Origin of the sequence: Streptomyces sp. NPDC051913 (assembly GCF_044593635.1) — a bacterium.
GTDB lineage: Bacteria > Actinomycetota > Actinomycetes > Streptomycetales > Streptomycetaceae > Streptomyces.
On record NZ_JBIUCI010000024.1, the window covers coordinates 1 to 56196 of the forward strand.

The following is a 56196-nucleotide window of genomic DNA, read 5'->3' on the forward strand; positions in this document are numbered from 1 at the left end:
CGGCGCCGCTGGTGGGGGGGGGCCCCCCAAGGGCCGTGCGGCACCCCGGCGGGCCCCGGCCCCCCCGACCGGGGGGGGGGCCCCCCGGGCGGCCCCGGGGGGGGGGGGGCCCCCCCCCCCCCCCCCCCACGACAGCCTCGGTCCGAGGTGACCCGCGGGGTGTGGCACAATGGCTAGCTGTACTCGACAGTCGCACAGGACCCCTCTCTCCTCCGGCTGACGCGTCCATCGGGCACTCGGGTACCGCAACCCCACGCGGCTCTCTCGCCGTGCCCAACCACGTCAAAAACAGGAGAGTCCACTCCCGTGGCAGTCAAGATCAAGCTGAAGCGTCTGGGCAAGATCCGTTCGCCTCACTACCGCATCGTCGTCGCCGACTCCCGCACCCGCCGTGACGGCCGTGCGATCGAGGAGATCGGCCTGTACCACCCGGTGCAGAACCCGTCGCGCATCGAGGTCGACGCCGACCGCGTCGCCTACTGGCTGGGTGTCGGCGCGCAGCCGACCGAGCCCGTGCTCGCCATTCTGAAGAAGACCGGCGACTGGCAGAAGTTCAAGGGCGAGCCCGCCCCGGCTCCGCTGCTCGTGGCCGCTCCCAAGGCCGCGCGCCCGTCGTTCGAGGCCCTTGGCGGCGACGACGAGGGCAAGGGTGAGGCCATCACCCAGAAGAAGAAGGCTGAGAAGAAGGACGAGGCTGCCGCCGAGTCCGAGTCGACCGAGGCCTGAGCATGCTCGAGGAGGCTCTCGAGCACCTCGTGAAGGGCATCGTCGACAACCCTGACGATGTGCAGGTCGCGTCCCGCAACCTGCGCCGCGGGCGCGTGCTCGAGGTCCGGGTCCACCCCGACGACCTCGGCAAGGTGATCGGTCGCAACGGCCGCACCGCACGCGCACTGCGCACCGTCGTGGGCGCCATCGGCGGTCGCGGTGTCCGCGTCGACCTCGTCGACGTGGACCACGTCCGCTGACGCCAATCGCAGCACCGGCTCGGGCCGGGGAGGGCCTTAGGGCCGTCCCCGGCCCGTAGTCGTATGGCCGTAGGGCCAGTCGTATGACAGGAGATCTTCGAAAAGTGCAGCTCGTAGTCGCTCGCATCGGCCGCGCCCATGGCATCAAGGGCGAGGTCACCGTCGAGGTCCGCACCGACGAGCCGGAGCTCAGGCTCGGGCCCGGTGCCGTACTGCTCACGGACCCCGCCGCCATCGGCCCCCTCACCATCGAGACCGGCCGGGTCCACAGCGGCCGTCTCCTCCTGCGCTTCGAGGGCGTGAAGGACCGCACCGGCGCCGAGGCCCTCCGCAACACCCTCCTGATCGCCGAGATCGACCCGCAGGAGCTGCCGGAGGAGGAGGACGAGTACTACGACCACCAGCTGATGGACCTGGACGTGGTCACCAAGGACGGTGTGGAGGTCGGCCGGATCACCGAGATCTCGCACCTGCCCTCCCAGGACCTCTTCATCGTCGAGCGGCCCGACGGCAGCGAGGTGATGATCCCGTTCGTCGAGTCGATCGTCACCGAGATCGACCTGGAGGAGCAGCGGGCGATCATCGATCCGCCGCCCGGGCTGATCGACGACCAGGCCGAGATCGCGTCCTCGAAGGAAGACGGCGCATGAGGCTGGACGTCGTCACGATCTTCCCCGAGTACCTCGAACCCCTGAACGTCTCCCTCGTCGGCAAGGCACGCGCGCGTGGGCAGCTCAACGTCCAGGTGCACGACCTGCGCGAGTGGACCCACGACCGCCACAACACCGTTGACGACACCCCGTACGGCGGTGGCCCCGGCATGGTCATGAAGACCGAGCCGTGGGGGGACGCGCTGGACACGATCCTGGCCGACGGTTACGAGACCGGCTCCCACGCGCCCGCTCTCATCGTCCCGACGCCCAGCGGACGCCCCTTCACCCAGGAACTCGCCGTCGAGCTCTCCGAGCGGCCCTGGCTGGTCTTCACGCCCGCCCGCTACGAGGGCATCGACCGTCGGGTCATCGACGAGTACGCGACCCGGATGCCGGTCTACGAGGTCTCCATCGGCGACTACGTGCTCGCCGGCGGCGAGGCGGCCGTCCTGGTCGTCACCGAGGCCGTGGCACGGCTGCTGCCCGGCGTGCTCGGCAACGCCGAGTCGCACCGGGACGACTCCTTCGCGCCCGGCGCCATGGCGAACCTCCTCGAAGGCCCCGTCTACACCAAGCCGCCCGCCTGGCGCGGCCGGGAGATCCCGGAGACGCTGCTCAGCGGCCACCACGGCAGGATCGCCCGCTGGCGGCGCGACGAGGCCCTCAGGCGCACCACCGCCCACCGGCCCGACCTCATCGAGCGCTGCGAGCCCAAGGCCTTCGACAAGAAGGACCGCGAGATGCTCTCGATCCTGGGCTGGGCGCCCGACCCGGCGGGGGAGCCGTACGGCCGATTTTGGCGTCGGGTCGACGGCGTGGAACAATAGGTCGCTGTTGTGCGTCGTCCGGCGTGCGCCCCTGCCACAGGGGGACACGACGCCCGCCCCGACACGGACAGCTCCTCATGAAACACCTATCTCCCGCTTATGACCTGTGGCATGGGCGAAGAAAGCAGACGAAATGTCTCACCTGCTCGACTCCGTCGACAGCGCGTCGCTGCGCAGCGACATCCCGGCCTTCCGCCCGGGTGACACCGTCAACGTCCACGTCCGCGTCATCGAGGGCAACCGCTCCCGTGTGCAGCAGTTCAAGGGCGTAGTCATCCGTCGCCAGGGCGCCGGTGTCCGCGAGACCTTCACGGTCCGCAAGGTCTCCTTCTCCGTCGGCGTCGAGCGCACCTTCCCGGTGCACACCCCGATCGTCGAGAAGATCGAGCTCGTCACCCGCGGTGACGTGCGTCGCGCCAAGCTGTACTACCTGCGCGAGCTGCGCGGTAAGGCCGCGAAGATCAAGGAGAAGCGCGACAGCTGAGCTCGCGCGGGTGTTCTTATCGGGGCCGGATAACATCTGGCTCCGATGGACACCGAAGCACAGCAGACGGAGCGCGACCGCTCCTCCCGCCCTTCCGACTCCGAGGAGACCTCGGACACAGAGGGTCAGGAGGGGCGGTCGCGTTTCGCGTTGGTGGCGCGGATCACCGAGTGGCTACCCGGTGGGCGGATCACTCTGAGCGTGCTGTTCTGCCTGCTGTTTTTGCTGCTTCTCAACGCTTTCGTGGCTCAACCCTTCCAGATTCCCAGCGGATCCATGGAAAACGGATTGAGGATCGGGGACCGCGTTCTCGTAAACAAGTTGGCGTACCGTTTCGGTGCCGAGCCGCGGCGCGGGGATGTGGTCGTGTTCGACGGATCCGGGTATTTCGGGGACGCGGACTACATCAAGCGCGTTGTGGGGGTGGGGGGAGACCACGTGGTCTGCTGCGACAAGAAGGGGAGGATCGAGGTGAACGGCCGGTCGGTCGACGAGTCGACGTTCCTGTACCCCGGTGACAGCCCTTCGGCGGTTCCCTTCGACGTCGTCGTGCCCGACGGCACTCTCTTCGTCCTCGGTGACCACCGCAGCCACTCCAGCGACTCCCGCGACCACCTGGGTTCGCCCGGCGGCGGCATGATCCCGGTCGGCGAGGTGATCGGCCGCGCCGACTGGATCGTATGGCCGACCGCCCACTGGACTCGGCTGCGGCGTTCCGACGCCTACGCGCGTGTGCCCGCGGAGGACGGTGCGCATGGGTAACCGCGGCAAACCGCGCGGGGTGTCCGGCGACGCCGCCGACAACCTTCTGCCCACCGGCGTCCGGCGCGCCGCCAGCCCCGCCGGCGGACGCTCGCGCGCCGAGCGCCGCAAGCTCCAGCGCAAGGTCAAGCGGCGCCGCAGGCGCTCCGCCGTCAAGGAGATACCGCTTCTCGTCGGTGTCGCCGTGCTCATAGCCCTGGTGCTGAAGACCTTCCTCGTGCAGGCCTTCGTGATCCCGTCCGGCTCCATGGAGCAGACGATCCAGATCGGCGACCGCGTCCTGGTCGACAAGTTCACCCCGTGGTTCGGCTCCAAGCCGCAGCGCGGGGACGTCGTCGTCTTCAAGGACCCGGGTGGCTGGCTCAAGGACGAGCAGACGACGACGAAGAAGGAGGACCCCGTCGTCGTCAAGCAGATCAAGGAAGGGCTCACCTTCATCGGTCTGCTGCCGTCCGACAACGAGAAGGACCTCATCAAGCGCGTCGTCGGCGTGGGCGGCGACCGCGTCAAGTGCTGCGACACACAAGGGCGGGTGACCGTCAACGGCGTGCCGCTGACCGAGGGCGACTACCTCTATCCCGGCAACGCTCCCTCCTCGCAGGAGTTCGACATCACCGTCCCCCAGGGGCGGTTGTGGGTGATGGGCGACCACCGGGCCAACTCCGCGGACTCGCGTGTGCATCAGGACACCGACTACGGCGGTACCGTCTCCGAGGACTCGGTGGTGGGACGCGCGATGGTCATCGCCTGGCCCCTGGGCCACTGGAACACCTTGAAGGAGCCGAAAACCTACGCTTCCGTGACCGACTCGGCGACCGGGTCGACCGCTGCTCCCCCGCTGTCGCATAGGGTTGCCTCCGACGATCCGAATGGACCTGTCCAACTCCCGACCCCTGCGGAACTCCCGCTCGTTATGGGAGTGGTGGGCCTGCGCCGTGCATGGGGCAGGCGGCGGCACAGAGTAAGGAGTTGGCGTGGGGGATGTGGCGGTTGGCGCACGGTCCGGACACGACGGCGAGGAGCACCGCGGACGCCCCGTGGACGCGGCCGACCCGGCCGTTGACAGCGTCGTGACCTCGAGCGACGGCTCCGGCGGAGAGGGGGACGGCACCCGAACCGACCAGGGTCAGGACGAGTCCAAGCCCGCGCCGAAGAAGCAGCGTTCCTTCTGGAAGGAGCTGCCCATCCTGATCGGTATCGCGCTCGTCCTGGCGCTGCTGATCAAGACCTTCCTGGTGCAGGCGTTCTCGATCCCGTCCGACTCGATGCAGAACACCCTCCAGCAGGGTGACCGGGTCCTCGTCGACAAGCTGACGCCCTGGTTCGGCTCCGAGCCCGAGCGCGGCGAGGTCGTCGTCTTCCACGACCCCGACAACTGGCTGGCGGGCGAGCCGACGACCGACCCCAACGCCATCCAGACGTTCCTCAGTTGGATCGGCCTGATGCCGTCCGCCGAGGAGAAGGACCTCATCAAGCGTGTCATCGGCGTCGGCGGCGACACCGTGTCCTGCAAGGGCACCGGCCCGCTGAAGGTCAACGGCAAGGCGCTGAACGAGGCGGACTACGTCTACGCGGGCAACACCCCGTGCAGCCAGGACGACCAGGGCGGCCAGTTCACCGTGAAGGTCCCCAAGGGCTACATCTGGGTCATGGGCGACCACCGCCAGAACTCGCGCGACTCCCGTTACAACCAGACCGACAAGCACCACGGCATGGTCCCGGTGGACGACGTCGTCGGGCGCGCCGTCGTGAAGGCCTGGCCGATCAACCGCTGGGGCACCCTGCCGGTCCCCGACACCTTCGACCAGGACGGCCTGAACACCCAGTCCTCGGCGTCCACCGCACTGACCGTGGCCCCGCAGGGGCTGGCGCTCGCGGGGGCGGTGCCGGTGGTGCTGTGGCGGCGGCGGAAGACCGCCCCGGTGGAGACCCGCTGACCACCCCCTGCGGTTGACCTTGTGAAACCTTTACGGAGGCCGTGACCTCGGTCTCCGAAAGGGGGCTGACCGCTTCCGGTACCGCCGGGTAGGGTGCGGACCCATGGGTGGCGAGAGCACGACACGTACGGCCCCGCGCAGCGGTGGCACCAACCCGGGCCCGGTGGGCAGCCGGACCGGACAGCGACTGTCCGGGCTGGCCGTCGCGCTGGGCCTGGTGCTGTTCCTGGGCGGGTTCGCCTGGGGAGCGGTGGTCTACCGGCCGTACACCGTGCCCACCAGCTCGATGGCGCCCACCATCGACGCCGGTGACCGGGTGCTCGCGCAGCGCATCGACGCCGGCGACATCCGCCGGGGCGACGTCGTCGTCTTCACCGACAAGAGCTGGGTGACCAACGCTCCGGTGGTCAAGCGCGTGGTCGCGGTCGGCGGGGACACCGTCTCCTGCTGCACCAAGGGCAAGCTGACCGTCAACGGCAAGCAGATCGAGGAACCGTATCTGCCCAAGGACAGCCTGGCCGAGTGGAAGAACATCCCCGAGGTGACCGTTCCCGAGGGTCGGCTGTTCCTACTCGGTGACGAGCGGCAGGGCTCCCTCGACTCCTCCGCGCACCTCACGGACGCGGCCAGCGGCACGGTCGCGGTCAGTGCCGTGACCGCCCGCGTCGACGCGGTGGTCTGGCCCATGAACGGCATGCTGAAGGAGCCGAGCGGCTTCAAGGAACTCGGGGCGCTGTCCTCGCCGGGTCCGCTGCGGACGATCACCGCCCTGATCATCGGCGGCGCGGTGCTCGTGCTCGGCGGTGGGGCCTACGGTCCGATCGCCAAGCGGCTCGGCAAGCGGCGCGGCACTCCTGCCCGGACGGAGCCCGTGGGTGCGCGCTGAGGCCGCGGCGGACACCTATGAGGGCGGACTGCGCAAGGTCGCCAGGGTGGTGCTGCTCGACCCCGAAGACCGCATCCTGCTCCTGCACGGCCATGAGCCGGACGATCCGAGCGACGACTGGTGGTTCACGCCCGGAGGCGGAGTCGAGGGCGACGAGACTCGTGAAGAGGCCGCTCTGCGGGAACTCGTCGAGGAGACCGGGATCACCGAGGTCGAGCTCGGTCCGGTGCTGTGGCGGCGGATGTGCTCCTTCCCCTTCGCGGGGCGCCGCTGGGACCAGGACGAGTGGTACTTCCTGGCCCGGACGACCCAGACCGTGACGGCGGCGACGGCGCTCACCGATCTGGAACGGCGCAGCGTCGCCGGAGCGCGTTGGTGGACCTGTCAGGAACTGACCCGAGCACATGAGACGGTGTATCCGACCAGACTCGCCGAGCTGCTCCGCAGGCTGCTCGACGAAGGTCCCCCGGCCGGGCCCGTGACCCTCGACACCGAAATCGTCTAGGGGCTGACGGGACTGGCGCACAATGGGGGGATCGCACGGCTGAAGGGGAACATGCCATGAGCGCCGAGGACCTCGAGAAGTACGAGACCGAGATGGAGCTGAAGCTCTATCGGGAGTACCGCGATGTCGTCGGTCTGTTCAAGTACGTGATCGAGACCGAGCGGCGTTTCTATCTCACCAATGACTACGAGATGCAGGTGCACTCGGTCCAGGGTGAGGTGTTCTTCGAGGTTTCGATGGCCGACGCGTGGGTCTGGGACATGTACCGGCCGGCCCGGTTCGTGAAGCAGGTCCGGGTGCTCACGTTCAAGGACGTGAACATCGAGGAGCTCAACAAGAGCGACCTGGAGCTGCCGGGCGGGTGAGGGCGGTAGCGGGGCCGCTCGTGTGGGTGGCTGGGTTTTCCACAGTCGCCGAGTAGTCCACCAAGATCAACAAGGGTGGCTGTGCTGCGTGACTGTTGGCGCCGGAGGTGGTGCCGACATGAACGCACGCAGTGCACTCGGCAAGTACGGCGAGACGCTGGCCGCGAGGCGGCTGGCGGAGGCCGGGATGACCGTCCTGGAGCGCAACTGGCGCTGTGGCAGGACCGGTGAGATCGACATCGTGGCGCGGGACGGAGAGGTCCTGGTCGTCTGCGAGGTCAAGACACGGCGGACGAGTGCGGCGGGTGCTTTCGAGCACCCCATGGCCGCGGTGACCCCCGAGAAGGCGGAGCGGCTGCGCGGCCTCGCCGAATGCTGGATCCACGCCCATGGAGGGGCGCCGCCGGGCGGCGTCCGCATCGACCTGGTCGGCGTCCTCCTGCCGGAGCGTGGCGCACCCGTCGTCGAGCATGCGCGGGGGGTGGCCTGAGATGGGGTTCGCGCGTACGTGCTCGGTGGCGCTGGTGGGCGTCGAGGGCGTGGTGGTGGAGGTCCAGGCCGACCTGGAGCCCGGGGTCGCGGCGTTCACGCTGGTGGGGCTGCCGGACAAGAGCCTGACCGAGAGCAAGGACCGGGTGCGGGCCGCGGTGGTCAACTCGGGCGCCGCGTGGCCGGCGAAGAAGCTGACGGTGGGACTGAGCCCGGCGTCGGTGCCGAAGAGCGGCAGCGGATTCGATCTCGCGGTCGCGGCGGCGGTACTGGGCGCGGCCGAGCGGATCGATCCGCGGGTGCTGGCGGACATCGTGATGATCGGGGAGCTGGGGCTGGACGGGCGGGTGCGGCCGGTACGGGGCATCCTGCCGGCGGTGATCGCGGCCGCGGACGCGGGGTACGAGCAGGTGGTGGTGCCGGAATGCGCCGCCGCCGAGGCCTCGCTGGTGCCCGGCGTCTCGGTCCTGGGCATCCGCAGTCTGCGCCAACTGATCGCCGTGCTGGCGGACGAACCCGTCCCGGACGAGGAGCCGGAGGAGGAGGGCCGCCCCGACCCCCTGCTCGCCGGGCTGCGGATGCCGGGCACGGGCGCGGCCACCGGTATGCACAGCCTGGGCGCCGCGCAGCAGGACCAAGGCCATGACCTGGCCGACGTCGTGGGCCAGCTCTCGGCACGCACGGCGGTGGAGGTCGCCGCCGCCGGCGGTCATCACCTCTTCCTGGAGGGGCCGCCGGGCGCCGGCAAGACGATGCTGGCGGAACGACTGCCCGCGGTGCTGCCGCGGCTGACCCGGCAGGAGTCGCTCGAGGTCACGGCGGTGCACTCGGTGGCCGGGCTCCTGCCTGCGGGCAAGCCCCTGATCGACGTCGCTCCTTACTGCGCTCCGCACCATTCGGCCACCATGCAGGCGCTCGTGGGCGGCGGTCCCGGCATCGCCCGGCCCGGGGCGGTGTCGCTCTCTCATCGAGGGGTGCTCTTTCTGGACGAGAGCCCCGAGTTCAGCAGTCAGGCGCTGGACGCGCTGCGCCAGCCCCTGGAGGCGGGGCACGTGGTGATCGCCCGCAGCGCGGGTGTGGTGCGGTTCCCGGCGAAGTTCCTGATGGTGCTCGCGGCCAACCCGTGCCCCTGTGGGCGCTTCTCCCAGACCGACGACTTCTGCGAATGCCCGCCCTCGGCGATCCGCCGGTACCAGGCCCGGCTCTCCGGCCCGCTCCTCGACCGGGTCGACCTGCGGGTGGAGGTGGACCGCGTCACGCGGGCGCAGCTGGCCCGGCCTGACGCCCGGGGCGAGTCGACGGCCGTGGTCGCCGATCGGGTGCGGGCCGCCAGGGAACGCGCGGCGGCACGCCTGGTCGGTACTCCATGGGGGACCAACAGCGAAGTGCCGGGCCGTGAGCTGCGCAGTCGCTGGCACGCGCTTCCGGGGGCGATGGACGAGGCCGAGCGCAGCCTTGAACGGGGTGTGCTGACGGCCCGAGGGCTCGACCGTGTCCTGCGGGTCGCCTGGACGGTCGCCGACCTCGTGGGGCACGACCGGCCCGACGCGGTCGACGTCGCCCTGGCGCTGCAACTGCGCACCGGGGTCCCCAGGGGCGTGCCCATGGCCATCGGGGCGTTGACGTGAACGGAGGCGACGATCCGGGCCGTGAACTGCTCGCCCGGGTCTTCCTCAGCCGTGTCATCGAACCCGGGGACGAGGTTGCCGGGCGCTGGGTGCGGGAGTTCGGGGTGGGGGAGGTGGCCCGGCGGTTGCGGGGCGGGCGGGAGGTGTTGCCCGGGGTGAGCGGGAAGCGGTGGGCCGGGCTGGTCGCGCGGGCGGCCCGGGCCGAGCCCCAGGGGGATCTCGCGGTCGCGGCTGAGGCCGGCATGCGGTTCGTGTGTCCGGGCGACGGTGAGTGGCCCGGGCAGCTGGACGACCTGGGGGACACGAGGCCGCTCGGGCTGTGGGTCCGGGGGCGGCCCAGTCTGCGGATGTGGGCGTTGCGGTCGGTCGCCGTGGTCGGCGCTCGGGCGTGCACCGAGTACGGCGCCCATATGGCGGCCGACCTCGCCGCGGGGCTCGCCGAGCGCGGATGGGTCGTCGTGTCCGGCGGCGCCTACGGCGTCGACGGGGCCGCGCATCGCGGAGCGCTCGGCGCCGGGGGCGCCACGGTCGCCGTGCTGGCCTGCGGGGTCGATCGGCCCTATCCGCGCGGACACACCGAGTTGATCACCAGGATCGCCGAACAGGGTCTGGTGGTGGGGGAGTTGCCGCCGGGGGATCATCCGACACCGAGCAGGTTCGTGCTGCGCAACCGCGTCATCGCCGCCCTGACCAGAGGGACCGTGGTCGTCGAGGCGGCGTACCGGAGCGGCTCGCTGGTCACCGCGCGTGCGGCGCAACGGCTCGGGCGGCACACGATGGGCGTGCCCGGCCCGGCGACCAGCGCCCTCTCCGCCGGCGTCCACGAACTGCTGCGCGGCGACGCCGAACTCGTCACCGACGCCGAGGAAGTCGTCGAGGTGGTCGGTGAGATGGGGGAGCTCGCGCCGGAGCGGAGAGGGCCGGTGGTCCCCCGCGACCTGCTCGAACCCGGCGCCCGAAGAGTCCTCGACGCGCTGCCGTCACGTCGTTCGGCGACCGCGGCCGAGGTCGGGCGGGGAGCGCAGACGACACAGGACGAGGCGGTCGCGAGACTGTACGAGCTCCGATCACTTGGTTACGTCGAACGACACGGCGACGGCTGGAAGTTGACACGCCAGGCCGTGATCTCCGTCCGTGGTGGTCGGAGTCCGAGTTGACCGAGCGTGTTCGGCCGTCCGGGGGAACCCCTACAGCCTTGGGAATTCCCGCAGTTGAGGGTGGAGCGCGGTCACGCTGAGTTGTCGGCGTGACCCTGCGGGACGGCGAGAGGAACGTATCTGCGCACGGCCGACGGCTCGTCCTTCGCACACCGCGACACTCCAGTCACGCTACGCTCACGGGGATTCCGGCACGGAACGGCGACTCGACCACAGATCCACCTCAGAGACTCCAGAACGGCATCAGAGCTTTCAGATCAGCATCAGACCGACAGCTCACCCAGCCATCCCCACTTCACGGCAGAACGGCACAAGGCGACGAATGCCCCAGCACACCTCCGGGTCCGACCGGGCGGCGGTCCCCCCAGCCGCCCGCGACGGTGGCAGCGTGCGGCCGCCCGCTCCCTCGACGCTCGACGAGCTGTGGCGGTCGTACAAGGCGACGGCGGACGAGCGTCTGCGGGAGCAGCTGATCCTGCACTACTCACCGCTGGTGAAGTACGTGGCGGGACGGGTGAGCGTCGGTCTGCCACCCAATGTCGAGCAGGCCGACTTCGTGTCCTCGGGTGTCTTCGGGCTCATCGACGCGATCGAGAAGTTCGACATCGACCGGGAGATCAAGTTCGAGACGTACGCGATCACCCGGATCCGGGGCGCGATGATCGACGAACTGCGGGCGCTGGACTGGATCCCGCGGTCGGTGCGGCAGAAGGCGCGCAACGTCGAGCGGGCGTACGCGACGCTGGAGGCGCGGCTGCGGCGGACGCCGAGCGAGGGTGAGGTGGCGACCGAGATGGGGATCGCCGTCGACGAACTCCACGCGGTTTTCAGCCAGTTGTCGCTGGCGAACGTGGTGGCTCTGGAGGAGCTGCTGCATGTTGGGGGCGAGGGCGGGGACCGGCTGAGTCTGATGGACACGCTGGAGGACACCGCCGCCGACAATCCGGTGGAGGTGGCCGAGGACCGGGAGCTGCGGAGGTTCCTGGCGCGGGCGATCAACACGCTGCCCGAGCGGGAGAAGACCGTGGTCACGCTCTACTACTACGAGGGGCTGACCCTCGCGGAGATCGGGAACGTGCTGGGTGTGACCGAGAGCCGGGTCAGCCAGATCCATACCAAGTCGGTGCTGCAATTGCGGGCGAAACTGGCCGGCTTCGGTCGGTGACCTGGCTGGATGGACCGAGCTGGGGTCGAGTGACTCCCGTCCGGGGCGGCGCGTCCGTAAAGTGGTGGACGTGCCAAGGATTCGAGCGGCCTCCGTGGCCGAGCACCGGTCGATGCAGCGAGCCGCCCTGCTGGACGCGGCTCGTTCGTTGCTGTCCGAGGGCGGGACGGAGGCGCTGACGTTTCCGGCTCTCGCCGAGCGGACGGGGTTGGCGCGGTCGTCGGTCTACGAGTACTTCCGGTCGCGGGCCGCGGTCGTCGAGGAGCTGTGCGAGGTCGACTTCCCGGTCTGGGCCGCGGAGGTCGCCGCGGCGATGGGCTCGGCGCAAGGGGCCGAGGCCAAGGTCGAGGCGTATGTGCGGTCGCAGTTGGCGCTGGTCGGGGACCGGCGGCATCGGGCTGTCGTCGCCATTTCCGCGAGTGAGCTCGATGCGGGGGCCCGGGAGAAGATCCGGGCCGCGCACGGGGGGCTGGTCGCGATGATCGGCGAGGCGCTGGGGGAGATGGGGCATGCGGAGCCCCGGCTGGCGGCGATGTTGCTGCAGGGGGTCGTGGACGCGGCTGTGCGGCGGATCGAGCTGGGGGCGGCGGAGGATCCCGCGGCGATCACCGAGGCCGCGGTGACGATGGCTCTGCGGGGTGTGCGGGGCTGAGATTCGTGGGGTCGCGGTGGGAGCGTTTCGCTCGCCCGCGCTTGCAGGGTGCCTCCCCCCGGAGGGGCCCCCAGCGCCCACCCGTGCCGCCCCAGCGGCACGACTGCCCGCGGCTATGTGGGGAGCGGTACATCCAGAACCGGTAGCAGCCTGGACGGGCCCCCGCGTAGGAGCCACGGTGGTAGCAGGGAGAGCGGGTCCAGATAGGTGTCCCCCCTGCGCAGGCCCCAGTGGACGCATGGCGTCGTGCAGTGGGAGCCTGTCGGCTCCACCGTCCCCACCGTCTCTCCCGGCGTCACCTCCTCGCCCTTCTTCACCGTCGCCCGTACCGGTTCATACGTCGTGCGCAGGTCCGTGCCCGTGAGGGCGATCGAGAGCACGCCTTTTCCGGCCACCCGACCCGCGAAGGCGACGCGGCCGGCCGCGACCGCTCGTACCGGCGTGCCCGGGGGTGCTGCCAGGTCGACGCCCCGGTGGCCCCGGGCGTAGGGCGTGGGTGGAGGTTCCCAGGTGCGTAGGACAGGTGGACGTACGCCCACCGGCCAGGCACGGGCGATGGGCGGGGCCGAAGGGGCGGCAGGCGGGGGCGGGACGGTCGGGGCCGGGGGCGTCAGGAGCGGGATCAGGAGTGCGGGCAGCAGTGCGCTGTGCAGGCGTCGCATGCCTCAAACCGTGCCTGAGCAGCACTGATCATGGCCGGGACCTGTGGACCGTGCCCCGGTTGTGGACAGCGGCGTCACCCGGTGCCCCGCGGGTCCCGTACACTTCTTCTGGCGATCCGGGTCACCGGGTCGACTTCGCACGCCCCGACATCGGGCTCTCGTGGCCATCGATGTCAGCGCCTTTCGGTCCCGTACGCACATGTGTACGTGGCACGGCGCGTGCCGGGCGTCAGGACATAACCGAGAAACCAAGGAGAACGGCCATGGCCGTCGTCACGATGCGGGAGCTGCTGGAAAGCGGCGTCCACTTCGGTCACCAGACCCGTCGCTGGAACCCGAAGATGAAGCGCTTCATCTTCACCGAGCGCAACGGCATCTACATCATCGACCTGCTCCAGTCGCTGTCGTACATCGACCGCGCCTACGAGTTCGTCAAGGAGACCGTCGCCCACGGCGGCACGGTCATGTTCGTCGGCACGAAGAAGCAGGCGCAGGAGGCGATCGCCGAGCAGGCGACCCGCGTCGGCATGCCCTTCGTGAACCAGCGCTGGCTGGGCGGCATGCTCACCAACTTCTCCACCGTCTACAAGCGTCTGCAGCGCCTCAAGGAGCTCGAGCAGATCGACTTCGAGGACGTCGCCGCGTCCGGTCTCACCAAGAAGGAGCTTCTCGTGCTCTCGCGCGAGAAGGCCAAGCTGGAGAAGACCCTCGGTGGTATCCGCGAGATGTCCAAGGTGCCCAGCGCCGTCTGGATCGTGGACACCAAGAAGGAGCACATCGCGGTCGGTGAGGCCCGGAAGCTCAACATCCCGGTCGTCGCCATCCTCGACACCAACTGCGACCCCGACGAGGTCGACTACAAGATCCCGGGCAACGACGACGCGATCCGCTCCGTCACCCTGCTCACCCGCGTGATCGCCGACGCCGTCGCCGAGGGCCTCATCGCCCGCTCCGGCGTCGCCACCGGCGACAAGGGTGACAAGGGCGCGGGCGAGCCGCTCGCCGCGTGGGAGCGCGACCTGCTCGAGGGCGAGAAGAAGGCCGAGGAGGCCCCGGCCGCCGAGGCTGAGGCTCCCGCCGCCGCTGAGGCCGAGGCGCCCGCCGCTGAGGCCCCCGCCGCCGAGGCCGAGGCTCCGGCCGCCGAGGCCGAGCAGGCCTGACCCCTCACCCCTTCGGGTCCTTCTGACGGCGGGGGCCCACCAGCCCCCGCCGTTCGGCCCGTAGATCTTCAGACTTCGAGAGAGATTCCAGGAATCATGGCGAACTACACCGCCGCCGACGTCAAGAAGCTCCGTGAGCTCACCGGCGCCGGCATGATGGACTGCAAGAAGGCGCTGGACGAGGCCGAGGGCAACGTCGACAAGGCCGTCGAGGCGCTCCGCATCAAGGGCCAGAAGGGCGTCGCCAAGCGCGAGGGCCGCTCCGCCGAGAACGGCGCCGTGGTCTCCCTCATCGCCGACGACAACACCTCCGGTGTCCTGGTCGAGCTGAAGTGCGAGACGGACTTCGTCGCCAAGGGTGACAAGTTCCAGGCTGTCGCCCAGCAGATCGCCGAGCACGTCGCCGCGACCTCCCCGGCCGACCTCGAGGCCCTGCTCGCCTCCGAGATCGAGGCCGGCAAGACCGTCCAGGCGTTCGTGGACGAGGCCAACGCCAACCTCGGTGAGAAGATCGTCCTGGACCGCTTCGCGCAGTTCGCCGACGGCTTCGTCTTCTCCTACATGCACCGCACCATGCCCGACCTGCCCCCGCAGATCGGTGTCCTGGTCGAGCTGGACAAGGCCGACGCCGACCTGGCGAAGGGCATCGCCCAGCACATCGCCGCCTTCGCGCCGAAGTGGCTCTCCAAGGAGGACGTGCCGGCCGACGTCGTCGAGTCCGAGCGTCGCGTCGCCGAGGAGACCACCCGCGCCGAGGGCAAGCCCGAGGCCGCCCTGCCGAAGATCGTCGAGGGTCGCGTCAACGGCTTCTTCAAGGACGCCACCCTGCTCGGCCAGCCCTACGCGCTGGACAACAAGAAGTCGGTCCAGAAGGTTCTGGACGAGGCCGGTGTCACCCTGAAGCGCTTCACGCGTATCAAGGTCGGCATCTGAGTCCGTACCGCGCACGACGCCGGACCCCGATAGGGTCGTAGGCAGTCGTCCGGTACGCCGCCACGCACGCGCGTGGCGGACGACAGCAGATCTGACGAGGAGGCCATTGCCGCGCATGGGATGCGAACCAGTTCCCATCGGCAATGGCCTTCTTCGTATGTGCACCATGAGGAGAATCCGATGACCACCAAGGCCCAGAAGAGCGACGACGGCAAAGTGAGCGGCCGGTTTCTGCTGAAGCTGTCCGGAGAAGCCTTCTCCGGCGGTGGGGGCCTGGGCGTGGACCCGGACGTGGTGCACAAGATCGCCCGCGAGATCGCGGCCGTCGTGCGCGACGGAGCGGAGATCGCGGTCGTCATCGGCGGCGGCAACTTCTTCCGTGGCGCCGAACTCCAGCAGCGCGGCATGGACCGCGCCCGCTCCGACTACATGGGCATGCTCGGCACCGTGATGAACTGCCTCGCCCTCCAGGACTTCCTGGAGAAGGAGGGCATCGACTCCCGCGTGCAGACCGCCATCACGATGGGCCAGGTCGCCGAGCCGTACATCCCGCTGCGCGCCGTGCGCCACCTGGAGAAGGGCCGCGTGGTCATCTTCGGCGCCGGTATGGGCATGCCGTACTTCTCCACCGACACCACCGCCGCCCAGCGCGCCCTGGAGATCGACGCCGAGGCGCTCCTCATGGGCAAGAACGGCGTGGACGGGGTCTACGACTCCGACCCGAAGAAAAACCCCGACGCGGTCAAGTTCGACTCCCTCGGCTACGGCGAGGTCATCACCCGCGACCTCAAGGTCGCCGACGCCACCGCCATCACGCTGTGCCGCGACAACAAGCTCCCGATCCTCGTCTTCGAGCTGCTGACGGAGGGCAATATCGCGCGCGCCGTCAAGGGTGAGAAGATCGGCTCGCTTGTCGGTGACCAGGACAGCCGGGACTGACCCCAGTTGGACCCGGTCCCTGACCGGGGGATGGACAATGTCCTGCCGGTCGGGAACCGTGCAGGAAGAAGACGCGACGCAGCCGGCCGCCGCCCCACGCACATGGAACCGCAGCCGGGCCTACTTCAAGACACGCAGGAGCAAGTGGTGATCGAAGAGACCCTCCTCGAGGCCGAGGAGAAGATGGAGAAGGCCGTCGTGGTCGCCAAGGAGGACTTCGCCGCGATCCGCACCGGCCGTGCGCACCCGGCGATGTTCAACAAGATCGTGGCCGACTACTACGGCGCGCCGACGCCGATCAACCAGCTGGCTTCGTTCTCCGTGCCGGAGCCGCGGATGGCGGTCGTGACCCCGTTCGACAAGAGCGCGCTGCGCAACATCGAGCAGGCGATCCGCGACTCCGACCTGGGCGTCAACCCGAGCAACGACGGCAGCATCATCCGAGTGGTGTTCCCCGAGCTCACCGAGGAGCGCCGCCGCGACTACATCAAGGTCGCCAAGGGCAAGGCGGAGGACTCCCGCGTGTCCATCCGCTCGGTCCGCCGCAAGGCCAAGGACGCGATCGACAAGCTCGTCAAGGACGGCGAGGTCGGCGAGGACGAGGGCCGCCGTGCGGAGAAGGAGCTCGACGACGCGACGCACAAGTACGTCGCCCAGGTGGACGAGCTCCTCAAGCACAAGGAAGCGGAGCTTCTCGAAGTCTGATGAACGACTCTTCCTGGGGCTCTCCGCCGGGGGCCGCGCCGCACGCCGGGTACTGGGGGCCCACCGACCAGGGGCCTGTCCAGGGGGCTGCCCCGGCGGGTCCCGCGTACGATGCGCCTGAGGCGCAGCACACTCGCCCCATGCCCATCGTGCCCGACGTACCCGCGTATGGCGGAGACCAGGATGACGACCCGGGAGCCGCTCGGCTGAGTGGCCCCCTGTTCCGGGACGAGACGTTCCGGGACGACACGTTCCGCGACGAGACCACGTCGGCGCAGCCCCGAGCGGCGGCGCCGCAGACGCAGAATCCGGAGCCCATGCCCGACGCCCCGCAGCCGGCTTCCGCGCCGCAGAAGAAGAGCGCGGGGCGTGACCTGGGCGCGGCCATAGGCGTCGGGGTCGGGCTCGGTGCGGTGATCGTCGCCTCGCTCTTCGTCGTCAAGGCCGTCTTCATCGGCGTGATAGCGGTCGCCGTGGTCGTCGGCCTGTGGGAACTGACGTCGCGGCTGGAGGAGCGCAAGGGCATCAAGGCGCCCCTCGTGCCGCTGGCGGTCGGCGGTGCGGCCATGGTCGTCGCCGGGTACGTCCGGGAGGCCGAGGGCGCATGGGTGGCGATGGCGCTCACCGCGCTCGCGGTGCTGGTCTGGCGGATGACGGAACCGCCGGAGGGCTACCTCAAGGACGTCACCGCGGGCGTCTTCGCGGCCTTCTACGTCCCGTTCCTGGCCACGTTCGTGGCGATGATGCTCACCGCCGACGACGGCGCGCAGCGGGTGCTGACGTTCCTGCTCCTCACCGTCGTCAGCGACACCGGGGCGTACGCCGTCGGCTGGCGCTTCGGCAAGCACAAGCTCGCGCCGCGCATCAGCCCCGGCAAGACCCGTGAGGGCCTGCTCGGAGCGGTGTCGTTCGCGATGGTGGCGGGCGCGCTGTGCATGCACTTCCTGATCGACGACGGCACCTGGTGGCAGGGTCTGCTGCTGGGTCTCGCGGTGGCGGCGAGCGCGACGCTCGGTGACCTCGGCGAGTCGATGATCAAGCGCGACCTGGGCATCAAGGACATGGGCACGCTGCTGCCGGGGCATGGCGGCATCATGGACCGGCTGGACTCGCTGCTGCCGACCGCGCCGGTGGTGTGGCTGCTGCTGGTGCTGTTCGTCGGCTCCGGCTGAGCGACGTACGTACGGACATACATGAGGAGCCCCCGCTTCGGCGGGGGCTCCTCATGTTCCGGCGCCTGTTTCCGATCTAGGGAGTGCAGACGTCCCTCAGCTCCTTCGCAGCGGCGTCGATCCGGCTGCTGTCCGGATCGGTGTCGCCGTTCAGGACGGCCTCGTTGTAGTCCTCCAGCGCCCTTCTTCAGGTCCTTGACGGCCGTGTCGACCTTGCCGTCGTCCGTCGCGTCGTCGAGGGTGGCGAGGTTCTTCTCGACGGTGTCGATGGAGTCGCCGTCGTGGATCGCCTTGAGGCTGTCGGAGATCGTGTCGGCGTTGCCGAGACAGTCCAGCGCGTCGTCGCCGCCCTCGCACCCCGTCACCAGCCCGGCGGTCAGGGCGACGGCGGCCGCGGTGGTGGCGATGACGGTGATACGGCGGCGGCGGTTGGCTGCCCGGTTGGCTGTTGCCATGGAAACGGTCCCCTCCTGGAAGGCACGTGCGCTGGATCGGTGCCGACCACGATTCCGTCGCACGGGCGTCGTCACGAGGGAGCGGTCACCCGTACCGCGGGTGGAGCGGGCTACACCGTCGCCTGGTGGCCGAGGAACTCCGTCAGCAGCGGCAGCACCACGGACGTCCGCCGCAGGACCGTCATGTGTGTGGTGCCGGGCAGGACGGCCAGCCGGGCGTCGGGGATCAGCGACTGCATCTCCGCCGCGTGTTCGACGCGTACGAAGTCGGAGTCGCCGATGAGCACAAGCACCGGTGAGGTCAGGCCGCGCAGGTCGTCCGCGGTCCAGGGCAGCGGGGCGTGGGCCGCCGCCGAGACCTTGCCGAGGAAGGCCTCGAAGTGCTCGGGGTGCGGGGCGACGGCGGCGTACCCGGCGGCCATGTCCTCGAAGTCGGCCCGCGTGGGCAGCAGCGGCGAGGTGTAGTCGGGGGTGCGGATCTCGTCCCGCATGCCGTCCTGGGTGTACGGGGCGGAGACCGGCACCAGACGGCCGACCCGGTCCGGATGCCGTACCGCGATCTCCAGCGCGGTCAGCCCGCCGAGGCTGTAGCCGAGGAAGTCGGCCTGGGGGACGCCGAGCTCGTCCAACAGGGCGACGACGTCGGAGGCGAGGTGCGGGACGGTGAGGTCGCGATCCGTGTCGGCGGTGTGGCCGTGCCCCTGGAACTCGGGGGCGATGACCTGACGGTCGGCGGCCAGTGCGGGCAGCACGGCGTCGAAGGACAGCCCGATGGTGGTGGCACCGCCGTGCAGCAGCACCAGCGGGCGGTCGTCGCCGTGGGCCGCGCCACGGATCTCGTAGTACATCTCCAGGCCGTTGACCTTGGCGTAGGGCATCGTCATCACTTCCGGAATCCGGGACGCGGGCGTATGGCAGGAAGACCCTTCCCGCGCCGTGAAGTCATCGGTCACCCTCGGTGACGGGCGGGGGCCCGGGTCACTCCCGTCGATCTGCGACACTGGTACAGCCATGCCTAAGCCCGGAGAACTTACTTTCGTCGCCCCCCGCGGAGCCAAGAAGCCGCCGCGGCACCTTGCCGATCTCACGCCCGCCGAGCGCAAGGACGTCGTGGCCGAGATCGGTGAGAAGCCGTTTCGTGCCAAGCAGCTCTCGCAGCACTACTTCGCGCGGTACGCACACGATCCGGAGCAGTGGACGGATATTCCGGCCGGTGCTCGCGGCAAGTTGCAGGAGGCGTTGCTTCCTGAGCTGATGACCGTCGTACGGCATCTGTCGACCGACCAGGGGACCACGCGCAAGACGCTGTGGCGGCTGTTCGACGGGACGCTCGTCGAGTCGGTGCTGATGCGGTACCCGGACCGGGTGACCATGTGCATCAGCTCGCAGGCCGGATGCGGGATGAACTGTCCCTTCTGCGCCACCGGACAGGCGGGGCTGGACCGGAATCTGTCCACCGCCGAGATCGTCCATCAGATCGTCGACGGGATGCGGGCGCTCAGGGACGGGGAGGTGCCGGGCGGGCCCGCGCGGCTCTCGAACATCGTCTTCATGGGCATGGGCGAGCCGCTCGCCAACTACAAGCGGGTCGTGCAGTCGATCCGCGCGCTCACCGACCCCGCCCCGGACGGGCTCGGGCTGTCACAGCGAGGCATCACCGTCTCGACGGTCGGGCTGGTGCCCGCCATCCACCGGTTCGCCGACGAAGGCTTCAAGTGCCGGCTCGCCATCTCGCTGCACGCGCCCGACGACGAGCTGCGCGACACCCTCGTCCCCGTGAACACGCGGTGGAAGGTGCGCGAGGTCCTCGACGCCGGGTTCGAGTACGTCGAGAAGAGCGGGCGGCGGCTCTCGATCGAGTACGCGCTCATCCGTGACATCAACGACCAGGCCTGGCGTGGGGACCGGCTCGGGCGGCTGCTGCGCGGCAAGCCCGTGCATGTGAACCTGATTCCGCTGAACCCGACCCCGGGCTCCAAGTGGACCGCCTCGCGGCCCGAGGACGAGAAGGCCTTCGTGGAGGCCATCGCCGCGCACGGTGTGGCGGTGACCGTCCGGGACACCCGGGGGCAGGAGATCGACGGGGCCTGCGGTCAGCTGGCGGCAGGCGAACGGTAGTCTGACCGTCGCAAGAACAGCTTCACAGCTGTCAGAACATCTTCATATTCGTATCCGACAGGGGAGCGCCACAGCGCTGAGAGTGCGGCCATCGGGCCGCAGACCCTCTGAACCTCGCCCAGGTCATTCTGGGTAGGAAGTTCGGTCATCACCGTGAGTAGCAAGAAGTACTGTGCTGTCGTCGTCGGCCTCGGCCTCCTCGCGCTGTCCGCGTGCGGGTCGTCCGACGAGGGCACCAAGAGCGAGTCCAAGACCGTCACCCTCGTCAGCCACAACTCGTGGGCCGTGTCGAAGAGTGTCCTCGCCGCCTTCGAGAAGGAGTCCGGCTACAAGGTCAAGGTCCTGGAGGACGGCGACGCCGGGCAGGCCGTCAACAAGGCGATCCTGACCAAGGACAACCCGCAGGGCGACGTCTTCTTCGGCGTCGACAACACTCTGCTGTCCAGGGCGCTCGACAACGGGCTCTTCCAGTTGTACGAGGCGAAGGGCGCCGGCACCATCAAGGCCGGGTACCGGGTCGACGGGGGCAAGGTCACGCCCATCGACACCGGCGACATCTGCCTCAACTACGACAAGGCCTGGTTCACCGAGCACAAGCTCAAGCCGCCGACGTCGTACGACGATCTGGTCAAGCCCGCCTACAAGAACCTCCTCGTCACCGAGAACGTCTCCACCTCCTCGCCGGGGCTGGGATTCCTGCTCGGTACCGCCGCGAAGTACGGCGACGACGGCTGGCAGGACTACTGGACCAAGCTCAAGGCCAACGGCGTCAAGGTCGTCGACGGCTGGGAGCAGGCTTACAACGAGGAGTTCTCCGGGTCCGCCGGGGGCAAGAAGGCGAAGGCCGACCGGCCGCTCGTCGTCTCGTACGCCTCCTCGCCGCCCGCCGAGGTCATCTACGCCGACCCGAAGCCCTCGACCGCGCCGACCGGCGTCGTCGACGGCACCTGCTTCCGGCAGGTCGAGTACGCGGGACTGCTGAGCAACGCGAAGAACAGCGAGGGCGGCAAGGCGTTCATCGACTTCCTCCTGACCAAGCAGTTCCAGGAGGACATGCCGCTCAACATGTTCGTCTACCCGGTGGTCGAGGGCGCGGCCGTGCCCGCCGAGTTCACGAAGTACGGTCCCGCCGCCAAGAACCCCGAGACCATGGACCCGGCGAAGATCGCCGACAACCGTGACGACTGGGTCAAGTCGTGGACCTCGCTCGTACTGAAGTAAGCGGCCGTCCTTCCCAGAAGGGCGCTGCGGCGCGGCTCGGCCTCATGGTCGTGCCCGTCGCGTTCTTCGCGCTCTTCTTCGCCTGGCCCGTCGCCGCGATCGTCGCGCGCGGGCTCAAGGCGGACGGGAGCTGGCAGTTCGGGCGGATCGCGGATGTGCTCGCGCAGTCCGACATCCGGCACGTCCTGTGGTTCACGACCTGGCAGGCGCTCGCCTCCACCGCGCTGACGCTCGCGGTCGCGCTCCCCGGCGCGTACGTCTTCGCCCGCTACGACTTCCCCGGCAAGCAGATCCTGCGGGCCGTCGTCACCGTTCCGTTCGTGCTGCCGACGGTGGTCGTCGGTACGGCGTTCCTGGCTCTGGTCGGGCGCGGCGGGCTGCTGGACGAGCTGTGGGGCGTACGTCTGGACACCACCGTGTGGGCGATCCTGCTCGCGCACGTCTTCTTCAACTACGCCGTCGTCGTACGGACGGTGGGCGGGCTGTGGGGGCAGCTCGACCCGCGGCAGGAGGAGGCCGCGCGGATGCTGGGCGCCTCCTCGTGGCGGGCCTGGCGCAAGGTCACGCTGCCCGCGCTCGCGCCGGCCGTGGCCGCCGCGGCGCTCATGGTCTTCCTCTTCACCTTCACCTCCTTCGGGGTGGTGCAGATCCTCGGCGGGCCGACCTTCTCGACGCTCGAAGTGGAGATCTACCGGCAGACCTCGGAGATCTTCGATCTCGGTACGGCCGCGGTTCTGACGCTGGTGCAGTTCGTGGCGGTGGGCGGGATCCTCGCCGTGCACGCGTGGACGGTACGGCGCCGGGAGAGCGTGCTGCGTCTGGTCGCCCCCGCGACGACCGCCCGCCGGCCGCGCGGGGCCGGACAGTGGGCGCTCCTTGCCGGGGTGCTGGCCACGATCGCCGTGCTGTTGGTGCTGCCGCTCGCGGTCCTCGTCCAACGGTCGCTCGACGCACCGGACTTCGGCTACTACCGGGCGCTGACCTCGGCCGACGGGGGCGTGTTCCTGGTGCCGCCGATCGACGCGATCGGGAATTCCCTGGAGTACGCCGTCGCCGCCACCGTCATCGCGGTGCTGATCGGCGGTCTCGCCGCGGCGGCGCTCACGCGGCGGGACGCGGGGCGGTTCGTACGGGGCTTCGACGCGCTGCTGATGCTGCCGCTGGGCGTGTCCGCGGTGACCGTCGGATTCGGGTTCCTGATCGCCCTCGACGAGCCGCCGCTGGATCTGCGGGCGTCCTGGATCCTGGTGCCGCTCGCGCAGGCGTTGGTCGGCGTTCCCTTCGTCGTACGGACCATGCTGCCGGTGCTGCGGGCCGTGGACCAGCGGCTGCGGGAGGCGGCGGCCGTGCTCGGGGCGTCGCCGTGGCGGGTGTGGCGGGAGGTCGACCTGCCGCTGGTGCGGCGGGCGTTGCTGATCGCGGCGGGGTTCGCGTTCGCCGTGTCGCTGGGGGAGTTCGGGGCGACCGTGTTCATCGCACGGCCCGACAACCCGACGCTGCCGGTCGCGGTGGCGCGGCTGCTGGGACGGGCCGGTGACCTCAACTACGGCCAGGCCATGGCCCTTTCGACGATTCTGATGGTGGTGTGCGCGGTGGCGTTGCTGGTCCTTGAACGGCTGCGGACCGACCGGACGGGTGAGTTCTGATGCTGCTGGCGCTGGAGGACGCGACGGTCCGCTTCGGTGGGCGGGCCGTGCTGGACGGGGTCGACCTGTCGGTCGCCGAGCACGAGATCGTGTGTGTCCTCGGGCCGAGCGGGAGCGGAAAGTCGACGCTGCTGCGGGTGGTGGCCGGGCTGCAACCCCTCGACGGGGGCCGGGTGTTGCTGGACGGGCGCGACCAGGTGGGAGTGGCCGCGCACAGGCGCGGGGTCGGGCTGATGTTCCAGGACCATCAGCTGTTCCCGCAGCGGGACGTGGGTGGGAACGTGGCGTTCGGGATGCGGATGCACGGGGTCCCGAAGGGGGAACAGGCCGGGCGGGTCGGGGAGTTGCTCGACCTCGTCGGGCTGCCCGGAGCCGCCCCGCGTGCCGTCTCCGCCCTGTCGGGGGGCGAGCAGCAGCGGGTGGCGCTCGCGCGGGCGCTCGCGCCGCGGCCTCGGCTGCTGATGCTGGACGAGCCGCTCGGGCAGCTGGACCGTTCGCTGCGGGAGCGGCTGGTCGTCGAGCTGCGGGAGTTGTTCGGGAGGTTGGGGACGACCGTGCTCGCGGTCACGCACGACCAGGGGGAGGCGTTCGCGCTCGCCGACCGGGTGGTGGTGATGCGGGACGGGCGGATCGCCCAGTCGGGTACGCCGCTTGAGGTGTGGCAGCGGCCGGCCGACGAGTTCGTCGCGCGGTTCCTCGGCTTCGAGAACGTCGTCGAGGGCACGGTGAGCGGGGAGGCCGCGGACACGCCGTGGGGGAAGGTGCCGGTGCCCGAGGGGGCCGCGCAGGGGGTGCGGAGGCTGCTGGTGCGGCCGGCGGGGGTGCGGCTCGTGGACGCGGGGTTGCGGTGCGCTGTGGTCGCGCGCACGTTCAAGGGGACGCATGTCGCGGTGCGGTTGCGGCCGGAGGGGGAGGGGCCGGTGCTGGAGGCGGCGTGTGCGTTGCGGGCGGCGCCGGAGGTGGGGGACGTGACGGGCGTCGAGTTCGACGCGGATGAGGTTGTCGTGCTCGGCTGCTGATCAGGTGCGGCTGGCGGGGGCTGGGGTGGGCGGGGTTTCGCTCGCCCGCGCTTGCGGGGTGCCGCTGCGCCCACCCGTGCCGCCCCAGCGGCACGACTGCCCGCAGTTGCCCAGAGACACGGCTGTGGCCCGTCCTCCTTGTGGAGGGCGGGCCACAGTTGCGTGCTTGTCGTGCCTATCGGGTGCTGTTCGCTCCGCGGCGGCGCAGGCCGAAGAAGACCGCGCCTCCGCCGATGGCGACCAGGGCGACCGCGATGCCCGCGATCATCCCGGTGTTCGAGTTGGCACCGGTCTCGGCGAGGTTGGACTCACCGGCCGCCGACGGGGCACTGCTCGGGGTGGAGTCGGCGGGAGCCGTGCTCTCGCTCTCCGAGGCCGACGGGGTCGGGGACTCGGACTCCTCGGCCGGGGTGGAGGCGGACTCCGACGGCGACGGCGTGGCCGTCGGGGTCGGGGACTCCTCCGTCTTGCAGGCGGTGGCCGGGGTCGTCAGGTTCGGCTTGATGTCCTCACCCTTGATGTAAGGCTGGGCCACCACGTGGACGCGGTACTCCGCGTTGGGCTTCCAGGCCTCCTCGAAGGTGATGGTCGTGCCCTCCTTGGAGCCCTTGACCGTCTGCTCGCCGACCTTGCGGACGTCGGCGTTGTTCTCCACGAGGTACACGGAGACGGTGGCCTCGACGCCGGACTTGTCGACGTCGGTGACGTTGATGATGCCCTTGTCGCCGTCGCACTTGGCTTCGGCGGAGAACTCGTTGATGTTGCACGCCAGCGCGTTGCCGGCGGCACCGAGCGCGAGCGCGGCGGAGGCGGTGGCGACACCGAGGACACGCACGGAGCGGGCGACGGTGCGGCGGGATATGGACAGAACTGCCACGTTTGTCCTTTACGGGAAGCGCAATTGCGGGGGGTGGCAGGAGTGGTGAGGGAGCATCACGAGATGCGCAACACCATTCCCAAGAGGCTCACAGGTTTATAAGTGTGGCGTAAGTAGTGTCAACGTGTAAGCGCATCACAGGCATTGGCTTTGCCTGCTTATTAACCACCGAGACGTTTCAGCGCCGCCGGAGCCTCCTCGATTCGGTCAACGAGGGCGATTCGCGACTCCATCGAACGTTCCCGTGCAAGTGCCGTGAGCAGGGGCCAGGTCGGCAGCCGCTCGGTCCAGTGCGCCCGGTCGACGAGCACCATCGGGGTCGGCTCGCCGCGCGACTCGTAGTAGTTGGGCGTCGCGTTGTCGAAGATCTCCTGTACGGTCCCGGCGGCACCCGGCAGGAACACCACCCCGGCGTTCGAGCGGGCCAACAGGCCGTCCTCGCGGGTGGCGTTGGCGAAGTACTTGGCGATGTGCGAGGCGAAGGGGTTCGGCGGCTCGTGGCCGTAGAACCAGGTCGGGATGCCGACGGAACAGCCGCCCCGGGGCCAGCGGGTACGGATCTCGAAGGCGGCGCGCGCCCAGTCGCTGATCGAGGGCGTGAACGACGGCGCCTTGGCGAGGAGTCGGCACGCCTCGTCGAGCATCTCGTCCTCGAAGGGGGCCCCGTACGCGCCGAGGTTGGCCGCCTCCATCGCGCCCGGACCGCCACCGGTCGCCACCGTGAGCCCGGCGCGGGTCAGTTCGCGGCCGAGGCGGGCGGCACCGGCGTACGCCTCCGTGCCGCGGGCCGTCGCATGGCCGCCCATCACGCCCACGACCCTTGCGCCGCCCAGGAGTTCGTCGAGGGCGTCGGAGACGGCGTCGTCGTGCACGGCGCGCAGTGTCGACGCGTATATGTCGCGGTCGGCCTTGGTGCGCTGGAACCAGGCGTACGCGAGGGCGTCGGGGGTGTGCTCGTAGCCCTTCTCCAAGCCGTCGAACAGTTCGTCCGGGGAGTAGAGAAGGCCGCGGTACGGGTCGAAGGGGAGGCCGGGGACGGGCGGGAAGACCAGGGCGCCGTCCGTGCGGAGCTTCGCCGCCGCGTTCTCCCGCATGGGGCACCCGAGGAAGACGGCACCCGTGGTGTCGTTGGCGAGCAACTCCCTTGTCCGGTCGGTCAGATCGACGGCCTGGACGCGGAATCCGGCGAGGGTGCCGCGGGCCGAGACGACCGCGTCGAACTCCTCGACGGTCTCGATCTCACGGTCGTCGTGGTGTGCCGCATGGGCGGGGCTCGTCTGCACCCGCCCATGCTCGCACGCCCGGTCGCGGCCGGTGGATCAGCCCTGGACCGCCGCCGGGTCCATCCACACGACCTCCCAGGTGTGGCCGTCGGGGTCGTCGAAGGCGCGGCCGTACATGAAGCCCATGTCCTGGATCTTCGCCGAGGCGGTACCGCCCGCGGCGACGGCCTTCTCGACCAGCTCGTCCACCTTCTCGCGGCTCTCGGCGCTCAGGCAGACCAGCACCTCGCTGCTCTTCGTCGCGTCCACGATCTCCTTGTCGGTGAACGTGGCGTAGAAGGGCTTGGTCAGCAGCATCGCGACGATGGTGTCGCTGATCACGACGGAAGCCGCGTTCTCGTCGCTGAACTGGGGGTTGATCGAGTAGCCCAGCTCCGTGAAGAACTTCTTCGACGCGTCGAGGTCGTTCACGGGCAGGTTGATGAAGATCATCTGCTGGTAGGGCGTCGCGGTCATCGTGGTCTCTCCCATCGGGGTGCGTGCTGTTCGGTGGGTAGACCGGGGGCGGATCAGGAACTCATCGGCGCCCGGAGATTTTTTTCCCACGGGTTTCAGCGAGTCAGGGGCAGTGCCGCCAGTTCCGCCACGATCAGGGTGAGCGGGCCGAACAGCGCCAGTACCGCGCCTGCCCGCAGGGCCGCCGCGCTGCGGAGCATCGTCGCGGGCGCGCCGAGGCGGAGGAGGGCGGCGGTGGTGTCGGCCCGGGCGTGCTTCGCCTCCACGGCCGCGGTGGCGAGCGTGGCGAGGGTGCAGCCGGTGACCAGGAGCAGGCCGAGGGTGGTGAGCGGGCCGATGTCCGGGGTGCTCGTCGTCGTGCCGTGGAGGGTGGTCATGGCGTACGTGCCGGACGCGACCGCGCAGACCACGCCGAGGGGGCGGCCGATGCGGGTGGCTTCCGCCATGAGCACGCGGCCGGCCAGGAGGCGGAGGGCGCCGGGGTGGGCGGACTGGAGGAGACGGCCGCAGAGGTGGGCGAGGCCGGGGCCGGCGAGGGCGAGGCCCAGTGCGGTGAGGAGCCAGCCGATGAGCGTGCCGGGAGCTCCGCCGGTGAGGCCGCCAGGGAGGGGGGTGGTGTCCTGTCGGCCCGCGTACGCCTCTACGGCGAGGCCGGCCGCGAGTACGGCGATGCCCCAGGGGAGGCCCTTCGGAGGCTCACGGGGGGTTGGGGGGAGGGTGGTGGCGTCCAGGGCGGCCGGCTGGGCTTCCGTCGTGGGGGTTGCGGCCTGTGGCGTTTCGCCGGCCCGCGCGGACGGGGTGGCCCGGAAGCGGCCGTAGGAACCGAACGTCTCCTTCGCGACCGCCGTTCCGCGGGCTCCGAATCTGCCGTACGACCTTGTCGTCCCCCTCGGTCTGTCGTCCCTCGGGCGCATCACCCAGGCGACCGTCACCGAGGCGATCACCGGGACCAGGCCCAGAAGGGTCAGGGCCGCCGGGAGGGGCAGCGGTTCCTCCGGCGCCAGGAAGCTCGCGCCCGCGCCGTCGAAGGGCATTCCCGTCAGGTCGCCCCTCAGGTGGAGGAAGAACAGCAGCGCCACCATCGAACCGAGCAGGCAGGACAGGGCCGTTGTCGCCGCCGAGACGGCCATCAGGCGGGCCGGGCCCAGACCGATCGCCGCCAGGCCGGGGCGGGGGCGGGTGCCGGGGTCGGTGCGGGCGACCGCCAGGGCGAAGTGGACCGTGGCGGCCAGCGGGGTCAGGCACCAGGCCAGACGGAGGAGGGAGCCGCGTGGGTCGTCCTGGTGGGCCATGGCGTAGCCGAGGGTGCACAGGAGGAGGAAGCCCGTTCCGGCCGCGGCCGTCGAGACCAGGAGGCGGCGCAGGTGGACGGCCGGGTGGGCGCCGCGGGTCAGACGGAGAGCGAGCACGCGGCCCCCTGGCCTGCCGGTTCCGATTCCTGGACCGGGGGAAGGTGGACCGTGTTCACCCGGCGTCCGTCCAGCAGCGAGACCGTGCGGTCGGCGAGCGCGGCCGTCTCGGCGTCGTGGGTGGCCAGGACGACCGTGATGCCGTGGGAGCGGGCCGCGGTGGTGAGGGTGCGCAGGACGTGGGCGCGGTCGGCGCGGTGCAGGGGGGCCGTCGGCTCGTCCGCGAACAGGACCGTCGGGGCGGGGGCGAGCGCCCTGGCGATACAGGCGCGTTGGCGTTCCGGCTGGGTGAGTTCGTGGGGGCGGCTGCGGGATCTGTCGCCGATGTCGAGGCGCTCCAGCCACTCCAGGGCGGCCACCTTGGCCCGGCGGCGGCTGGTGCCGCGCAGCATCAGGGGGAGGGCGGCGTTCTCCCAGACGTTCAGCTCGGGGACCAGGGCCGGGGCCGGGTCGATCCAGCCGAACCGGTCGCGGCGCAGGCGCTCGCGGGTCATCGGGCCCATGGTGTGGACCGGGACGCTGTTGAACCAGACCTCGCCGCGTTGCGCCGGGACCAGCCCCGACAGACAGCTGAGCAGCGTCGTCTTGCCGCTGCCGCGCGGGCCGTTCACCGCGAGGATCTCGCCCTCGCGGACGCCGAGGGACACGCCGCCGAGCGCGGGCGAGCCGTCGGGGTGCGTGAAGTGCAGGGCGCGGGCCCAGAGCACGTCGTTGTCGGGCGGGGCCTCCATGGGCGTACACCTCGTATCTGATCTGTTTTCCCTGGCGTTGGTCCCCCGAGCGGGGGAACGAAGACAGGGCCGATCGGTTACCAGGCACGCTAGGGAGCCGGGGCCGTAACCCCGGACAGCACGCGGCCCGGGGTGCACCCCTGTCACTCGGACGGGTGCACCCCGGGCTACGGCCGAACAGCTTTACAGCTTCGTCCACGCCTCCGTGAGCGTGGCGCGCAGGATCTGCTCGATCTCGTCGAAGGTCTCCTGGTTGGAGATCAGCGGCGGGGCGAGCTGGACGACCGGGTCGCCACGGTCGTCGGCGCGGCAGTACAGGCCGTTGTCGAAGAGGGCCTTGGAGAGGAAGCCGTAGAGCACGCGCTCGGTCTCCTCGTCGTTGAAGGACTCCTTCGTGGCCTTGTCCTTCACCAGCTCGATGCCGTAGAAGAAGCCGTTGCCGCGGACGTCGCCGACGATCGGCAGGTCGTGCAGCTTCTCCAGGGTCGAGCGGAACGCGCCCTCGTTGTCGAGGACGTGCTGGTTGAGGTTCTCGCGCTCGAACAGGTCGAGGTTGGCGAGGCCCACCGCGGCCGACACGGGGTGGCCGCCGAAGGTGTAGCCGTGCAGGAAGGTGTTGTCGCCCTTGTAGAACGGCTCGGCCAGGCGGTCGGAGATGATGCAGGCGCCGATCGGGGAGTAGCCCGAGGTCATGCCCTTGGCGCAGGTGATCATGTCCGGGACGTAGTCGAACTTGTCACAGGCGAACATCGTGCCGAGACGGCCGAAGGCGCAGATGACCTCGTCGGACACCAGGAGCACGTCGTACTTGTCGCAGATCTCGCGGACCCGCTGGAAGTAGCCGGGCGGGGGCGGGAAGCACCCGCCCGCGTTCTGGACCGGCTCCAGGAAGACCGCGGCGACCGTGTCGGGGCCCTCGAAGAGGATCTCCTGCTCGATCTGGTCGGCGGCCCAGCGGCCGTAGGCCTCGGGGTCGTCGCCGTGGATCGGGGCGCGGTAGATGTTGGTGTTCGGCACCTTGTGCGCGCCGGGGACCAGCGGCTCGAAGGGGGCCTTCAGGCCCGGGAGGCCGGTGATGGACAGGGCGCCCTGCGGGGTGCCGTGGTAGGCGACCGCGCGGGAGATGACCTTGTACTTGGTCGGCTTGCCGGTGAGCTTGAAGTACTGCTTGGCCAGCTTCCAGGCGGTCTCGACCGCCTCGCCGCCGCCGGTGGTGAAGAAGACCTTGTTGAGGTCGCCCGGCGCGTGGTGCGCGAGCCGCTCCGCGAGCTCCACGGCCTTCGGGTGGGCGTAGGACCACACCGGGAAGAACGCCAGCTCCTGCGCCTGCTTGAAGGCCGCCTCGGCGAGCTCCACGCGGCCGTGGCCCGCCTGGACCACGAACAGGCCCGCGAGACCGTCCAGGTAGCGCTTGCCCTTGTCGTCGTAGATGTGGGTGCCCTCGCCCCGGACGATGGTGGGGACGGGCGAGTTCTCGTACGAGGACATGCGGGTGAAGTGCATCCACAGGTGGTCGTACGCGGTCTGGCTGAGGTCCTTGGAGCTCACGGTTATCGGGTCCTCACGGTTATCGGGTTCCCCACATGTAGGTCTGCTTCTTGAGCTTCAGGTAAACGAAGCTCTCGGTGGAGCGCACGCCGGGGATGGCGCGGATACGTCGGTTGATGACCTCCAGGAGGTGGTCGTCGTCCTCGCAGACGATCTCCACCATCAGGTCGAAGGAGCCCGCGGTCATCACCACGTACTCGCACTCGGCCATGGAGGTCAGCGCGTCGGCCACGGACTCGACGTCGCCCTCGACATGGATGCCGACCATCGCCTGCCGGCGGAAGCCCACGGTGAGCGGGTCCGTGACGGCGACGATCTGCATCACGCCCTGGTCGAGCAGCTTCTGGACGCGCTGGCGCACGGCCGCCTCCGACAGGCCGACGGCCTTGCCGATCGCGGCGTACGGACGGCGGCCGTCCTCCTGGAGCTGCTCGACGATGGCGAGGGACACGGCATCCAGGTGCGGGGTGCCGTTCCTGGACTCTCGGGTGATCCGCGAGTCCCTGGGGTCTGTGCTTCGACTGGCCACGAGCTCACTGTGCACGACGTCTCGACACTTCCGCAAGGCCGTACCGATGAAATTCGTTGTTTACGTGACGGAGACCTGCGGATTTCGCAGATTCGGCGGGATCGGGGGTGTTGAAAACGTGGGCCGGGCGATTAGGGTGGGTGTCTCAACCAATGGACAGTTCGACCCGACACAGGAGGCCGGTCAGTGAGCACCGAGCTGCGTCGTCTGCGCAACTACATCGACGGTGAGTTCCGGGACGCCGCCGACGGACGGACCACCGAAGTGGTCAACCCCGCGACGGGCGAGGCCTACGCGACCGCGCCGCTGTCCGGGCAGTCGGACGTCGACGCCGCGATGGAGGCCGCCGCGCGCGCCTTCCCCGCGTGGCGCGACACCACGCCCGCCGAGCGGCAGAAGGCCCTCCTGAAGATCGCGGACGCGTTCGAGGAGCGGGCCGAGGACCTCATCGCCGCCGAGGTGGAGAACACCGGCAAGCCGATCGGGCTCACGCGGTCCGAGGAGATCCCGCCGATGGTGGACCAGATCCGGTTCTTCGCCGGTGCGGCGCGGATGCTGGAGGGCCGTTCGGCCGGTGAGTACATGGAGGGGATGACCTCCATCATCCGCCGTGAGCCGGTGGGTGTGTGCGCGCAGGTCGCGCCGTGGAACTACCCGATGATGATGGCCGTGTGGAAGTTCGCGCCGGCTCTCGCCGCGGGCAACACGGTCGTGCTGAAGCCGTCGGACACGACGCCGGCCTCGACGGTCCTCATCGCGGAGATCATCGGTTCGATCCTGCCCAAGGGTGTCTTCAACGTGGTGACGGGTGACCGTGACACGGGGCGCCTCATGGTCGAGCACCCGACCCCCGCGATGGCCTCCATCACCGGGTCCGTGCGCGCCGGCATGTCGGTCGCCGAGTCCGCGTCCAAGGACCTCAAGCGGGTCCACCTGGAGCTGGGCGGCAAGGCGCCGGTCGTCGTCTTCGAGGACAGCGACATCGCCAAGGCCGTCGAGGACATCTCCGTGGCCGGCTTCTTCAACGCGGGGCAGGACTGTACGGCGGCCACGCGCGTGCTGGTGCAGTCGTCGATCCACGACGAGTTCGTGGCGGCGCTGGCCAAGGCCGCCGCCGACACCAAGACCGGGCAGCCGGACGACGAGGACGTGCTGTTCGGTCCGCTCAACAACCCGAACCAGCTCAAGCAGGTCGCCGGGTTCATCGAGCGGCTGCCCGCCCACGCCAAGGTCGAGGCCGGCGGTCACCAGGTCGGTGAGAAGGGCTACTTCTACGCGCCGACCGTGGTGTCCGGGCTGAATCAGGACGACGAGATCATCCAGAACGAGGTGTTCGGGCCGGTCATCACCGTCCAGTCCTTCTCGGACGAGGACCAGGCCGTGGAGTGGGCCAACGGCGTCGACTACGCGCTGGCCTCTTCCGTGTGGACCAAGGACCACGGGCGCGCGATGCGGATGTCCAAGAAGCTGGACTTCGGGTGCGTGTGGATCAACACGCACATTCCGCTGGTGGCGGAGATGCCGCACGGCGGCTTCAAGAAGTCCGGGTACGGCAAGGACCTCTCGGGTTACGGGTTCGAGGACTACACGCGGATCAAGCACGTGATGACGTCGCTGGACGCGTAGCGGCCAAGGGGCGACAAGGTGTCCGGTGCGCCTCTCGCGGATTGACGTAGCGTCGATTGTCCGGCCAAGGGCGTGAGGGGCATGCTGCCGTGCATGTCCCTCACCTCGAAGCCCCTGTCCCGTCGGACCCTGTTGCGCGCCCTCGGTGCTGGGGCAGTGGTCGGCGGTCTCGCCGGGTGCGGCGTGCCCGCCGCCTATGTGGCGCCGGGCGACCGGGCCGGTGCCGATCTCTCCGCCGATGACAAGCGGCTGGCCTGGGCGAACTGGCCGCTCTACATCGACACGGACGACGACGACACCACGAAGCGGCCGACGCTGGAGGCCTTCGAGAAGAGGACCGGGATCTCCGTCGACTACGTGGAGGAGATCAACGACAACGACGAGTTCTTCGGCAAGATCAGCCCCGCGCTGATGAACCACCAGGCGACGGACCGCGATCTGATCGTCATGAGCGACTGGATGTGCGCGCGCTTCGTCCGCCTCGGCTGGGTCCAGGCGATGGACCGGGCGAACCAGCCGAACGTCACCAAGTACCTGGACCCGCTGCTCCGTTCACCCGCCTTCGACCCGGGCCGGGCGCACACCGTGCCCTGGCAGTCGGGCATCACGGGCATCGCCTACGACCACCGTCGCCTCGGACGCGAGATACGGCACGTCTCCGAGCTGTGGGACAGCGATCTCAAGGGCCGTGTGACCCTGCTGTCCGGCCTCGACGAGTCGTTCGCGCTGCTGATGCAGGGCAACGGCGTGGACATCACCAAGTGGACCGCCGACGACTTCCACGAGGTCTGCGACCAGGTCGAGAAGTACGTGCACAACGGCCAGATCCGCCGCTTCACCGGCAACGACTACACCAAGGACCTGGTCAGCGGTGACGTCCTCGCCTGCCAGGCCTACTCCGGCGACGTCATCCAGCTCCAGGCCGACAACCCCGACATCCGCTTCGTCGTCCCCGAGGAGGGCGCCGAGCTCTGGTCGGACTCGCTGATGATCCCCGACCTCGCGAGCCACAAGGCCAACGCCGAGCGGCTCGTCGACTACTACTACGACCCCGAGGTCGCCGCGGAGCTCGCCGGGTGGGTCAACTACGTCTGCCCGGTGCCGGACGCGAAGAACGTCCTCGCCTCCTCCAAGGACGAGGAGACGGCCGCGCTGGCCGAGAACACGCTGATCTTCCCGGACGACGAGATGCGTGAACGGCTCGTGATCGCACGGGACATCACGTCCGGCGAGCGGGTGGAGTTCTCCAAGCGGTGGAACGCGATCGTGGGGCTGTAGGCCCGCCTCGGCGGTTTTGCCATCTCTTTGCAACCCGCACCGGGGCTGTCTCGTCTCTCCGCTCGATCCGTCACCCCGCCCGACCGAAGGGCGGACGGACCGAGCAAGGGAGTCATCCATGCGTACAACTGTCCTGGGCGTCGCGGCACTTGCCTGTGCCGCCGTGCTGACCGGCGTGGCACCCGCCTTCGCCGACGGGGGGACCGCGACGCCGAGCCCCGTCCCGAGCGCCACGACCGCGCCCGGTGCCGAGCCGAGTGCCGTTCCGAGCGAGGCGCCCAGTACCGAGCCGAGTGCCGAGCCGACCGTCGCGCCGTCCCCGGGGCAGGTCTCCGTCGTGCCCAGCGGGGCGCCGGACACCGGGGTGACCGCGCAGTCCTCGGGCAACGCCGGGGGTGCGCTCGCCGGCGGGGGCGCCGCCGCTGCGGTCGTACTGGGTGGCGGTGCCGTCGTGCTGGTACGGCGCCGGCGGGCGCACGGGGCATGAGTCCGCTCTCGCGGCGGGCGTTCGCCCTCGCGGCTCCGGGCGCGCTGCTGGTGGGCTGCGGGGGTGCGGGGGCCGAGACGGAGAGCGGCGCTTCCGCCGCGCCGTCGACCGTCGCCACCTCGCCGCCCGCCGAGTCGGATGCGGGGAAGGGGAGTTCGGTGCCGGTACGGCTGCGGATCCCGGCCATCGACGTCGACACCCCGGTCATCCGGCTGGGCCTCGCTCAGGACGGCACCGTGCAGGTGCCGCCGATCACGGCCCATGACCGGGCCGGCTGGTACGAGCACTCGCCGGTGCCGGGACGGACCGGGCCGTCGGTGATCCTCGGCCATGTCACGGTCGGTTCCTACGGCGACGGCGTCTTCCGGCGTCTCGGGGCGCTGCGGCGCGGCGACCGGATCACCGCGCGGCTGGCGGACGGGACCGAGACCGGGTTCGCCGTCACCGCCGTACGGACCGTCGCCAAGGCCGACTTCCCGGCCGACGAGGTGTACGGCGACGTCGACCGGCCGGAACTGCGGCTCATCACCTGCGGAGGAGCGCGGACCGGTGACGGATACCTCGACAACGTGATCGTCTTCGCCGCGTCGAGCGCCACGACGTCCTGACGCCCGAGATCCCGCCCCGTCGGAACGCGTGCCGACGGTTCGGGGTCTTGACCCGTGAGCCCGTGAGCCCGTGAGCCCATGAACTCCCCCCACTCTGGAGAACGTTGAAACGGTCCAGCGAGAAGGCAGCGTCCGAGCTGTTCGCCGCCCTCTATCCACGCCTCGCCGGCTGGTGCCGTCGGCTGGTCGACGACGACGAGACGGCCCACGAGATCGCCTCGGAGGCGTTCACCCGGCTGTGGGCGCGCTGGACGGCGGTGGACGAACCCCAGGGCTTTCTCTACGTCACCACGGCGAACCTCGTCCGGGACCACTGGCGCAAGCTGGAGCGCGAGCGCCGGGCCGTACGCCGGGCGGCCACGGAGGCGGAGCTCAGCGCCCGGCCCGAACAGGCGGACCCCTCGGTACGGTTGCTCGTCCAGTCGCTGCCGGAACGGCTGCGCGTCCCGATCCTCCTGCACTACTACGCTGACATGCCGATCCGGGAGGTGGCGATGCTGACCGGACGCAAGGAAGGAACCGTCAAGGCGGACCTCCACGCGGCCCGCGAACTGCTCCGCGCCCATCTGAGGAGGAGTCTTGACCACACCCGCTGACGACGGCCCGGACTTCGCTCTCGGTTCCGAGGGCTTCGGCCCCGACGACCCGCTCGTCCACATGCTGCGTCCGTCGACCGAGTATCTCGGCCCGCCTCCCGGGCGCTACGAGGCCATCCGGCGCGGCGCCGCGCGTCGCAAGCTGTTGCGTGCCGCCGCCGGGGCCGGCCTGGTGTGTGCTGTGGCCGCACTCGTCGTCCTGCCACTGCGCCTCGCGGCTTCCGACGACCCCGCGTCTCCCACCGTCCCGCTCGCGCCGCCGCCCGCGAGCAGCCCCGCGCGCGAATCCGCGACGCCGACGCCGACGCAGGCACCGACACCGACACCGACACCGTCGCCGTCCGAGCCGGTGGGGACCCCGTATCCCTCGCCCAGCGCGGTGCCGTCGCAGTTCGGGACGACCGTGCCGAGCGTCGCCCCCTCGGAGCCCCCGACCTCTTTTTGAACATGTTCAACTCCAGGCGTACGCTCCTCCCATGAGCGACAGAGCCGCCCTGCTCAAGGGCATCCGTGCCTGGTTGGTCCTCTTCGTCATCTGCCTGGTGCTCAGCGGCGCCACGGCCTTCCCCCTCGTCCACGAACTGCGCTGGACGGAGCAGCTGCTCAGCCATCTGCCCGCGCCGCACGCCCTGACGGACTGGATCACCCGCGTCCGCCAGGGGCTGGACACGGCCGACGCCGACTACCCCTTCCTCCTCTACGGCACCGACTGGCTCGCCTTCGCGCACCTCGTGATCGCGGTCGCCTTCTACGGCCCCTACCGCGACCCGGTCCGCAACATCTGGGTCGTCGAGTTCGGGATGATCGCCTGCGCCGGGATCGTTCCGCTCGCCCTGATCTGCGGGCCGGTCCGCGGGATCCCGTTCTGGTGGAGCGTGATCGACATGGCGTTCGGGGTGTTCGGGGTCGTACCGCTGTACGTCGTACGGAGGAAGATCAAGCGACTGGAGGCGATGACCGCCGTGACGCCCGAGGCCGCGCCCGCGCTCGCTACGTGAGCGCCGCCGTGATGATCCGTTCGATGACCGGGTTCGGCGCCTCGTCCTTGGCGTCGGTGTCGCCGACCGAGTAGACGACGGTACGGCGCAGATCGCGGGTCGCGGCGAGCGCGGTGCTGTAGCCGTAGCGCGCCCCGGTCTTGAACCAGTAGACGCGGTCGCCCACCGCCATGCGTTGGAGCCCGGCGCTGTAGGCCGCGCCCTCGATGTGCGCCGGGACCGTGAACATCTCCTCCAACTGCGGTCCCGGCAGGATCCGGCCCCGGAAGAGCGCGTGCAGCAGCCGCTCCAGGTCGGCGGTCGTCGAGATCATGTCGCCGGCCGCCCAGCGGTCCGCCTGGTTCCACTCGGTGACGTCGACGAGGGTCGTCGTCCCGTCGGCCGCCGTCATCCGCTGGTAGCCGCGGTTGTGCGGGCCGTGGATGCGGGGGTCGGTGCCGGGGAAGTACGTGTCGTGCAGGCCGGCCGGGCGCAGTACACGCCGCGTGGCCTCGGTGGCGTACGAGTGGCCCGTCATCTTCTCGATCAGCAGGCCGAGGACCGTGTAGCCGATGTTGAGGTACTGCTGCCGCGTCCCCGGCGTGAACTCCGGCCCCTTCGCGATCGCGGACGCCACCACCTGCTGCGGGGGCAGCGTGTCGAAGCGGTGGGCGTACGGGTCGTCGAAGCCGTCGCCCGGCTTGATGCCGCTCGTGTGGGTGAGCAACTGGCGTACGGAGATCGGGTCGAAGGCGGGGGTGAACAGGCCCGGGAGGTAGCGCTGGACCGGGGTGTCGAGGTCGAGGCGGCGCTCGGCGGCCAGGTGCAGGACGGTGGCCGCGGTGACGACCTTCGTCGTGGACCCGGCCCGGAAGCGGGCCCTCGGGTCGGCCGCCCGTCCGCTCTCCAGGTCGTGCACACCGGAGCTGCCCCGCCAGCTGCCGTCGCCGCCGCCGATCCGCACGAGGGCGGCGGTCGCGTCGGCGTCCGGGAGCCCGGCGATGGCGGCGCGGAGGGCCTCGGCGTCGGGGGCGTGTCGTGGAGAGGCCCTTTGTGCGGAGGTGGAGGTGGCGGCGGAGGCCGGGCTGGTCAGGGCGCCGGCGCCCACGGCGAGGGCTGCGGTCAGGAGGGTTCTGCGAGGGAGAGCCATGGTGGCGAGGGTGTCAGGATCCGACGGCATTTCGAGCAACAGCGCTTGCAAATAGGGGAGTTGAGCGGGTGTTCCCCTAGGGGCCCAAAAAGTGTTATCGGGGATCCCCGAGTCCCGTCTCCACCCGGGAGTGCTCCACCCGGGACGAATGAGAGGGTGGACCGATCTCGGACCCGGAAGGACGACGTGGACACGCGGGAGTGGCGCGACACCATCGCGGCGGCGCAGGCCGGTGACCGGCAGGCGCTGGACGAGCTGGTCGCGGGCTGGCTGCCGCTCGTCTACAACATCGTCGGCCGCGCCCTGAACGGTCATGCCGACGTCGACGACGTCGTGCAGGAGACCATGCTGCGGGCCGTCGGCAACCTCGGTTCCCTGCGCGACCCGGACAGCTTCCGGTCCTGGCTCGTCGCGATCGCCATGCGCCAGATACGCGACCGGGCCCGGCGCCGGACCGCGCCCGCCCCGCTGGCCGAGACCGCCGCGGGCGACGCCGCCGACTTCGCCGAACTCACCGTGCTACGGCTCCAGTTGGAGGGGCAGCGGCGCGAGGTCGCGGAGGCGGTGCGCTGGCTCGACGACGAGGACCGGCAGTTGCTGTCGCTGTGGTGGCTGGAGGTCGCGGGCGAGCTGACCCGGCGCGAGCTCGCGGCGGCGGCCGGAATCAGCCGACAGCACGCGGCTGTGCGCGTCCAGCGGCTGAAAGAGCGGGTGGAGACCGCGCGCGGCATCGTCCGCGCCCTCGACGGCGCCTGCCCCGACCTGCGCGAACTCACCGGTCGCTGGGACGGCCGCCCCGACTCCGTCTGGCGCAAACGCCTCGCCCGGCACATCCGCGGCTGCGGCTACTGCGGTGACACCCGCGAGACCGTCGTACCGGCCGAACGCCTCCTCGTCGGCATCGCCCTCGTTCCGCTCCCCGTCGGCTTCACCCTTTCGCTGGCCCTCGGCGGCAAGACGGCGGCAGCGGCGGGGGCCGCGGGGGCCGCCTCGGTGGGCTGGTCCGCCAAGGTGATGGCCGCGCTCACCCAGCCCGCCGTCGCGGTGACCGCGGGCGCCACGATCGTGGCGGGCGGCGCCTACGTCGTCGTACAGACCCCCGAGGACCCGCCACCACGCGCGGTCTCCAGCCCCACGGCCGCGAGCACGGCCCGCCCCCCGGCCGTCCCCTCACCGTCGCCTTCGGCGACACCGTCCCCGTCCCCGTCGCCCACGCAGCGGAAGGTCGAGCTGTACGGCACGGTCGTCGACGCCGTCGACGCGGCCCCCGATCCGGACGCGCGACCGGCGGCGCTGCCGCACCGGCCCGAGGCCGGGATCACCAGCAGCTGGGGCGCGAAGGCCGTCATGCAGCACCGCGGGGAGACGGTGACGCTCAGCGGGCAGGGGTACGTCCTGGTGCGCTGGCAGATCGCCCCGCAGGACCGGTCGGGCAGTCTGGCCATGCCCACCTGGACCGCCCTCAAGGGCAAGCTCTTCCATGTCGCCTCGGCCGGTGGCCGTCGGATGGACGACCCCACCGGGCCCGACACCACCGGCATGGGCGGCCCGGACACCGGCTACACGGTGCTGCCGACCGGCACCCAGCAGATGTGGCAGAACGAGTACTTCTACCTCGACGGCAGCGTCGACCTGACCGTGAACGAACGCGGCGCCTCCTACGGTCTGACCGTCTTCCCCTCCAGCTGGACGGCGGCGGACCAGGACATCAACCACGGCCCCCCGCAAGGCGCGATCCGCTACGGCCTGGTCCGCGACAACGGCGAGGACACGGCGCCGGTACCGCAGTACGTCACCCGCACGACCCCCGCCGACCGGGCGACGGTGGCGCAGCGGTCACGCGTGTAGGTCGCGCAGGGCGCAGAGCGCGTCGACGCGGTTCGTCGTGATCGAGTCGACGCCCGCGGCGATCAGACGGCGCATCGAGCGGACCGTGTCGGGGGTCCAGACGGAGAGCAGGCGGCCGTCGTGGTGGACGCGGTCGGCGAGGGCCTTGTCGACCAGCGGGAAACGGTAGTTGAGCCAGCGGGGGCGTACCGCGTCCAGCAGCGTGGGGCGCGGCGGGGCCAGGGACGTCCAGGTCAGCGCGATCTCCGCGGCCGGGTCCGCGGCGCGTACGGCGAGCATGGCGGGGGCGCCCGCGCAGTAGTACACGCGGTCCTCGGCCCCGGCCTCCCGTACGACGTCCACCACCCGGCGGGCCGCGCGGACGTCGGGTGTGCCGGGAAGGTCGAGCATCAGCCGGGCCCCGTCGGCCTTGCCGAGGGCCTCCGCCAGCGTCGGCACCCTGCCGTCCGTGAGGCCCTGGACCTCGGCCGCCGACAGGGACAGCAGCGGGCGGTCGTGCTCCCACAGCCGCTTCAGGGTGGCGTCGTGCAGCAGCACGGGGACGCCGTCCCGGGTGAGGCGTACGTCGACCTCGACGGCGTCCGCGCCCAGGTCGAGCGCGGAACGCAGGGAGTCAAGCGTGTTCTCACGGACGCGGTAGGGGTCGCCCCGGTGGGCCACTGCGGTCAGCTTCTGCATGCGTCCATTGTGGTGGGCGGGGTGGGATGCCGTGCCGTCGGCTCAGGGCGCTCAGGGCGCTCAGGGCGCGAGCCATGCCTCCGTGTACGTGTCGATCTCCTCCTTGATGCGGGCCTTGCCCGGCGCGTCGAGGAAGGAGGCGTCGACCGCGTTCTTGGCGAGCTCGGCCAGACCCCGCTCGTCGAGGTCGAGGAGGCGGGCGGCGACGGCGTACTCGTTGTTGAGGTCGGTGCCGAACATGGGCGGGTCGTCGGAGTTGATGGTGACGACGATCCCGGCCTTCACGAACTCCTTGATCGGGTGCTCGTCGAGGGTGCGCACCGCGCGGGTGGCGATGTTGGAGGTCGGGCACACCTCCAACGGGATCCGCTCCGCCGCGAGATGGGCGAGGAGCTTCGGGTCCAGGAAGGAGTTCGTGCCGTGCCCGATGCGCTCGGCACGCAGGTGGGTGAGGGCGTCCCACACCGTCTCCGGACCGGTCGTCTCACCGGCGTGCGGGACGGAGTGCAGGCCGGCCGCGATCGCCCGGTCGAAATACGGCTTGAACTGCGGGCGTGGTACGCCGATCTCGGGGCCGCCGAGTCCGAAGGAGACCAGGCCCTCCGGGCGCAGCCGGTCGTCGGTGGCCAGCCGCGCGGTCTCCTCGGCGGAGACGAGGCCCGCCTCGCCGGGGATGTCGAAGCACCAGCGCAGCACGGTCCCGAACTCGGCCTCGGCCGCCTTGCGGGCGTCCTCGATCGCCTCCATGAACGCCTTCTCGTCGATACCGCGACGGGTCGAGGAGAACGGCGTGATGGTCAGCTCGGCGTAGCGCACCTGCTGCCGGGCCAGATCACGCGCCACCTCGTACGTCAGCAGACGTACGTCCTCCGGTGTGCGGATCAGGTCGACGACGGACAGGTACACCTCGATGAAGTGGGCGAAGTCCGTGAAGGTGAAGTAGTCGGCCAGGGCCTCCAGATCGCTGGGGACCCTGGAGTCGGTGTGCCGGGCGGCCAGTTCCGAGACGATCCGGGGAGAGGCGGAGCCCACGTGGTGGACGTGCAGTTCGGCCTTGGGCAGCGACGCGATGAAGGCGTGCAGGTCGCGCGGGATGCTGGGGTCGACAAGGCGGTCGGTCAAGGTTCCTCCCCGGAACGGCGCCCTCGGCCGGCGTGCGGCGTGCGGTGGGCGCGGGTGATCGGCTGATCGGTGACTCGGGGATCATCGTAGGCCGCCCCCGCGGCGGGGTGACGGCGGCCGTAGCATGACGGGACATCCGAACCGAGGGGATCGCACGCATGTCCGACGAGGCGCAGACACCGGACCCGATCCGGGACCGGTCGACTCCGCCACCGGCACCCAAGGTGGGGCTCGGGAAGCCGGACGGGGCGGGGGAGACCGTCGCCGGGGCGTCCGTCGCGGGGACGCCGGTCGAGCGGGACCCGTGGGCGCCGCCGGCCGGTGACGCGGGAGCGATGCCCACGGTGTCCGCGGAGGAGGTGCCGCTGTCGGGGGAGGGTTCGGCTTCGCCGGGTGGCGCGGGTGGCGCGGGTGGCGCGGGTGGCATGGGTGGGCCGGGCGGCACGAGTGTCCCGAGTGGTCCGGGGGGTCCTGGGGGCACCGTCGTATCCAACGACCCTCTCTCCTGGCCGCCTCCTTCCGTGCACGACCAGCGGACGGTCACGTCGATGCCGGGGGCGGACGGGACAACCCCGGGTGGCGCCGCCACGCCGACGCCCGACAGCGGAACACCCGCGCCGCAGCCGTGGGCCAACCCTTTCGCCGCGCCGGGCGGTCCGGCGACCGGCCCCACGCCTGACCCCGCCAACCCCTTCGCCCCGCCGCACGCCGGGCCGACGCCCAACCCCTTCGCTGCACCCACCGGCCCGACCGGCCCCGCCCCCTACGCCCCGGACGCCGCGTCCGTCCCCCCGCCGCCCATCGCCCCCGACGGCCCCGGACAGCTGCCCTACGGCTATCCGGGCGGCGGCTACGGCTACCCCGGTCAGCCGCAGGGTCATCCGGCGCAAGCCCAGGGCTACCCCGGCCAGCCCCAGGGGTACTACGGCTGGCCCGGCATGCAGCCCCTGCCCGCCAACGGCATGGGCACCGCCGGGCTTGTGCTCGGCATCCTGTCGGCGATCGTCTTCTGTCTCTGGCCGCTGGCCATCATCCTGGGCATCCTGGGCGTGATCTTCGGCTCGATCGGCCGCGGCAAGGCGAGCAAGGGCACGGCCACGAACCCCGGTCAGGCTCTGGCCGGGATCATCTGCGGAGCCGTGGGGATCGTGCTGGGCGTCGGAATGCTCGTCCTGCTGGCAGTCACCTAGGCCCCCGGCCCCTCCGGTACACGCCGGACAGGCGCTAGCCGCCCACCGCCTCAGCTCGCAGCCGCCCCCGCGCCTCCATCAGCGCGAACCCCAGCAGGTTCGGCCCCCGCCACCGCTTCGGGTCCAGCGCGCCCTCGTCCGTCGCCGCGAGGCCGATGCCCCACACCCGGTCCACTGGGCTGGCCTCCACCAGGACCCGCTCGCCGGTGTTCAACAGGAACTCCCGCAGCCGTGCGTCCGAGGCGAACTTGTGCGCGCTGCCCTCGACGACGATCCCGAAGCGCTCACGCTCCCAGATCGCGTCGTCGAAGCCCCGCACCAGCCGCCCCTCCTTCTTCGCCACGGACGGATGCCCGGCGGCCAGGATCCGCCGTTCCGCCTCCACGTCACCGAAGAGACGGGCCTTGCCGGCCATCATCCAGTGCTCGGCGGTCGCGTAGGTCACTCCGTCCACCACGAACGGTGACGGCCACCACTGGCTCAGACAGCTCGCGCCGATCCGCCCGTCGGGCAGGGCCCGGTGTCCCCAGAAGTGCAGGTACCTGACCCTCGCCCCCGCGTCCAACGCCCTGACCAGCGCGTCCCGAGAATCGATCTTCGTCATGCATGCGAGTCTGGCAGGCGCCACTGACACTCCGTCCTTCCTTTTCCCTTCTCGCTCGACACCTGGTCGACAGATTCCGTCGCGTAACCAAAAGGCAACAACGGAATCACTTGTTGGGCGACACTTGCTCTGTCAGGATCGGCACTCAAATCGAGCTGGAGCTACGCCCACCGCCTGTGAACACGGGCCGGCGGCGGAGGAGAGCGACATGCACAACCCGGCCAGTGTCACCCCCCACCCCTCGGAGCGGTTCCCCGCGCAGGAGCGCCTCGCGGACGGCGCGCAGTTCATCGCGGGCCGACTGGTCAAGGGGACCTCGGGTCGTACACACGCCGTCGTCGACCCGTCGACCGGCGAGGAGGTGTACACCTACGAGCTGGCCGGCCCGGCGGACGTGGACGCGGCGGTCGCCGCCGCCCGTGCGGCGTTCCCCGGCTGGGCCGCCACGACACCCGGCGAGCGCTCGGACGCACTGCATCGATTCGCCGCAGTCCTCGCCGAGCGGGCCGAGGAATTCGCCCGCGCGGAGTCGCTCCAGTGCGGCAAGCCGCTGAAGCTGACGCGTGAGTTCGACGTCCCCGGAACCATCGACAACACCGCCTTCTTCGCGGGCGCCGCCCGGCATCTCCAGGGGCAGTCCGCCGGGGAGTACTCCGGTGACCACACGTCGTACGTGCGCCGGGAGCCGATCGGTGTCGTGGGGTCCATCGCACCCTGGAACTACCCCCTGCAAATGGCCGCCTGGAAGATCCTTCCGGCCGTCGCCGCCGGCAACACCGTCGTGCTCAAGCCCGCCGAGCTCACGCCCCTCACCTCGCTGCTCTTCGCGCAGGCCGCCACGGACGCCGGTATCCCCGACGGGGTCATCAACATCGTCACGGGGACGGGGAAGGAGGCCGGTGAACATCTGGTCGGCCATCCCGACGTCGCCATGACCTCCTTCACCGGCTCCACCGCCGTCGGCAAGCGCGTCGCCGAGGTCGCCACCGCCACCGTCAAGCGGATCCATCTGGAGCTGGGCGGCAAGGCTCCCTTCCTCGTCTTCGACGACGCCGACCTCGACGCCGCCGTCAACGGTGCCGTCGCGGGCGCGCTCATCAACACCGGCCAGGACTGCACGGCCGCCACGCGCGCGTATGTGCAACGGCCGCTCTACGAGGCCTTCGTCGAGAAGACGGCCGCCCTCATGGAGACCGTGCGGCTGGGCGACCCCTTCGCCGCCGGCACCGACCTCGGCCCGCTCATCTCACATGTGCAGCGGGACCGGGTCGCCGCCTTCGTGGACCGTGCGCGTGCCTACGCGCGCGTGGTCACCGGCGGCGAGGCACCGGAAGGGGAGCTCGCCAAGGGCGCCTACTACCGGCCCACCCTCGTGGCCGACGCCGCCCAGGACAGCGAGATCGTCCAGTCCGAGCTGTTCGGGCCGGTCCTCGTCGTCCTCCCCTTCGACAGCGACGACGAGGGGATCGCGCTCGCCAACGACACCCCGTACGGCCTCGCCGCCTCCGCCTGGAGCCGGGACGTCTACCGGGCCAACCGGGCGACACGCGAGATCAAGGCCGGGTGTGTGTGGGTCAACGACCACATCCCGATCATCAGCGAGATGCCCCACGGCGGATACAAGGCGTCCGGCTTCGGCAAGGACATGTCCTCGTACTCGTTCGAGGAGTACACCCAGATCAAGCACGTCATGTTCGACAATACGGCGGTGGCCAGGAAGGACTGGCACCGCACGATCTTCGGGGACCGGTAGCAGTAGCAGGCAGGCCGTCCGACCGCGGCCGAATCCTCCCGAAAGGGCACCACGCGCATGGAGCAGTACGAGCCCGACCGCCTGAGCCCGGCCCAAGTGGCCGCCATGCGGCGCAGCTTCCAGAGTGGCCGGGCCGCCATGACCCGGCGGTCCCTGCTGCGCGCCTCCGCGGGCGGCGCGCTCGCGGTCGGCGGCCTCGGGGCGCTGACCGGCTGCGGCATCCCCGCGGCCGGCAACACCCAGGGCGGCGTCTCCGCAGAGGACCACTCGGCCAAGGAGAAGGTCGTCAACTTCTCCAACTGGACCGAGTACATCGACGTGGACGAGAGCGAGAAACACCACCCCACGCTCGACCAGTTCAAGCAGCGGACCGGTATCTCGGTGAAGTACACCGAGGACATCAACGACAACGTCGAGTTCTTCGGCAAGATCAAGCCGCAGCTGGCGGCGGGCCAGGACACCGGGCGCGACATCATCGTCCTCACCGACTGGCTCGCGGCCCGGCTGATCCGCCTCGGCTGGGTGCAGAAGCTCGACTCGTCGAACCTCCCGCACGCCTACGCCAACCTGTCGGCCCAGTTCCGCGACCCCGACTGGGACCCGGGACGCGCCTACAGCTACGTATGGCAGGGCATCTCGACCGTCATCGCCTACAACAAGAAGGCGCTGGACGGCGTGGAGGTGAGATCGGTCTCCGACCTGCTCGACAACCCCAAGCTCAAGGGGCGGGTCGGCTTCCTCTCCGAGATGCGCGACAGCGTCGGCATGACCCTGCTCGACATGGGCAAGGACCCCGCGAAGTTCACCGCCGACGACTACGACGCGGCGATCGCCCGGATGCAGAAGGCCGTCGACAAGGGCCAGATCCGCCGCTTCACCGGCAACGACTACACCTCGGACCTGACCAGCGGCGACTTCGCGGCCTGTATCGCCTGGGCCGGTGACGTCGTACAGCTGAAGGCCGACAGCCCGGACATCGACTTCATCATCCCGGACAGCGGATACATGACGTCGACCGACAACTTCCTGATCCCCAACAAGGCCCGGCACAAGACGAACGCCGAGCGGCTCATCGACTTCTACTACGAGCCGAAGCCGGCCGCCGAACTCGCCGCGTACATCAACTACGTGACGCCGGTCGACGGGGTGAAGGCCGAGCTGGAGAAGCTCGACCCGGATGCGGCGAACAACCCGCTGATCATCCCGGACAAGGCCATGGCCGCGAAGTCCCACGCCTTCCGCTCACTGAGCTCGAAGGAAGAGACCGAGTTCGAAGAGAAGTTCGCGAAGCTGACTGGGGCGTGACCACCGTGACGAACAAGAACGAAACCGGCGGGGACGTCCGCCTCTCGGGCATCAGCAAGACGTACGACAACGGCTTCACGGCCGTACAGCCGCTGGACCTGACCGTGCCGCAGGGCTCCTTCTTCGCCCTGCTCGGCGCCTCCGGCTGCGGCAAGACCACCACCCTGCGGATGATCGCGGGCCTGGAGGAGCCGACGACCGGCACCGTGTTCCTCGGTGACCAGGAGGTCACCCACCTGCCGCCCTACAAGCGGCCGGTGAACACCGTCTTCCAGTCGTACGCCCTCTTCCCGCACCTCGACATCTTCGAGAACGTGGCCTTCGGTCTGCGCCGGCGTGGCATCAAGTCGGTGAAGAAGCAGGTCGAGGACATGCTGGAGCTCGTGCAGCTCGGCGAGCAGGCCCGTAAGAAGCCGCACCAGCTCTCCGGCGGCCAGCAGCAGCGTGTCGCCGTCGCCCGCGCCCTCATCAACCACCCCAAGGTGCTCCTCCTCGACGAGCCCCTCGGCGCCCTCGACCTCAAGCTGCGCCGCCAGATGCAGCTGGAGCTCAAGCGCATCCAGACCGAGGTCGGCATCACCTTCGTACACGTCACGCACGACCAGGAGGAGGCCATGACCATGGCCGACACGGTCGCCGTGATGAACGCGGGGCGGGTGGAGCAGCTCGGCTCGCCCAACGATCTCTACGAGAACCCCAGCACCACCTTCGTCGCCAACTTCCTCGGCACCTCCAACCTCATCGAGGCCGAGGTCGACTCCAAGAGCGGCGACGACATCGTCCTCAAGGCGGGCGGCGGCAAGCTCGTCCTGCCCGAGGCGCGATGTTCCGCGCCCACCACGACCGGCGGCAAGGTGCTGGTCGGCGTCCGCCCGGAGAAGATCTCCCTCACCCACGCCGACGACGCGGGCGAGATCCCCGAGGGCCGCAACCGCATCACCGGCAAGATCGCCCACAGCAGTTTCATCGGTGTCTCCACGCAGTACGTCATCGACAGCGCGGTCTGCCCCGAGTTCGAGGTCTACGCCCAGAACATCGAGCGGGACTCCCGGCTCGTGCCCGGCGCCGACGTCGTCCTGCACTGGAGCCCGGCCCACACCTTCGGCCTCGACGCCGCCCAGGACATCGACGCGGGCATCCAGGAAGAGGCTGCGGTCTGATGGCGACCCTCACCGAGGCACCCCCGCCTCTCTCCCCGACCGCACCGGAGCAGAAGCCGCCCCGCAGGCGCGGCCGGCTCGTGCCGTACTGGCTGCTGCTGCCCGGCATGCTCTGGCTGGTCGTCTTCTTCGCGCTGCCGATGGTCTACCAGGCCTCCACGTCCGTGCAGACGGGCTCCCTGGAGGAGGGCTACAAGGTCACCTGGCACTTCGCCACCTACTGGGACGCCCTGTCCGAGTACTGGCCGCAGTACCTGCGCTCGATCCTGTACGCGGGCTCGGCGACCATCCTCTGTCTGATCCTCGGCTACCCGCTCGCGTACCTCATCGCCTTCCGGGCGGGCCGCTGGCGGAACCTGATCATGATCCTGGTGATCGCGCCGTTCTTCACCAGCTTCCTGATCCGCACCCTCGCCTGGAAGACGATCCTCGCGGACAGCGGCCCGGTCGTCGGGGCGCTCAACACCCTGCACGTCCTCGACGTCACCAGCTGGCTCGGCTGGACCACCGGCGACCGGGTGCTGGCCACGCCGCTGGCGGTCGTCTGCGGTCTGACGTACAACTTCCTGCCGTTCATGATCCTGCCGCTGTACACCTCGCTGGAACGCATCGACACCCGTCTCCACGAGGCCGCTGGCGACCTGTACGCCAAGCCGGTCACGACCTTCCGCAGGGTGACCTTCCCGCTGTCGATGCCGGGCGTCGTCTCCGGCACGCTGCTGACGTTCATCCCGGCGGCCGGTGACTACGTCAACGCGGACCTGCTCGGCTCGACCGACACCCGCATGGTCGGCAACGTCATCCAGTCCCAGTTCCTGCGCATTCTGGACTACCCGACGGCGGCGGCACTCTCCTTCATCCTGATGGCCGCCATCCTCGTCATGGTCACGGTCTACATCCGCCGGTCCGGAACGGAGGATCTGGTTTAAATGGCCTTCGTCAACTGGCTCAAGCGTAATTTCGTCGTCATCGCGGGACTGCTGACGCTCGGATATCTCCTGCTGCCGAACGTCGTCGTCACGGTGTTCTCCTTCAACAAACCGAAGGGGCGCTTCAACTACGAATGGCAGCAGTTCTCCACGGACGCCTGGAAGGACCCGTGCGGCGTCGCCGACATGTGCGGCTCGCTGTCGATCAGCCTCCAGATCGCGGCCCTCGCGACGATCGGCGCCACCGTCCTCGGCACGATGATCGCCTTCGCGCTGGTCCGCTACCGGTTCCGCGCCCGCGGCGCCGTGAACTCGCTGATCTTCCTGCCGATGGCGATGCCCGAGGTCGTCATGGCCGCCTCGCTGCTCACCCTGTTCCTCAACATGGGTGCCCAGCTGGGCTTCTGGACGATCCTCATCGCCCACATCATGTTCTGCCTCAGCTTCGTCGTGACGGCGGTGAAGGCACGCGTGATGTCGATGGACCCGAGGCTGGAACAGGCGGCCCAGGACCTCTACGCCGGTCCGTTCCAGACCTTCGTCCGGGTCACTCTCCCCATCGCCGCCCCGGGAATCGCGGCGGGCGCGCTGCTCGCCTTCGCGCTCTCCTTCGACGATTTCATCATCACCAATTTCAACGCGGGCTCGACCGTCACCTTCCCCATGTTCGTCTGGGGCTCGGCACAGCGCGGCACACCCGTTCAGATCAATGTGATCGGTACGGCCATGTTCCTGGTCGCCGTCCTGCTCGTCCTGACCTCTATGGTCGTCAGCAATCGCCGTAACAAGCAAAAGGCATAAGCCTTCACTGCGTAGCGCCCTGTAGGGAGTTGAAATCATGGCCCCAAGCGCCATGAGCCGTGGCAGTCATTCGATCAAGGCACTTTCTGAAGCCCAGCCGGTCCCGTACTGGCTGGACGACCCCGGCAAGCCCCACCCCGAGCCCGCGCTCACCGGCCCCGAGACCTGCGACCTCCTGGTCGTCGGCGGCGGCTACAGCGGACTGTGGACCGCGCTCCTCGCCAAGGAGCGCGACCCGCGGCGGGACGTGGTCCTGCTGGAAGGCCGCGAGGTGGGCTGGGCCGCCTCGGGCCGCAACGGCGGCTTCTGCGCCGCCTCCCTCACCCACGGTCTGGGCAACGGGCTGACCCGCTGGCCGGACGAGATCCACAAGCTGGAGGAGCTGGGCGCCCGCAACCTCGACGAGATCGAGAAGGCGGTCGCCCGCTACTCCCTGGACTGCGACTTCGAGCGCACCGGTGAGATCGACGTCGCCACCGAGACGTACCAGGCGTGGGAACTGCGCGACTGGTACGAGGAGATGGAACGCGAGGGTCTCGCCGAGGGCGTGGAGTTCCTGGACGCGGAGGCGGTGCGGGAACAGGTCGACTCGCCGACGTTCCAGGCGGGGCTGTACGACCGCCGAGGCGTCGCCATGCTCAACCCGGCGAAGCTCGCCTGGGGTCTGAAGCGGGCCTGCGTCGCCCTCGGCGTCCGTGTCTACGAGCACACCCCGGCCCTGACGCTGAAGCCGTACGGCGCCGGCATGGCCGTACGCACCCCCTACGGCTCGGTCCGCGCCCGCAAGGTCGCGCTCGGCACCAACATCTTCCCCAGCCTGGTCAAGCGGGTCCGGTCGTACACCGTCCCGGTCTACGACTACGCGCTGATGACCGAGCCGCTGAGCGACGACCAGCTCAAGGAGATCGGCTGGCAGAACCGGCAGGGCCTCGGAGACTCGGCCAACCAGTTCCACTACTTCCGGCTCTCCGCCGACAACCGGATCCTGTGGGGCGGTTACGACGCCGTCCACCACTACGGCGGTCGCGTCCGCGCCGAGTACGACGACCGGCCGGAGACCTACGCCAAGCTCGCCGACCACTTCTTCACCTGCTTCCCGCAGCTGGAGGGCGTCCGCTTCACGCACGCGTGGGGCGGCGCGATCGACACCTGCTCGCGGTTCTCGGCGTTCTTCGGCACCGCCCACCACGGCAACGTCGCCTACGCGGCGGGCTATACGGGCCTCGGTGTCGGCGCGACCAGGTTCGGCGCGGACGTGATGCTGGACCTGCTGGACGGCGAGGTCACCGAGCGGACCTCCCTGGAGATGGTCCGCAAGAAGCCGCTGCCCTTCCCGCCCGAGCCGTTCGCCTGGACCGGCATCGCGCTGACCAAGTGGTCGCTGGCGCGCGCGGACTCGCACGGGGGGCGGCGCAATCTGTGGCTGAGGACCATGGACCGGCTGGGCCTGGGCTTCGACAGCTGACGCCCGTTCTCACGGGGCGCATTCGGCGTGTGATCCAGTTCACTCCAACAAGGTGCCGAAACCCGCGTAATGCCTGACCGGGACCTCCCTCTCCCTCGTGGACGCGCTCCGCGTCCACGGAGGAAAAGGGAGGTCCCCTCATGACTGGGGCGAAGACGGCGGTCGAGTGGCTGGCATCCGTGGCTCCGGATCCCGAGGCCTGCCGCTGGGAATGGGAGCGCAACCCCCTCGGGGTCGCGCTGCTGCCCGCCGGCAAGGCCTGGGACGTGCTCATCCTGCCGGGCGAGCTCGGCTACCCCACGCTCGACGTCCTCACCCGCATCATCGACCAGCCCGGTCCGGTGCTGGTCGACTTCGGTGACGCGCGGATGGGATTCCTCGTGCCGCCCGGCACGGCCGCGCGCTGGGTCGGCACGGGCATCCGCACGGCCGGTGCGGGCACCTGGATCGTCGTGCCGTATCCCGGGCGCTCCACCGGCGGGGTCCGCTGGCTGGTCCCGCCGGACGGCTCGGGCACCCTGACCGATCCGGCGCTCCTCGAACTGGCGATGCACGAGGCGGCGGCCGGTCTGGCCACAGACGGCGAAGGCTGATCCCGCCAGAAGGGCGCACTGTCACGCGGGCTGTCACATTCCCCCTTCCCGACAGCACACCGTGACACCGTGACGCCTCTTCACGCGTCCTTCGTCCGACATCTCGTCGGCCGCCCGTGCGGCCGACGCGGACAACTGCTCGAAGAGGCTGCCCCGGGCTGCCCGGGGACGACTGCTTTGATACGGCCGGAATCCTGACGACGCGTCCCGATGTCATCGGCATCAGGATCGATTACCCGGCCGACGCGGCGGAGGGCGTCGCGGTGTGGGTCGGTGAGCGCGCCTACCAGGTCCTCAGGGAACGCGGGCTGGTCAGGGCCGTTCCGCGGAAGGGCTGGGTGGTGGCTGCCGGTCGGGACTCCGCCGGCTGAGGAAGAGCCACAGCGCCCCGAGCAGCACCGCGCACAGGAACCAGCTGGCGACGACGTCCAGCGGCCAGTGGTAGCCGCGGCGGACCAGCCCGAAGGAGACGCCGAGCACGGCGAGGGCGCAGAGCGCGACGAGGGTGCGGCGGGCCCACACGGTCCGCAGCCACGGCAGGAGCAGCAGCGTGGCGGAGCCGTAGGCGACCGCGGCCGTGGCGGTGTGGCCCGAGGGGTAGTAACCGGGGCCGGGCGGCATGACGTGGGTGCCGTGGCGGCCGGTGAGCTCCTTGAGCGGGATGATCAGCGCCGGGACCAGGGCCATCAGAACGGCCGCGGCGAGGGGTGCCGCCCACCAGCGGTGCGTGCCGGTACGCCGGGCGCGCAGAGCCACGTACGCCAGGGCGACGGCGAGGACCGGCACCGCGACCTGGATGTTGCCCAGGTCGGCGAGGAGTTCGCCGGCGCGGTCCGGGTGGAGGAGGGCGCGGCTGACGCGCTCGTCCAGGCGGAGCAGGGGGCCGTCGGCCACGACCTGCCAGGTGATCAGGCCGAAGAGGAGGGCCGGAAGTCCGAGAAGGAGGGAGAGTCCAAGAAAGGAGGTCGGCCGCCCCGGAACAGGGGGGGTGGTTCCGGGGCGGCCGTCCGGACCGGATCGTCGCGCGCCCCGGGGGGTTTGGGGCGCGTGACCGTCCGATCGGTGAGGAGATCCGGAGCCGGAGGCTCCGGTTGTGTGCGCGAGGGCACGACCAGGTCGAAGCTGGGGAGGCCCCGGCCTGATGTCGCCCACAGTCCCCTGTGGGCGGGGTGTATCTCTCATCTGGGTAGAACCTACGGCAGCGAGTGGGGGTACGACAGCCGGAATCGGGTCCTGCCATGCACCCCGCACACCTTCTTCACACCCTCTGCCGTCGGCCGCCCCAGACCCGGAATCCGCTGTGCGTTCACGCCCGGGGCGGCTGTGAAAGGTGGGGGTTCGCTCAGATACGGGCGAAGGCCTGCTCGATGATGTCGAGGCCCTCGTTGAGGAGGTCCTCGCCGATCACGAGCGGGGGCAGGAAGCGCAGCACGTTGCCGTAGGTGCCACAGGTGAGGACGAGCAGACCCTCCTGGTGGCAGGCCTTGGCGAGGGCGGCGGTGGCCTCCGCGTTCGGCTCCTTGGTGGCGCGGTCCTTCACCAGCTCGATGGCGATCATGGCGCCACGGCCGCGGACGTCGCCGATGATGTCGAACTTCTCGGCCATGGCCCCGAGGCGGGCCTTCATGATCGCCTCGATGTTCTTCGCCCTGGCGTTGAGGTCGAGCTCCTTCATCGTCTCGATGGAGCCGAGCGCACCGGCGCAGGCGACGGGGTTGCCACCGTACGTACCGCCCAGGCCACCGGCGTGCGCGGCGTCCATGATCTCGGCGCGGCCGGTGACGGCGGCGAGCGGCAGACCGCCCGCGATGCCCTTGGCGGTGGTGATCAGGTCCGGGACGATGCCCTCGTCCTCGCACGCGAACCACTGACCGGTACGGCAGAACCCGCTCTGGATCTCGTCGGCGACGAAGACGATGCCGTTGTCGGCGGCGAACTGGCGGACGGCCGGCAGGAAGCCCTTCGCGGGCTCGATGAAGCCGCCCTCGCCGAGCACCGGCTCGATGATGATCGCGGCGACGTTGTCCGGGCCGACCTGCTTGGTGATCTGGTCGATGGCCTGCGCGGCGGCCTCGGGACCGGCGTTCTCGGCACCGGTCGGCCAGCGGTAGCCGTAGGCGACGGGCACGCGGTAGACCTCGGGCGCGAACGGCCCGAAGCCGTGCTTGTACGGCATGTTCTTCGCCGTCAGCGCCATGGTGAGGTTCGTACGCCCGTGGTACCCGTGGTCGAACACGACGACGGCCTGCCGCTTGGTGTACGCACGCGCGATCTTGACGGCGTTCTCGACGGCCTCGGCGCCGGAGTTGAACAGAGCGCTCTTCTTCGCGTGGTCACCGGGGGTGAGCTCGGCGAGAGCCTCGGCGACCTCCACGTACCCCTCGTACGGCGTCACCATGAAACAGGTGTGGGTGAAGTCGGCGAGCTGGGCGCTCGCGCGGCGTACGACGGCCTCGGCGGAGGCGCCGACGCTGGTCACCGCGATGCCGGAACCGAAGTCGATGAGCCGGTTGCCGTCGACGTCCTCGATGATGCCGCCGCCCGCCCGCGCGGTGAACACGGGCAGCACCGAGCCCACGCCCTGCGCGACCGCTTCCAGGCGGCGGGCCTGCAGCTCCTGCGACTTCGGGCCGGGGATGGCGGTGACGATCCGGCGCTCCTGCGGAAGTGCGCTCATGAGGGGCTCCTGGGGGTGTTGCGGATGCTTTCTTGTCTTTTCTCGCAGGCTAGGGCGGGGAGCGGGGGGTGGGCATGCTCCATGTGGGCGGTTTCCGGGGCACCGGTTGTCCGTGGTGGACATAGCGGAGACCCGGGCGGGCCTCGCACCGCCGGGCGCCCGGGAAAGGCCGCAGCGGCCGCGTAAGCGGTGAACTCCCCTTGCGGGGGCGTTAGATTGGCCGCTGATGGTGGACGGAACGGCTGGTCAGGGAGCAGGGGCGATGGACAGCGACGGGACGCAGGACGCTCGGGGTACGCATGCGAACCCGGTGCCGCGTCCGGCGGGACCACCGGACGCGCCGCGGGTGCCGCCGCAGCCGGGGCAGAGCCCGGGCACGCTGGTGGCCAACTGGCTGAACGAGAAGCGGCCTGCGGCGGAGCCCGGTATCTGGCGGTTCGGGTACCAGCGGCCGAAGGCGGCGCGGAAGGCCGAACGGCTCTCCCCGGTGACCGTCGCGGGCATGCTGATCCCCCTCGTCGTCGGGCTCGTGGTCTGGTCGTTCTGGCGGCGGGGCGAGGTGCCGTACGAGTTCACGGTGCTCCGGCTGTTCACCCCGGACGACTGGTGGTGGGGCGGCACGCTGGCGTCCCCCAAGCAGCTGGCGGGGGAGGCGGTGCCGTATCCGGGCGTGGAGGCGCTGGAGGTCTACAGCGGTGTCTCCTTCGCCGTTCTCGTGTACGTGGTGATCCGGCTCGGCGGCTGGGCGGTCGTCGCCCGGCACTTCGTCGGCCGCAAGGCACAGCCCGCGCGGGCCCTCATCGCCGCCCTCGGCGCGCTCGTCGCGCTCAGCTTCGTCTTCCCGGACTCCTTCCCCGCCGTCGGCTGGGACCCCGTGCCCGTCGTCACCCCGCTGTTCTCCCTGCTCGTCCTGATCACTGACGGGTACGGGGTGTACGAGTCGCCGTCCAAACAACTGCTCGACACCGTCGTCGTCCTCCTCGTCCTGTGGCCCTTCGCCCGGCTCGGCGCCTGGCTGCCGCTGGCCCGGACCTGGCTCGCCGACCGGCGCCGCGCCGCGCACGGCCAGGACCCGGCCGGGGTGACCGAACAGCCCCGCGCCCGCTGGCCCGAGCTGCGCGAGGCCGGCCAGCACCAGGCCGCCGAGCTGCTGGCCGCGGAGCTGCTCGCGGGGCGGATGAACGACGTGGACTGCGCCCGCATCGAACGCGGCTGGACCCGGGCCCGACGACTGGGCAGGCTCGCCGACTTCACGGACACGGTCCTCCGGCAGGGCGCCGCCGCCTTCACCCACCCCTCGGGCGCCCGCGACCTCACCCACCGCACCGCCCGCCACGACCTGCTCACCGGGCAGGTCCGCATCGGCCGCTGGACCGAGGCCGAGCGCACCCCCCTGGCGTACGGCGGGATCGGCGCCGCCCTCGGCCCGGAGACCCTGCGCACCTCGCTGCTGGTCGTCGGCCCGTCCGGCGCCGGCAAGACCCGGCATGTGATCGCCCCGGTCACCGAGGCCCTGACCCTCCAGGCCCTCACCGGGAGCTGCGCCGTCGTCGTGGTGGGCGGCGCCGGCACCCCGCTCGGGCCCGACACCGCCTACGACGTGGTCGTCCGCGTCGGCGACCCCGCCTCCGTGCACGACCTCGACCCCTACGCCGAGGTCGACGACCCCGACGAGGCGGCCGGGTTCCTCGCCGAGGCGCTGGCCGGCGACCTCGACGGCACGGGCGCCGAGCGCGCCGCACGGCCCCTCGCCCAGCTGCTGGGCCCCTACCGGGCCGCGTACGGCCGCTTCCCGAGCCTGCCCGTCCTGCGCGAGCTGCTGGAGGGCGACCCGGCCACTCTCGCCGAGCTGCGCGACCGGCTGGCCGGCGACCGGCACGCGGCGATGCGCCGTGAGCTGGACGCCCGAGTCCGCCAGGCCGGCGCGCCCGGCGACCCGGGCCCGGCACTCGCCGACCGGCTCGCCCTGCTCGATCGACCGGCGTTCGACGGCTTCTTCGGCTCGGGC

Annotated in this window: 57 protein-coding genes and 1 riboswitch (1 of these 58 only partly in view); of the genes, 42 read left to right on the forward strand and 15 right to left on the reverse strand. The window is 70.4% G+C overall.

What is annotated here, in order from left to right; genetic code table 11:
• Nucleotides 1-306 precede the first annotated feature (306 nt).
• From rpsP to ACIHIX_RS42555, 16 genes are all read left to right on the forward strand, one after another.
• On the forward strand, nt 307-726 hold the full coding sequence (rpsP, locus tag ACIHIX_RS42480; RefSeq protein ID WP_399965939.1) for a 30S ribosomal protein S16: 420 nt from the start codon (nt 307-309) through the stop codon (nt 724-726).
• A 2-nt stretch (nt 727-728) separates the two neighbouring features.
• On the forward strand, nt 729-968 hold the full coding sequence (locus ACIHIX_RS42485; protein ID WP_003973401.1) for an RNA-binding protein: 240 nt from the start codon (nt 729-731) through the stop codon (nt 966-968).
• A gap of 104 nt (nt 969-1072) precedes the next feature.
• Nucleotides 1073-1618: a ribosome maturation factor RimM gene (gene rimM / locus ACIHIX_RS42490; RefSeq protein ID WP_399965940.1), complete on the forward strand. Its 546-nt coding sequence runs from the start codon at nt 1073-1075 to the stop codon at nt 1616-1618.
• Nucleotides 1615-2448, forward strand: coding sequence for a tRNA (guanosine(37)-N1)-methyltransferase TrmD (gene trmD / locus ACIHIX_RS42495; RefSeq protein ID WP_399965941.1), 834 nt, complete (start codon nt 1615-1617; stop codon nt 2446-2448). Before rimM ends, trmD begins: the two co-directional genes overlap by 4 nt.
• A gap of 133 nt (nt 2449-2581) precedes the next feature.
• Complete coding sequence (gene rplS, locus ACIHIX_RS42500; protein ID WP_059198033.1) at nt 2582-2932, forward strand: 50S ribosomal protein L19; 351 nt, start codon at nt 2582-2584, stop codon at nt 2930-2932.
• A 45-nt stretch (nt 2933-2977) separates the two neighbouring features.
• The gene (gene lepB / locus ACIHIX_RS42505) at nt 2978-3694 is read left to right on the forward strand and encodes a signal peptidase I (RefSeq protein WP_399965942.1); all 717 of its coding nucleotides are present in this window, start codon (nt 2978-2980) and stop codon (nt 3692-3694) included.
• Complete coding sequence (lepB, locus tag ACIHIX_RS42510) at nt 3687-4757, forward strand: signal peptidase I (RefSeq protein WP_399965944.1); 1071 nt, start codon at nt 3687-3689, stop codon at nt 4755-4757. The genes lepB (ACIHIX_RS42505) and lepB (ACIHIX_RS42510) overlap by 8 nt, the downstream gene beginning before the upstream one ends.
• The gene (lepB, locus tag ACIHIX_RS42515; protein ID WP_399965945.1) at nt 4669-5631 is read left to right on the forward strand and encodes a signal peptidase I; all 963 of its coding nucleotides are present in this window, start codon (nt 4669-4671) and stop codon (nt 5629-5631) included. Before lepB (ACIHIX_RS42510) ends, lepB (ACIHIX_RS42515) begins: the two co-directional genes overlap by 89 nt.
• Before the next feature lie 103 nt (nt 5632-5734).
• Entirely contained in the window at nt 5735-6517 is a 783-nt protein-coding gene (gene lepB, locus ACIHIX_RS42520; RefSeq protein WP_399965946.1) for a signal peptidase I, read from the forward strand.
• Nucleotides 6507-7022 (forward strand): NUDIX hydrolase, encoded by a 516-nt coding sequence (locus ACIHIX_RS42525; protein WP_399965947.1) that lies wholly within the window; start codon nt 6507-6509, stop codon nt 7020-7022. The genes lepB (ACIHIX_RS42520) and ACIHIX_RS42525 overlap by 11 nt, the downstream gene beginning before the upstream one ends.
• Nucleotides 7023-7078: 56 nt before the next feature.
• Nucleotides 7079-7387 (forward strand): DUF2469 domain-containing protein, encoded by a 309-nt coding sequence (locus tag ACIHIX_RS42530; protein ID WP_003965949.1) that lies wholly within the window; start codon nt 7079-7081, stop codon nt 7385-7387.
• A gap of 118 nt (nt 7388-7505) precedes the next feature.
• A complete protein-coding gene (locus ACIHIX_RS42535) occupies nt 7506-7877 on the forward strand; it encodes a YraN family protein (RefSeq protein ID WP_399965948.1) in 372 nt (123 codons plus the stop codon).
• 1 nt (nt 7878) lies between these two features.
• Complete coding sequence (locus ACIHIX_RS42540) at nt 7879-9504, forward strand: YifB family Mg chelatase-like AAA ATPase (RefSeq protein WP_399965949.1); 1626 nt, start codon at nt 7879-7881, stop codon at nt 9502-9504.
• The gene (dprA, locus tag ACIHIX_RS42545) at nt 9501-10661 is read left to right on the forward strand and encodes a DNA-processing protein DprA (protein WP_399965950.1); all 1161 of its coding nucleotides are present in this window, start codon (nt 9501-9503) and stop codon (nt 10659-10661) included. The genes ACIHIX_RS42540 and dprA overlap by 4 nt, the downstream gene beginning before the upstream one ends.
• 322 nt (nt 10662-10983) lie before the next feature.
• On the forward strand, nt 10984-11826 hold the full coding sequence (gene whiG / locus ACIHIX_RS42550) for an RNA polymerase sigma factor WhiG (RefSeq protein WP_399965951.1): 843 nt from the start codon (nt 10984-10986) through the stop codon (nt 11824-11826).
• 94 nt (nt 11827-11920) lie between these two features.
• Nucleotides 11921-12478: a TetR/AcrR family transcriptional regulator gene (locus ACIHIX_RS42555; RefSeq protein WP_399966044.1), complete on the forward strand. Its 558-nt coding sequence runs from the start codon at nt 11921-11923 to the stop codon at nt 12476-12478.
• Nucleotides 12479-12591: 113 nt separating this feature from the next.
• On the opposite strand, the gene ACIHIX_RS42560 is transcribed toward ACIHIX_RS42555, so the two are convergent.
• On the reverse strand, nt 12592-13140 hold the full coding sequence (locus ACIHIX_RS42560; RefSeq protein WP_399965952.1) for a murein hydrolase activator EnvC family protein: 549 nt from the start codon (nt 13138-13140) through the stop codon (nt 12592-12594).
• 263 nt (nt 13141-13403) lie between these two features.
• Here ACIHIX_RS42560 and rpsB point away from each other — a divergent pair, with 263 nt between their 5' ends.
• From rpsB to ACIHIX_RS42585, 5 genes are all read left to right on the forward strand, one after another.
• Nucleotides 13404-14300, forward strand: a complete 897-nt coding sequence (gene rpsB, locus ACIHIX_RS42565) for a 30S ribosomal protein S2 (protein WP_194084358.1) — start codon at nt 13404-13406, stop codon at nt 14298-14300.
• Between the two features lie 96 nt (nt 14301-14396).
• Nucleotides 14397-15233 (forward strand): translation elongation factor Ts, encoded by an 837-nt coding sequence (gene tsf, locus ACIHIX_RS42570; protein ID WP_399965953.1) that lies wholly within the window; start codon nt 14397-14399, stop codon nt 15231-15233.
• A gap of 180 nt (nt 15234-15413) precedes the next feature.
• The gene (gene pyrH, locus ACIHIX_RS42575) at nt 15414-16172 is read left to right on the forward strand and encodes a UMP kinase (protein WP_399965954.1); all 759 of its coding nucleotides are present in this window, start codon (nt 15414-15416) and stop codon (nt 16170-16172) included.
• Nucleotides 16173-16319: 147 nt separating this feature from the next.
• Entirely contained in the window at nt 16320-16877 is a 558-nt protein-coding gene (frr, locus tag ACIHIX_RS42580) for a ribosome recycling factor (protein WP_399965955.1), read from the forward strand.
• The gene (locus ACIHIX_RS42585) at nt 16877-18049 is read left to right on the forward strand and encodes a phosphatidate cytidylyltransferase (RefSeq protein WP_399965956.1); all 1173 of its coding nucleotides are present in this window, start codon (nt 16877-16879) and stop codon (nt 18047-18049) included. Before frr ends, ACIHIX_RS42585 begins: the two co-directional genes overlap by 1 nt.
• A gap of 565 nt (nt 18050-18614) precedes the next feature.
• On the opposite strand, the gene ACIHIX_RS42590 is transcribed toward ACIHIX_RS42585, so the two are convergent.
• Entirely contained in the window at nt 18615-19388 is a 774-nt protein-coding gene (locus ACIHIX_RS42590; RefSeq protein WP_399965957.1) for an alpha/beta fold hydrolase, read from the reverse strand.
• Between the two features lie 127 nt (nt 19389-19515).
• Here ACIHIX_RS42590 and rlmN point away from each other — a divergent pair, with 127 nt between their 5' ends.
• The 4 genes from rlmN to ACIHIX_RS42610 all read left to right on the forward strand — a co-directional run bounded on the left by rlmN (nt 19516) and on the right by ACIHIX_RS42610 (nt 24508).
• On the forward strand, nt 19516-20622 hold the full coding sequence (gene rlmN, locus ACIHIX_RS42595) for a 23S rRNA (adenine(2503)-C(2))-methyltransferase RlmN (protein ID WP_399965959.1): 1107 nt from the start codon (nt 19516-19518) through the stop codon (nt 20620-20622).
• Nucleotides 20623-20671: 49 nt separating this feature from the next.
• A riboswitch (TPP riboswitch) is annotated at nt 20672-20779 on the forward strand.
• Nucleotides 20776-21843 (forward strand): thiamine ABC transporter substrate binding subunit, encoded by a 1068-nt coding sequence (locus ACIHIX_RS42600; RefSeq protein WP_399965960.1) that lies wholly within the window; start codon nt 20776-20778, stop codon nt 21841-21843. It overlaps the preceding riboswitch by 4 nt.
• Before the next feature lie 44 nt (nt 21844-21887).
• On the forward strand, nt 21888-23489 hold the full coding sequence (locus ACIHIX_RS42605; RefSeq protein ID WP_399965961.1) for an ABC transporter permease: 1602 nt from the start codon (nt 21888-21890) through the stop codon (nt 23487-23489).
• Complete coding sequence (locus tag ACIHIX_RS42610; protein ID WP_399965962.1) at nt 23489-24508, forward strand: ABC transporter ATP-binding protein; 1020 nt, start codon at nt 23489-23491, stop codon at nt 24506-24508. The genes ACIHIX_RS42605 and ACIHIX_RS42610 overlap by 1 nt, the downstream gene beginning before the upstream one ends.
• 175 nt (nt 24509-24683) lie before the next feature.
• Here ACIHIX_RS42610 and ACIHIX_RS42615 read toward each other — a convergent pair whose 3' ends face one another.
• The 7 genes from ACIHIX_RS42615 to ACIHIX_RS42645 all read right to left on the reverse strand — a co-directional run bounded on the left by ACIHIX_RS42615 (nt 24684) and on the right by ACIHIX_RS42645 (nt 31356).
• Nucleotides 24684-25385 carry an LAETG motif-containing sortase-dependent surface protein gene (locus ACIHIX_RS42615; RefSeq protein ID WP_399965963.1) on the reverse strand — a complete coding sequence of 234 codons (702 nt, stop codon included), beginning with the start codon at nt 25383-25385 and terminating at the stop codon, nt 24684-24686.
• A 161-nt stretch (nt 25386-25546) separates the two neighbouring features.
• A complete protein-coding gene (locus ACIHIX_RS42620; RefSeq protein WP_399965964.1) occupies nt 25547-26668 on the reverse strand; it encodes an LOG family protein in 1122 nt (373 codons plus the stop codon).
• 36 nt (nt 26669-26704) lie between these two features.
• On the reverse strand, nt 26705-27124 hold the full coding sequence (locus tag ACIHIX_RS42625) for a VOC family protein (RefSeq protein ID WP_399965965.1): 420 nt from the start codon (nt 27122-27124) through the stop codon (nt 26705-26707).
• A gap of 95 nt (nt 27125-27219) precedes the next feature.
• Complete coding sequence (locus ACIHIX_RS42630; protein WP_399965966.1) at nt 27220-28533, reverse strand: hypothetical protein; 1314 nt, start codon at nt 28531-28533, stop codon at nt 27220-27222.
• The gene (locus tag ACIHIX_RS42635; RefSeq protein WP_399965967.1) at nt 28515-29264 is read right to left on the reverse strand and encodes an ABC transporter ATP-binding protein; all 750 of its coding nucleotides are present in this window, start codon (nt 29262-29264) and stop codon (nt 28515-28517) included. Before ACIHIX_RS42635 ends, ACIHIX_RS42630 begins: the two co-directional genes overlap by 19 nt.
• A 183-nt stretch (nt 29265-29447) precedes the next feature.
• Nucleotides 29448-30812, reverse strand: coding sequence for an aspartate aminotransferase family protein (locus tag ACIHIX_RS42640; RefSeq protein WP_059198005.1), 1365 nt, complete (start codon nt 30810-30812; stop codon nt 29448-29450).
• 19 nt (nt 30813-30831) lie between these two features.
• Entirely contained in the window at nt 30832-31356 is a 525-nt protein-coding gene (locus ACIHIX_RS42645; RefSeq protein WP_399965968.1) for an Lrp/AsnC family transcriptional regulator, read from the reverse strand.
• 171 nt (nt 31357-31527) lie between these two features.
• Here ACIHIX_RS42645 and ACIHIX_RS42650 point away from each other — a divergent pair, with 171 nt between their 5' ends.
• The 7 genes from ACIHIX_RS42650 (at nt 31528) to ACIHIX_RS42680 (ending at nt 36934) form a co-directional block, all read left to right on the forward strand.
• Nucleotides 31528-32967 carry a gamma-aminobutyraldehyde dehydrogenase gene (locus ACIHIX_RS42650; RefSeq protein ID WP_399965969.1) on the forward strand — a complete coding sequence of 480 codons (1440 nt, stop codon included), beginning with the start codon at nt 31528-31530 and terminating at the stop codon, nt 32965-32967.
• Between the two features lie 93 nt (nt 32968-33060).
• Nucleotides 33061-34245 (forward strand): PotD/PotF family extracellular solute-binding protein, encoded by a 1185-nt coding sequence (locus ACIHIX_RS42655; RefSeq protein WP_399965970.1) that lies wholly within the window; start codon nt 33061-33063, stop codon nt 34243-34245.
• A gap of 118 nt (nt 34246-34363) precedes the next feature.
• The gene (locus tag ACIHIX_RS42660) at nt 34364-34732 is read left to right on the forward strand and encodes a sortase-dependent protein (RefSeq protein WP_399965971.1); all 369 of its coding nucleotides are present in this window, start codon (nt 34364-34366) and stop codon (nt 34730-34732) included.
• Nucleotides 34729-35340 (forward strand): class F sortase, encoded by a 612-nt coding sequence (locus ACIHIX_RS42665; RefSeq protein WP_399965972.1) that lies wholly within the window; start codon nt 34729-34731, stop codon nt 35338-35340. The genes ACIHIX_RS42660 and ACIHIX_RS42665 overlap by 4 nt, the downstream gene beginning before the upstream one ends.
• A gap of 104 nt (nt 35341-35444) precedes the next feature.
• On the forward strand, nt 35445-35936 hold the full coding sequence (locus tag ACIHIX_RS42670; protein ID WP_399965973.1) for an RNA polymerase sigma factor: 492 nt from the start codon (nt 35445-35447) through the stop codon (nt 35934-35936).
• Nucleotides 35920-36381, forward strand: coding sequence for a hypothetical protein (locus ACIHIX_RS42675; RefSeq protein ID WP_399965974.1), 462 nt, complete (start codon nt 35920-35922; stop codon nt 36379-36381). The genes ACIHIX_RS42670 and ACIHIX_RS42675 overlap by 17 nt, the downstream gene beginning before the upstream one ends.
• Nucleotides 36382-36412: 31 nt before the next feature.
• Nucleotides 36413-36934, forward strand: a complete 522-nt coding sequence (locus ACIHIX_RS42680; protein ID WP_399965975.1) for a hypothetical protein — start codon at nt 36413-36415, stop codon at nt 36932-36934.
• On the opposite strand, the gene ACIHIX_RS42685 is transcribed toward ACIHIX_RS42680, so the two are convergent.
• Nucleotides 36927-38063: a serine hydrolase domain-containing protein gene (locus ACIHIX_RS42685; protein ID WP_399965976.1), complete on the reverse strand. Its 1137-nt coding sequence runs from the start codon at nt 38061-38063 to the stop codon at nt 36927-36929. The two genes, ACIHIX_RS42680 and ACIHIX_RS42685, sit on opposite strands and share 8 nt — an antisense overlap.
• A gap of 186 nt (nt 38064-38249) precedes the next feature.
• Between ACIHIX_RS42685 and ACIHIX_RS42690 the strand changes: the two genes are divergently transcribed.
• Nucleotides 38250-39911, forward strand: a complete 1662-nt coding sequence (locus tag ACIHIX_RS42690) for an RNA polymerase sigma factor (protein ID WP_399965977.1) — start codon at nt 38250-38252, stop codon at nt 39909-39911.
• Here the strand turns inward: ACIHIX_RS42690 and ACIHIX_RS42695 are convergent.
• Both ACIHIX_RS42695 and ACIHIX_RS42700 read right to left on the reverse strand, forming a co-directional pair.
• On the reverse strand, nt 39900-40589 hold the full coding sequence (locus tag ACIHIX_RS42695; RefSeq protein ID WP_399965978.1) for a glycerophosphodiester phosphodiesterase: 690 nt from the start codon (nt 40587-40589) through the stop codon (nt 39900-39902). The two genes, ACIHIX_RS42690 and ACIHIX_RS42695, sit on opposite strands and share 12 nt — an antisense overlap.
• A 60-nt stretch (nt 40590-40649) precedes the next feature.
• Complete coding sequence (locus ACIHIX_RS42700; protein WP_399965979.1) at nt 40650-41711, reverse strand: adenosine deaminase; 1062 nt, start codon at nt 41709-41711, stop codon at nt 40650-40652.
• 158 nt (nt 41712-41869) lie between these two features.
• Here ACIHIX_RS42700 and ACIHIX_RS42705 point away from each other — a divergent pair, with 158 nt between their 5' ends.
• Nucleotides 41870-42901, forward strand: coding sequence for a DUF4190 domain-containing protein (locus tag ACIHIX_RS42705; RefSeq protein ID WP_399965980.1), 1032 nt, complete (start codon nt 41870-41872; stop codon nt 42899-42901).
• Nucleotides 42902-42935: 34 nt separating this feature from the next.
• Here the strand turns inward: ACIHIX_RS42705 and ACIHIX_RS42710 are convergent, their stop codons facing one another.
• Nucleotides 42936-43505: an NADAR family protein gene (locus ACIHIX_RS42710; protein WP_399965981.1), complete on the reverse strand. Its 570-nt coding sequence runs from the start codon at nt 43503-43505 to the stop codon at nt 42936-42938.
• A gap of 208 nt (nt 43506-43713) precedes the next feature.
• Between ACIHIX_RS42710 and ACIHIX_RS42715 the strand changes: the two genes are divergently transcribed.
• From ACIHIX_RS42715 to ACIHIX_RS42745, 7 genes are all read left to right on the forward strand, one after another.
• The gene (locus ACIHIX_RS42715) at nt 43714-45258 is read left to right on the forward strand and encodes a gamma-aminobutyraldehyde dehydrogenase (RefSeq protein WP_399965982.1); all 1545 of its coding nucleotides are present in this window, start codon (nt 43714-43716) and stop codon (nt 45256-45258) included.
• A 57-nt stretch (nt 45259-45315) separates the two neighbouring features.
• On the forward strand, nt 45316-46563 hold the full coding sequence (locus tag ACIHIX_RS42720) for a spermidine/putrescine ABC transporter substrate-binding protein (protein WP_399965983.1): 1248 nt from the start codon (nt 45316-45318) through the stop codon (nt 46561-46563).
• Complete coding sequence (locus ACIHIX_RS42725; RefSeq protein ID WP_399965985.1) at nt 46560-47723, forward strand: ABC transporter ATP-binding protein; 1164 nt, start codon at nt 46560-46562, stop codon at nt 47721-47723. Before ACIHIX_RS42720 ends, ACIHIX_RS42725 begins: the two co-directional genes overlap by 4 nt.
• Entirely contained in the window at nt 47723-48652 is a 930-nt protein-coding gene (locus tag ACIHIX_RS42730; protein ID WP_399965987.1) for an ABC transporter permease, read from the forward strand. Before ACIHIX_RS42725 ends, ACIHIX_RS42730 begins: the two co-directional genes overlap by 1 nt.
• Complete coding sequence (locus ACIHIX_RS42735; protein WP_399965988.1) at nt 48653-49453, forward strand: ABC transporter permease; 801 nt, start codon at nt 48653-48655, stop codon at nt 49451-49453.
• A gap of 37 nt (nt 49454-49490) precedes the next feature.
• Complete coding sequence (locus tag ACIHIX_RS42740) at nt 49491-50918, forward strand: NAD(P)/FAD-dependent oxidoreductase (protein ID WP_399965989.1); 1428 nt, start codon at nt 49491-49493, stop codon at nt 50916-50918.
• Between the two features lie 140 nt (nt 50919-51058).
• Nucleotides 51059-51511, forward strand: coding sequence for a hypothetical protein (locus tag ACIHIX_RS42745; RefSeq protein ID WP_399965990.1), 453 nt, complete (start codon nt 51059-51061; stop codon nt 51509-51511).
• Nucleotides 51512-51823: 312 nt separating this feature from the next.
• On the opposite strand, the gene ACIHIX_RS42750 is transcribed toward ACIHIX_RS42745, so the two are convergent.
• Entirely contained in the window at nt 51824-52663 is an 840-nt protein-coding gene (locus ACIHIX_RS42750; RefSeq protein WP_399965991.1) for a phosphatase PAP2 family protein, read from the reverse strand.
• 190 nt (nt 52664-52853) lie between these two features.
• On the reverse strand, nt 52854-54188 hold the full coding sequence (gabT, locus tag ACIHIX_RS42755) for a 4-aminobutyrate--2-oxoglutarate transaminase (protein ID WP_399965992.1): 1335 nt from the start codon (nt 54186-54188) through the stop codon (nt 52854-52856).
• Between the two features lie 262 nt (nt 54189-54450).
• Between gabT and ACIHIX_RS42760 the strand changes: the two genes are divergently transcribed.
• On the forward strand, nt 54451-56196 hold the 5' portion of the coding sequence (locus tag ACIHIX_RS42760; RefSeq protein WP_399965993.1) for an ATP/GTP-binding protein. It continues 684 nt past the right edge of the window; the window shows 1746 of its 2430 coding nt (coding positions 1-1746); the start codon lies at nt 54451-54453; its stop codon lies beyond the right edge, outside the window.

Coding starts and splice junctions, on each gene's coding strand:
- ACIHIX_RS42635 (WP_399965967.1), bottom strand. CDS start 29,264: ATGGAGGCCCCGCCCGACAACGACGTGCTCTGGGCCCGCGCCCTGCAC.
- ACIHIX_RS42735 (WP_399965988.1), top strand. CDS start 48,653: ATGGCCTTCGTCAACTGGCTCAAGCGTAATTTCGTCGTCATCGCGGGA.
- ACIHIX_RS42605 (WP_399965961.1), top strand. CDS start 21,888: ATGGTCGTGCCCGTCGCGTTCTTCGCGCTCTTCTTCGCCTGGCCCGTC.
- ACIHIX_RS42610 (WP_399965962.1), top strand. CDS start 23,489: ATGCTGCTGGCGCTGGAGGACGCGACGGTCCGCTTCGGTGGGCGGGCC.
- ACIHIX_RS42590 (WP_399965957.1), bottom strand. CDS start 19,388: ATGACGATGCCCTACGCCAAGGTCAACGGCCTGGAGATGTACTACGAG.
- ACIHIX_RS42710 (WP_399965981.1), bottom strand. CDS start 43,505: ATGACGAAGATCGATTCTCGGGACGCGCTGGTCAGGGCGTTGGACGCG.
- ACIHIX_RS42740 (WP_399965989.1), top strand. CDS start 49,491: ATGGCCCCAAGCGCCATGAGCCGTGGCAGTCATTCGATCAAGGCACTT.
- lepB (WP_399965942.1), top strand. CDS start 2,978: ATGGACACCGAAGCACAGCAGACGGAGCGCGACCGCTCCTCCCGCCCT.
- ACIHIX_RS42535 (WP_399965948.1), top strand. CDS start 7,506: ATGAACGCACGCAGTGCACTCGGCAAGTACGGCGAGACGCTGGCCGCG.
- ACIHIX_RS42660 (WP_399965971.1), top strand. CDS start 34,364: ATGCGTACAACTGTCCTGGGCGTCGCGGCACTTGCCTGTGCCGCCGTG.
- rpsB (WP_194084358.1), top strand. CDS start 13,404: ATGGCCGTCGTCACGATGCGGGAGCTGCTGGAAAGCGGCGTCCACTTC.
- ACIHIX_RS42705 (WP_399965980.1), top strand. CDS start 41,870: ATGTCCGACGAGGCGCAGACACCGGACCCGATCCGGGACCGGTCGACT.
- tsf (WP_399965953.1), top strand. CDS start 14,397: ATGGCGAACTACACCGCCGCCGACGTCAAGAAGCTCCGTGAGCTCACC.
- trmD (WP_399965941.1), top strand. CDS start 1,615: ATGAGGCTGGACGTCGTCACGATCTTCCCCGAGTACCTCGAACCCCTG.
- ACIHIX_RS42745 (WP_399965990.1), top strand. CDS start 51,059: ATGACTGGGGCGAAGACGGCGGTCGAGTGGCTGGCATCCGTGGCTCCG.
- ACIHIX_RS42695 (WP_399965978.1), bottom strand. CDS start 40,589: ATGCAGAAGCTGACCGCAGTGGCCCACCGGGGCGACCCCTACCGCGTC.
- ACIHIX_RS42560 (WP_399965952.1), bottom strand. CDS start 13,140: ATGCGACGCCTGCACAGCGCACTGCTGCCCGCACTCCTGATCCCGCTC.
- gabT (WP_399965992.1), bottom strand. CDS start 54,188: ATGAGCGCACTTCCGCAGGAGCGCCGGATCGTCACCGCCATCCCCGGC.
- pyrH (WP_399965954.1), top strand. CDS start 15,414: ATGACCACCAAGGCCCAGAAGAGCGACGACGGCAAAGTGAGCGGCCGG.
- whiG (WP_399965951.1), top strand. CDS start 10,984: ATGCCCCAGCACACCTCCGGGTCCGACCGGGCGGCGGTCCCCCCAGCC.
- lepB (WP_399965946.1), top strand. CDS start 5,735: ATGGGTGGCGAGAGCACGACACGTACGGCCCCGCGCAGCGGTGGCACC.
- ACIHIX_RS42485 (WP_003973401.1), top strand. CDS start 729: ATGCTCGAGGAGGCTCTCGAGCACCTCGTGAAGGGCATCGTCGACAAC.
- ACIHIX_RS42530 (WP_003965949.1), top strand. CDS start 7,079: ATGAGCGCCGAGGACCTCGAGAAGTACGAGACCGAGATGGAGCTGAAG.
- lepB (WP_399965944.1), top strand. CDS start 3,687: ATGGGTAACCGCGGCAAACCGCGCGGGGTGTCCGGCGACGCCGCCGAC.
- rplS (WP_059198033.1), top strand. CDS start 2,582: ATGTCTCACCTGCTCGACTCCGTCGACAGCGCGTCGCTGCGCAGCGAC.
- ACIHIX_RS42655 (WP_399965970.1), top strand. CDS start 33,061: ATGTCCCTCACCTCGAAGCCCCTGTCCCGTCGGACCCTGTTGCGCGCC.
- rlmN (WP_399965959.1), top strand. CDS start 19,516: ATGCCTAAGCCCGGAGAACTTACTTTCGTCGCCCCCCGCGGAGCCAAG.
- ACIHIX_RS42715 (WP_399965982.1), top strand. CDS start 43,714: ATGCACAACCCGGCCAGTGTCACCCCCCACCCCTCGGAGCGGTTCCCC.
- ACIHIX_RS42730 (WP_399965987.1), top strand. CDS start 47,723: ATGGCGACCCTCACCGAGGCACCCCCGCCTCTCTCCCCGACCGCACCG.
- ACIHIX_RS42585 (WP_399965956.1), top strand. CDS start 16,877: ATGAACGACTCTTCCTGGGGCTCTCCGCCGGGGGCCGCGCCGCACGCC.
- ACIHIX_RS42665 (WP_399965972.1), top strand. CDS start 34,729: ATGAGTCCGCTCTCGCGGCGGGCGTTCGCCCTCGCGGCTCCGGGCGCG.
- ACIHIX_RS42685 (WP_399965976.1), bottom strand. CDS start 38,063: ATGGCTCTCCCTCGCAGAACCCTCCTGACCGCAGCCCTCGCCGTGGGC.
- ACIHIX_RS42680 (WP_399965975.1), top strand. CDS start 36,413: ATGAGCGACAGAGCCGCCCTGCTCAAGGGCATCCGTGCCTGGTTGGTC.
- ACIHIX_RS42625 (WP_399965965.1), bottom strand. CDS start 27,124: ATGACCGCGACGCCCTACCAGCAGATGATCTTCATCAACCTGCCCGTG.
- ACIHIX_RS42540 (WP_399965949.1), top strand. CDS start 7,879: ATGGGGTTCGCGCGTACGTGCTCGGTGGCGCTGGTGGGCGTCGAGGGC.
- ACIHIX_RS42720 (WP_399965983.1), top strand. CDS start 45,316: ATGGAGCAGTACGAGCCCGACCGCCTGAGCCCGGCCCAAGTGGCCGCC.